The organism is Mongoliimonas terrestris (assembly GCF_001927285.1).
Lineage (GTDB): Bacteria > Pseudomonadota > Alphaproteobacteria > Rhizobiales > Pleomorphomonadaceae > Chthonobacter > Chthonobacter terrestris.
Window position 1 is genome coordinate 1 of the sequence record NZ_MSIG01000020.1, and the last position, 53,411, is coordinate 53,411.

46 protein-coding genes are annotated in these 53,411 nt (G+C 70.4%); 22 read left to right on the forward strand and 24 right to left on the reverse strand.

Annotated elements, in window-relative coordinates; translation table 11 throughout:
* From BUQ68_RS20035 to BUQ68_RS20045, 3 genes are all read right to left on the reverse strand, one after another.
* Positions 1-581 (reverse strand): nucleotide sugar dehydrogenase (locus BUQ68_RS20035; protein ID WP_139315283.1); only part of this gene is annotated, 581 nt, incomplete at its 3' end.
* Positions 582-719: 138 nt separating this feature from the next.
* A complete protein-coding gene (locus BUQ68_RS20040; RefSeq protein ID WP_075217804.1) occupies positions 720-3,107 on the reverse strand; it encodes an AAA family ATPase in 2,388 nt (795 codons plus the stop codon).
* 400 nt (positions 3,108-3,507) lie between these two features.
* Positions 3,508-4,476 (reverse strand): glycosyltransferase family 2 protein, encoded by a 969-nt coding sequence (locus BUQ68_RS20045; RefSeq protein WP_075217805.1) that lies wholly within the window; start codon positions 4,474-4,476, stop codon positions 3,508-3,510.
* A gap of 406 nt (positions 4,477-4,882) precedes the next feature.
* On the opposite strand from BUQ68_RS20045, the gene BUQ68_RS20050 reads away from it, so the two are divergent.
* Both BUQ68_RS20050 and BUQ68_RS20055 read left to right on the forward strand, forming a co-directional pair.
* On the forward strand, positions 4,883-5,737 hold the full coding sequence (locus tag BUQ68_RS20050) for a family 16 glycosylhydrolase (RefSeq protein ID WP_139315284.1): 855 nt from the start codon (positions 4,883-4,885) through the stop codon (positions 5,735-5,737).
* 83 nt (positions 5,738-5,820) lie between these two features.
* Positions 5,821-7,359: an O-antigen ligase family protein gene (locus BUQ68_RS20055; RefSeq protein WP_075217807.1), complete on the forward strand. Its 1,539-nt coding sequence runs from the start codon at positions 5,821-5,823 to the stop codon at positions 7,357-7,359.
* Between the two features lie 52 nt (positions 7,360-7,411).
* On the opposite strand, the gene BUQ68_RS20060 is transcribed toward BUQ68_RS20055, so the two are convergent.
* From BUQ68_RS20060 to BUQ68_RS20070, 3 genes are read right to left on the reverse strand one after another with little or no spacing between them, the layout of a single operon-like run.
* Positions 7,412-8,368 carry a glycosyltransferase family 2 protein gene (locus BUQ68_RS20060; RefSeq protein WP_075217808.1) on the reverse strand — a complete coding sequence of 319 codons (957 nt, stop codon included), beginning with the start codon at positions 8,366-8,368 and terminating at the stop codon, positions 7,412-7,414.
* Positions 8,352-9,290: a glycosyltransferase family 2 protein gene (locus BUQ68_RS20065; RefSeq protein ID WP_075217809.1), complete on the reverse strand. Its 939-nt coding sequence runs from the start codon at positions 9,288-9,290 to the stop codon at positions 8,352-8,354. The genes BUQ68_RS20060 and BUQ68_RS20065 overlap by 17 nt, the downstream gene beginning before the upstream one ends.
* Before the next feature lie 7 nt (positions 9,291-9,297).
* Positions 9,298-10,308 carry a glycosyltransferase family 2 protein gene (locus BUQ68_RS20070; protein ID WP_095407392.1) on the reverse strand — a complete coding sequence of 337 codons (1,011 nt, stop codon included), beginning with the start codon at positions 10,306-10,308 and terminating at the stop codon, positions 9,298-9,300.
* Between the two features lie 1,355 nt (positions 10,309-11,663).
* On the opposite strand from BUQ68_RS20070, the gene BUQ68_RS20075 reads away from it, so the two are divergent.
* The 3 genes from BUQ68_RS20075 to BUQ68_RS20090 all read left to right on the forward strand — a co-directional run bounded on the left by BUQ68_RS20075 (position 11,664) and on the right by BUQ68_RS20090 (position 15,216).
* Positions 11,664-12,311, forward strand: coding sequence for a hypothetical protein (locus BUQ68_RS20075; RefSeq protein ID WP_139315285.1), 648 nt, complete (start codon positions 11,664-11,666; stop codon positions 12,309-12,311).
* A gap of 590 nt (positions 12,312-12,901) precedes the next feature.
* The gene (locus BUQ68_RS20085) at positions 12,902-13,918 is read left to right on the forward strand and encodes a glycosyltransferase family 4 protein (RefSeq protein WP_075217812.1); all 1,017 of its coding nucleotides are present in this window, start codon (positions 12,902-12,904) and stop codon (positions 13,916-13,918) included.
* A 140-nt stretch (positions 13,919-14,058) separates the two neighbouring features.
* Positions 14,059-15,216: a glycosyltransferase family protein gene (locus BUQ68_RS20090; protein ID WP_075217813.1), complete on the forward strand. Its 1,158-nt coding sequence runs from the start codon at positions 14,059-14,061 to the stop codon at positions 15,214-15,216.
* A 60-nt stretch (positions 15,217-15,276) separates the two neighbouring features.
* Here BUQ68_RS20090 and BUQ68_RS20095 read toward each other — a convergent pair whose 3' ends face one another.
* Positions 15,277-17,757, reverse strand: coding sequence for an AI-2E family transporter (locus tag BUQ68_RS20095; RefSeq protein ID WP_075217814.1), 2,481 nt, complete (start codon positions 17,755-17,757; stop codon positions 15,277-15,279).
* A 175-nt stretch (positions 17,758-17,932) separates the two neighbouring features.
* On the opposite strand from BUQ68_RS20095, the gene BUQ68_RS20100 reads away from it, so the two are divergent.
* Complete coding sequence (locus BUQ68_RS20100) at positions 17,933-18,856, forward strand: NAD(P)/FAD-dependent oxidoreductase (protein WP_075217815.1); 924 nt, start codon at positions 17,933-17,935, stop codon at positions 18,854-18,856.
* A 13-nt stretch (positions 18,857-18,869) separates the two neighbouring features.
* On the opposite strand, the gene BUQ68_RS20105 is transcribed toward BUQ68_RS20100, so the two are convergent.
* The gene (locus tag BUQ68_RS20105) at positions 18,870-19,100 is read right to left on the reverse strand and encodes a hypothetical protein (protein WP_075217816.1); all 231 of its coding nucleotides are present in this window, start codon (positions 19,098-19,100) and stop codon (positions 18,870-18,872) included.
* Positions 19,101-19,286: 186 nt separating this feature from the next.
* Between BUQ68_RS20105 and BUQ68_RS20110 the strand changes: the two genes are divergently transcribed.
* Positions 19,287-19,469, forward strand: a complete 183-nt coding sequence (locus tag BUQ68_RS20110) for a hypothetical protein (protein ID WP_075217817.1) — start codon at positions 19,287-19,289, stop codon at positions 19,467-19,469.
* A gap of 8 nt (positions 19,470-19,477) precedes the next feature.
* On the opposite strand, the gene BUQ68_RS20115 is transcribed toward BUQ68_RS20110, so the two are convergent.
* The gene (locus BUQ68_RS20115) at positions 19,478-20,554 is read right to left on the reverse strand and encodes a helix-turn-helix transcriptional regulator (RefSeq protein WP_075217818.1); all 1,077 of its coding nucleotides are present in this window, start codon (positions 20,552-20,554) and stop codon (positions 19,478-19,480) included.
* Between the two features lie 225 nt (positions 20,555-20,779).
* On the opposite strand from BUQ68_RS20115, the gene BUQ68_RS24025 reads away from it, so the two are divergent.
* Positions 20,780-23,329: a metallophosphoesterase family protein gene (locus BUQ68_RS24025; protein WP_075217819.1), complete on the forward strand. Its 2,550-nt coding sequence runs from the start codon at positions 20,780-20,782 to the stop codon at positions 23,327-23,329.
* 208 nt (positions 23,330-23,537) lie between these two features.
* On the forward strand, positions 23,538-23,816 hold the full coding sequence (locus BUQ68_RS20125) for a PilZ domain-containing protein (RefSeq protein WP_175577867.1): 279 nt from the start codon (positions 23,538-23,540) through the stop codon (positions 23,814-23,816).
* A gap of 66 nt (positions 23,817-23,882) precedes the next feature.
* Here BUQ68_RS20125 and BUQ68_RS20130 read toward each other — a convergent pair whose 3' ends face one another.
* The 3 genes from BUQ68_RS20130 to BUQ68_RS20140 form a co-directional block, all read right to left on the reverse strand.
* The gene (locus BUQ68_RS20130; protein ID WP_075217821.1) at positions 23,883-24,221 is read right to left on the reverse strand and encodes a PepSY domain-containing protein; all 339 of its coding nucleotides are present in this window, start codon (positions 24,219-24,221) and stop codon (positions 23,883-23,885) included.
* 99 nt (positions 24,222-24,320) lie between these two features.
* A complete protein-coding gene (locus BUQ68_RS20135) occupies positions 24,321-25,610 on the reverse strand; it encodes a serine hydroxymethyltransferase (RefSeq protein ID WP_075217822.1) in 1,290 nt (429 codons plus the stop codon).
* A gap of 116 nt (positions 25,611-25,726) precedes the next feature.
* Positions 25,727-26,347, reverse strand: a complete 621-nt coding sequence (locus BUQ68_RS20140) for a TetR/AcrR family transcriptional regulator (protein WP_075217823.1) — start codon at positions 26,345-26,347, stop codon at positions 25,727-25,729.
* 232 nt (positions 26,348-26,579) lie between these two features.
* On the opposite strand from BUQ68_RS20140, the gene BUQ68_RS20145 reads away from it, so the two are divergent.
* Both BUQ68_RS20145 and BUQ68_RS20150 read left to right on the forward strand, forming a co-directional pair.
* Positions 26,580-26,843, forward strand: a complete 264-nt coding sequence (locus tag BUQ68_RS20145) for a hypothetical protein (RefSeq protein WP_075217824.1) — start codon at positions 26,580-26,582, stop codon at positions 26,841-26,843.
* Between the two features lie 82 nt (positions 26,844-26,925).
* A complete protein-coding gene (locus BUQ68_RS20150; protein ID WP_075217825.1) occupies positions 26,926-27,186 on the forward strand; it encodes a GlsB/YeaQ/YmgE family stress response membrane protein in 261 nt (86 codons plus the stop codon).
* Positions 27,187-27,403: 217 nt separating this feature from the next.
* Here BUQ68_RS20150 and BUQ68_RS20155 read toward each other — a convergent pair whose 3' ends face one another.
* Positions 27,404-27,976, reverse strand: a complete 573-nt coding sequence (locus BUQ68_RS20155) for a DUF1003 domain-containing protein (RefSeq protein WP_075217826.1) — start codon at positions 27,974-27,976, stop codon at positions 27,404-27,406.
* Between the two features lie 373 nt (positions 27,977-28,349).
* Complete coding sequence (locus BUQ68_RS20160) at positions 28,350-30,908, reverse strand: DNA translocase FtsK (RefSeq protein WP_245293329.1); 2,559 nt, start codon at positions 30,906-30,908, stop codon at positions 28,350-28,352.
* 549 nt (positions 30,909-31,457) lie between these two features.
* On the opposite strand from BUQ68_RS20160, the gene BUQ68_RS20165 reads away from it, so the two are divergent.
* Together BUQ68_RS20165 and BUQ68_RS20170 are read left to right on the forward strand one after the other, a co-directional pair.
* Positions 31,458-32,150: a L,D-transpeptidase gene (locus BUQ68_RS20165; protein WP_245293330.1), complete on the forward strand. Its 693-nt coding sequence runs from the start codon at positions 31,458-31,460 to the stop codon at positions 32,148-32,150.
* Between the two features lie 91 nt (positions 32,151-32,241).
* Positions 32,242-32,454, forward strand: coding sequence for a hypothetical protein (locus BUQ68_RS20170; protein WP_075217827.1), 213 nt, complete (start codon positions 32,242-32,244; stop codon positions 32,452-32,454).
* 94 nt (positions 32,455-32,548) lie between these two features.
* Here BUQ68_RS20170 and BUQ68_RS20175 read toward each other — a convergent pair whose 3' ends face one another.
* Positions 32,549-32,944 (reverse strand): winged helix-turn-helix transcriptional regulator, encoded by a 396-nt coding sequence (locus BUQ68_RS20175; RefSeq protein WP_075217828.1) that lies wholly within the window; start codon positions 32,942-32,944, stop codon positions 32,549-32,551.
* Positions 32,945-33,112: 168 nt separating this feature from the next.
* Here BUQ68_RS20175 and BUQ68_RS20180 point away from each other — a divergent pair, with 168 nt between their 5' ends.
* Positions 33,113-34,024 carry an SDR family oxidoreductase gene (locus tag BUQ68_RS20180; protein WP_075217829.1) on the forward strand — a complete coding sequence of 304 codons (912 nt, stop codon included), beginning with the start codon at positions 33,113-33,115 and terminating at the stop codon, positions 34,022-34,024.
* A 16-nt stretch (positions 34,025-34,040) separates the two neighbouring features.
* On the opposite strand, the gene BUQ68_RS20185 is transcribed toward BUQ68_RS20180, so the two are convergent.
* From BUQ68_RS20185 to BUQ68_RS20210, 6 genes are all read right to left on the reverse strand, one after another.
* A complete protein-coding gene (locus BUQ68_RS20185; protein ID WP_075217830.1) occupies positions 34,041-35,288 on the reverse strand; it encodes an amidohydrolase family protein in 1,248 nt (415 codons plus the stop codon).
* 63 nt (positions 35,289-35,351) lie between these two features.
* The gene (locus BUQ68_RS20190) at positions 35,352-36,137 is read right to left on the reverse strand and encodes a class I SAM-dependent methyltransferase (RefSeq protein ID WP_075217831.1); all 786 of its coding nucleotides are present in this window, start codon (positions 36,135-36,137) and stop codon (positions 35,352-35,354) included.
* On the reverse strand, positions 36,134-37,198 hold the full coding sequence (locus BUQ68_RS20195) for a glycosyltransferase family 4 protein (protein ID WP_075217832.1): 1,065 nt from the start codon (positions 37,196-37,198) through the stop codon (positions 36,134-36,136). Before BUQ68_RS20195 ends, BUQ68_RS20190 begins: the two co-directional genes overlap by 4 nt.
* Positions 37,195-37,593, reverse strand: coding sequence for a 6-pyruvoyl trahydropterin synthase family protein (locus BUQ68_RS20200; protein WP_075217833.1), 399 nt, complete (start codon positions 37,591-37,593; stop codon positions 37,195-37,197). Before BUQ68_RS20200 ends, BUQ68_RS20195 begins: the two co-directional genes overlap by 4 nt.
* 152 nt (positions 37,594-37,745) lie before the next feature.
* Positions 37,746-38,723 (reverse strand): zinc-dependent alcohol dehydrogenase, encoded by a 978-nt coding sequence (locus tag BUQ68_RS20205; protein ID WP_075217834.1) that lies wholly within the window; start codon positions 38,721-38,723, stop codon positions 37,746-37,748.
* A complete protein-coding gene (locus tag BUQ68_RS20210; protein WP_075217835.1) occupies positions 38,724-39,263 on the reverse strand; it encodes a cytochrome b in 540 nt (179 codons plus the stop codon).
* 252 nt (positions 39,264-39,515) lie between these two features.
* Here BUQ68_RS20210 and BUQ68_RS20215 point away from each other — a divergent pair, with 252 nt between their 5' ends.
* Entirely contained in the window at positions 39,516-39,875 is a 360-nt protein-coding gene (locus BUQ68_RS20215; protein WP_075217836.1) for a hypothetical protein, read from the forward strand.
* Between the two features lie 205 nt (positions 39,876-40,080).
* Here BUQ68_RS20215 and guaD read toward each other — a convergent pair whose 3' ends face one another.
* On the reverse strand, positions 40,081-41,400 hold the full coding sequence (gene guaD, locus BUQ68_RS20220) for a guanine deaminase (protein WP_075217837.1): 1,320 nt from the start codon (positions 41,398-41,400) through the stop codon (positions 40,081-40,083).
* A gap of 378 nt (positions 41,401-41,778) precedes the next feature.
* Here guaD and BUQ68_RS20225 point away from each other — a divergent pair, with 378 nt between their 5' ends.
* Entirely contained in the window at positions 41,779-43,452 is a 1,674-nt protein-coding gene (locus BUQ68_RS20225) for a formate--tetrahydrofolate ligase (protein ID WP_075217838.1), read from the forward strand.
* A gap of 434 nt (positions 43,453-43,886) precedes the next feature.
* On the forward strand, positions 43,887-44,375 hold the full coding sequence (locus BUQ68_RS20230) for an RrF2 family transcriptional regulator (RefSeq protein ID WP_075217839.1): 489 nt from the start codon (positions 43,887-43,889) through the stop codon (positions 44,373-44,375).
* Between the two features lie 1,152 nt (positions 44,376-45,527).
* On the opposite strand, the gene BUQ68_RS20245 is transcribed toward BUQ68_RS20230, so the two are convergent.
* Both BUQ68_RS20245 and BUQ68_RS20250 read right to left on the reverse strand, forming a co-directional pair.
* Entirely contained in the window at positions 45,528-45,833 is a 306-nt protein-coding gene (locus tag BUQ68_RS20245) for a hypothetical protein (RefSeq protein WP_075217842.1), read from the reverse strand.
* Positions 45,834-46,026: 193 nt separating this feature from the next.
* Positions 46,027-46,830 (reverse strand): NAD-dependent epimerase/dehydratase family protein, encoded by an 804-nt coding sequence (locus BUQ68_RS20250; protein ID WP_075217843.1) that lies wholly within the window; start codon positions 46,828-46,830, stop codon positions 46,027-46,029.
* A gap of 666 nt (positions 46,831-47,496) precedes the next feature.
* Between BUQ68_RS20250 and BUQ68_RS20255 the strand changes: the two genes are divergently transcribed.
* The 5 genes from BUQ68_RS20255 to BUQ68_RS20275 all read left to right on the forward strand — a co-directional run bounded on the left by BUQ68_RS20255 (position 47,497) and on the right by BUQ68_RS20275 (position 53,409).
* The gene (locus BUQ68_RS20255) at positions 47,497-48,000 is read left to right on the forward strand and encodes a hypothetical protein (protein ID WP_075217844.1); all 504 of its coding nucleotides are present in this window, start codon (positions 47,497-47,499) and stop codon (positions 47,998-48,000) included.
* Between the two features lie 70 nt (positions 48,001-48,070).
* Positions 48,071-49,354 (forward strand): imelysin family protein, encoded by a 1,284-nt coding sequence (locus BUQ68_RS20260; RefSeq protein WP_075217845.1) that lies wholly within the window; start codon positions 48,071-48,073, stop codon positions 49,352-49,354.
* Between the two features lie 110 nt (positions 49,355-49,464).
* Positions 49,465-51,012 (forward strand): di-heme oxidoreductase family protein, encoded by a 1,548-nt coding sequence (locus BUQ68_RS20265; protein WP_083656752.1) that lies wholly within the window; start codon positions 49,465-49,467, stop codon positions 51,010-51,012.
* A gap of 43 nt (positions 51,013-51,055) precedes the next feature.
* Complete coding sequence (locus BUQ68_RS20270) at positions 51,056-52,288, forward strand: imelysin family protein (protein WP_075217846.1); 1,233 nt, start codon at positions 51,056-51,058, stop codon at positions 52,286-52,288.
* A gap of 2 nt (positions 52,289-52,290) precedes the next feature.
* A complete protein-coding gene (locus BUQ68_RS20275; RefSeq protein ID WP_075217847.1) occupies positions 52,291-53,409 on the forward strand; it encodes a DUF1513 domain-containing protein in 1,119 nt (372 codons plus the stop codon).
* The last annotated feature ends 2 nt before the right edge of the window (positions 53,410-53,411 follow it).

Here is a 53,411-nt window from a genome sequence, read left to right on the forward strand (position 1 = left end):
GGGGCCTGGTTGAGGTAGAGCGGCCGGTAGACCTCCGTCATCACGTCGCGGGCGCGCTCGTCCTCGAGGCCGATGACGATCCGGTCCGGTCGCTTGAAGTCGTCGATGGCCGCGCCTTCGCGCAGGAACTCCGGATTGGAGACCACCGCCACGTCGGCACCGGGCGTCGTTTCGCGGATGATGCGTTCCACCTCGTCGCCGGTGCCGACCGGCACGGTCGACTTGGTGACGATCACCGTAAACCCCTTCACGGCGGCGGCGATCGCGCGGGCGGCGCCGTGCACATAGGTGAGATCCGCATGGCCGTCGCCGCGGCGCGACGGAGTGCCGACGGCGATGAACACCACATCGGCGTCGGCGACCGGCCCGGTCAGCTCGGTCGTGAAGGTCAGTCGGCCCGCCTTGACGTTGGCGGCCACGAGGGCATCGAGGCCCGGCTCGAAGATCGGGATCTCGCCCTTGAGTAGGGCGTCGATCTTGGCCCGATCCGTGTCGACGCACGTCACGGCGTGGCCGAAGTCCGCTAGGCATGCGCCTGAAACCAGGCCCACATACCCCGATCCAATCATGGCAATGCGCAAAGTCGGTCCCCTGGTCCACGATCCAGCGGCCTCGGGCGGCCCGCCATCTTGCCCTGCCCGACAACGGCTGAGCAACATGGGGCCGCGGCCCGTTCGGGCCTCGCCAAGGGCCGGGCGCCGCCGTTCGGCGGCGCCTTCTCAGGGTTCCTTATAGTACTTCTGGTACTGCGACGACAGGTAGGTGCGGGTGGAATCCGCCGCGTAGAGGCGGTTCTTCTTGGAGTCCACCTTGTTGAGGATCACGCCCGCGCAGCGGTCGAAGATCTCCGGTTCGGACTGCACGGCCGCCTGGATGACGGCGATCGGCAGTTTGCCCCATTCCACCACCAGCGCCATGATGTCGAGGAGCGGCACCACGATGCGCACGTCGACGATGGGGCCGATCGGCGGCAGGTCAAGGACGATGTAGTCGTACTCGTCCGTGAGCTTGGCGAGGCTGTTCTCCAGGAAGGGCGTGCTCAGGAGCTCCGAGCTGTGAACCTGCGGGTTGCGCACGTTGATCGGCAGCACGTTGAGACCGGTGCCCTCGTCGCGGTAGATCACCTCATGGGCGTCGAGGTTGGAGTGGATCGCCTCGGCAAGGCCCAGCTCGCAACGCGGCGCGATGGAGCGCGAGGTGGCCGGGTTGCGGAAGTCGGTGTCGATCAGAAGCACCCGCTGCCCGGTGGAGGCGACCAGGGTGGCGAAGTTCAGCGCCATCGTGGTCTTGCCTTCGCCCGGAACGAGCGAGCCGAAGCCGATCACCTTCGCCCCGGTCCGGCCGTAGCGCTGCCGGTTTGCCACGTGGCGGACGGCCCGCAGCGCTTCGGCGAAGGCCGACATGGGGTGCATCGCCGCATAGCGCAGGATGGGCGAGGAGATGTTGACGATCGGGTCGCCCTCCATCGGCTCTCGCTCGACCGGCTCGGCGCTCTCCTGGTTGCGGAGAGCGACCAGCGGCACCTCGCCAAGGAAGTCGAGCCCCAGGTACTGCCGCACATGGTCGCCGGAGCGGATGGTGCGGTCGCGGTACTCGCGGAGCGCACCGAGACCCACGCCGATGCCGAGCCCGAGGATGGTCGACAGGGCGAGCACCAGCGGCGGCTTCGGGAAGCTCGGCCCGAGCGGCGCCCGCGCGGCCGACATCACCCGGATTTCCGAGACCGGGAAGGACTGGTCGCGGGAGGCCTCCTCGTAGCGCTTCAGGAACTCCTGATAGAGGTTCTGGTAGACCTCCGCCCGCTGCTCCAGTTCGCGCAGCTGGACCATGGTGGCGCTGATGTCCACATTGTCGCCCAGCATGGTCCGGAAGCGCTCTTCCAGGTTGGCCTGGCGCTGCGACGCCACTTCATAATCGCTCAGGTAGGATTCGGAAATGCGCTGCAGCTCGGTGAAGATCAGCCGCTGATACTCGCGCTTCTCGTCCTCGAGGCGGATCACCTGCTGGTGCCGCGGGCCGAGGCGAGCCTCCAGGTCCGTCGCCCGGCGCGCCGCGTCGAGATACTGCTTGCGCAGGTCGCTGATGACCGTGTTGGCGAGGGCGTCTTCCACCACCGCGCCGACGTTCTGGCTGTCCACCAGCGCCTTGATCTGGTTGTAGCGCGCCTCGGCCGTCGCCGTGGCGGCCTGGGCCTGCACATACTGGTCGCTGAGGGTTGCGAGCTGCTGGTCGCTCAGCAGCTTGCCGTCCGTCTGGGCGAGGTTGTTCTCGGCACGGAACGTCTCGACGGCCGCCTGCGCCGTCTGCGCCTCGGTGCGCAGCTCCTCCAGGCGGGCCTTCAGCCAGTCGCCGGCGCGCTGGCGCGCGTCGAACCGGGTGTCGAGCTGGTTGTCGATGAACACCTGCGCGAACGTGTTGGCCACCAGCGCGGCGTCGGCCGGATCGGTGGCCGTGAAGGTGAACTCCAGGGCCGCGGACCGTCCAAGCCGCGTGGCGGAGAAATCGCCGCCGAGCACGTCGCCGGCCACTTCGGCCGGATCCATGCCGTCGACGGTCAGGGTCTTGGCCCGGTAGGCCGCCAGGGTCTCCTTCAGGAAGGAGCCTTCCGAAATCTTCGCGAAATTCTCGTCGGAGGCGAGCACGATCGTCACCTTGTCGACCACCTGGCGCGACATGGCATTCTCGATCAGGCTCAGCACACCCGCCTCGTCGCTTGCGCGTGCGGCCGTGCCGGACGACTCGTTCACCACGTCCAGGAGCTTGGAGTCGATCAGAACCTGCGCCGAAGACGTGTACTTCTTCTCCGCCACCGCGAGGAAGCCCACGCCGGCGGCGATGCAGAGGCCCACGCTGAGGCCGATCACCAGCAGCTGGCGGCGACCGGCCGCGATCAGCTTGTCGATATCGATCGAGTGACCGGGCGCGCGTCCGCCGTAGGGGTCCTGCAGATAGGGCTGGCCGCCATAGGGCGAGCCGCCGCGCGGATCGGCGCCGCCATAAGGACGCCCCCCGTAGGCCTGTCCGCCATAAGGCTGGCTACCGTACGGTTGACCTCCGTAGGGACCGTTAAGGGAGCGTTCTGCCTGGGCGTTCAGCTTCTGGGACATTGGAACGGGTGAGATATCCAATGCAACTCATCCTTCCGCTTTGAAAATCATTGTGCGCCTTGCGGCGACCGCAATCGACCTGTCGAACTCATTGGCCACATTATAATACGTTGAAATGTGAATTTTCAACGGCTGAGTGCTGTGCCTTCGTCGATCGTACGGTCTGAGTTAATAGCGGCTGACCTCTCCCGCCCTGCGCAAGGGTCTTAATGCCGTATTGTTCGGGTTCTCGGCACCGCGGCAGAGACTTTCGTGTCCCCGTTCAACGATTTCGCGCATTCTCTCCTGCCGAGAATGGCTCTCGGGCTGCGCAACACGGAATAGTGATCTTCGCTAGGTCTTGTGGCGCCAACCGTCGTCCAGTGTGGTGCCATCGTTGTGCACTGCAACAAATCCGGGGTCAAGCCTTGATCTGCCGGTTGAACACGGAGGCGGACCGCACGACGAACTGCTCCAGCAGGCGCTGGGCGACGAAGAGCCCGACCGGAACGGAGGTGAAGGTCGTCATGGCCTCACGCACGCTGCGATTCTTCACCGCCTCAATCATGCGCCGCCACTGCAGGCGGCAGTCGACGCTGGTGTAGTGGGCATCGAGTGCGGCCGCCACCTCGGTGGAGAGCCCGGGCAGGGCGCGGAGGTTGCGGTTGCTCTGCCGGAACTGCTCCAGATCGTGAATGCTGTGTCGGGCGCTGAGCGAGTCGGGCCGCGTGACGGCCACATAGCCCGCCGCCGGAACGAGCCGCAGCCGGCCACCGGCCGCCATCAGCCGGCAATAGAGGTCGAAGTCCTCGCCAAGACGCATCCCCGCGTCGTACCGCACGCCCGCCCGGCGGATCAGCGCCATGCGGATCAGGGGCTTGATGAAGCCGAGTTCCTTGCGAAGGCTGCCCGTCCGGGTGACGTTGGACTGGATGAAGTCGGCGAGACTCACCATGGCCGGAAGCGCCATTGTCCCGTCCAGAAGGGTCGCGCCCACCGGGGCATCGGGGGAGGGGACCTGGTACATGTCGTCGGCGATCAGGTCCGCGCCGTCCGCCTCGGCCAGCAGGCGTTCGATGCGGCCCGGCAGCATGTAGTCGTCCGCGTCGAGCACGGTCATGAACGCGTCCTCGATCCGGTCGAGGGCCGCGTTGCGGGCGGCCGCGGGGCCGCCGTTGCGGGCCTGCCGCAGGGTCGTGAGGCGGCCGGATCCGTCATCGGCGGCGCGGGCGGCCGCAAGGGTGTCGTCGGTGGAACAGTCGTCCACCACCACGACCGCGCCGACGCCATGCTGCGCCAACGCGCTCTCCACCGCGCGACCGATGGTCCGCACGCTGTTGTAGGCCGCGATGATCACCGCCACGGAAGGGCGTTGGTCGTCCGATGCCATGGTTCCGCTTCCACTCACCCGTTCGAGGATCCCGACTATGGATCAGGAGACCTGAATATTGCGCAAACCCGACCCATGAAACGGAACGCGCCCGAGGCGGGGTTAACACCCACTGTCGGCCGGGTGAGGGTGCGCTGCACACCGCTTCGGACGTCCGTGCGCCGACAGTACCGTCAAAAATAACAATCCATGCGCGGTTGATTGTAAACCTAGTCGACGGTCTCCGTTTGCATTCCTTTTAGCGTGATGGCAGCTTGTCGCGATATCGCCAGAGTATGGCGGTCAATATGACCGCTCAAACTTGGTACGACGAAACCGAATCTGTCGACCAAAACTGTAATCTGATCGCCATGGTCTGAAGCGTGCTGCGTTTTTGTGTGTGGCACCACTGGCAAGGGACGTCGCAGTGAACCTGATAGCTAATTTCGCGCTTGTCACGATGCTCTCCGTCGTCGGCGCTGGCGCCGCGTTCGCGCAGGCCGCCGATCCCGCGCCGGCGCCCGCGCCCGCAGAGGCGGGGTCGGCCGACGCCGCTCCGGCAGCCCCTGATCCGGAGGAGCCCGCATCCTTCTTCGACGGTTTCGATCGCCTGTCTGACACGCGCTGGCAGCGCTCCGACGGCTGGCGCAACGGCGACTATCAGAGTTGCACCTGGACCCGCGGCGAGGCGGCCGTCTTCCTCGGCGTTCTCGAACTCACCGTGCGCCAGCGTCCCCGCAACGGCACCGCCTTCACGTGCGCGGAGGTGCAGTCGACCCGGCGGTACCACTACGGCACCTACGAGGCGCGCATCAAGGTTGCCAAGGGCAGCGGCATTAACTCCAACATCTTCACCTACATCGGCCCGCCGCACGGCGTTCCGGAGCACGACGAGGTCGACTTCGAATTCCTCGGCAAGGACACCACCAAGGTCCAGCTGAACTACTGGCGTGCCGGTAACGGCAAGAACGAGGTGATGATCGACCTCGGCTTCGACGCCTCGGAGGATTTCCACACCTACGCGTTCACCTGGAGCAAGGACAAGATCATCTGGTACATCGACGGCAAGAAGGTGCACGAGACGCCCGAAGGCGCCGACCTGCCGAAGAACCCCGGCATCTTCTTCATGTCGATCTGGACGGGCAGCGAGGTGGTCAACGACTGGCTCGGCCCCTTCACCTACCCGGAGAAGCGCCCGGTGATCGGCTTCGACTGGATCGCCTACACGGAAGAAGGGGAAAAGTGCCTGTTCCCCGAATCCATCACCTGCTCCACCCAGTGACGATCGACGACAGCGCCCGTCGGCCTTTCCGGCCGGCGGGCCTTCGCCGCCACGAATAGAGACCCGGCGGGACCTGACCGACCATGCAGATCGCCATCAGCGCCATTTCCGACCAGAACCGCAACAGCGCCTACGCCATCGCGGCGGTCGCCGGCACCGTCTACTGCTACAGCTATGCGCTGGTCTACGGGCCGATCATGATCCTGACCGTCTACGGGCTCTGGTTCCTGCCGCTCGCCTTGCGGCCCGGCATCTTCAAGGTGGCGCCGGGCGACCTCCTCATCTATTCCGTCCCGCTCCTGGCGCTGGCCTCGGCCTTCTGGTCCGACCACCCGGACATCTCGCTCCGGTTCAGCATCCAGCTCATCACCACGGTCGCGCTCGCCGCCATCGCGGCGCATGTGGTGGCCCCCTCCAACCTCTCCCGCGGTCTGCTGCTCGGCTGCTTCATCACCGCCTTCCAGTCCTTCATGGAGGGCTCCGTCCACGGCGAGGAGGGGGGCGACGGCGCACTGAAGGGCCTGTTCGGCTCCAAGAACCAGCTCGGCCTCGTGGCGGCGATCGGCATCACCGCCGCGATCTGCCACCTTTCCGCCTACCGCACCACGCTTCCGGTCAAAGTGCTCTACTGGGTGGCCGTCGCCATCATGGCCTGGATCCTGTTCCTCGCCCAGTCGGTGACCTCGCTCATCTCGATCGCGGCGGCTCTCATGGCGCTGGGCGCCGTCTCCTATCTCCGGCGTCTTCCCCAGGCCGCGCGGGCGGTGTTCGTGCCCTGGGCGATGGTAGGCATCGCCACGCTCCTCATCATCGCGGCGATCTCCATCCCCACGGCCGAGATCTACGAACTGCTCGGCAAAGACCCGACCATGAGCGGGCGAACGGACATCTGGGAGGTCGGCTACGAAACCTCGGCCGCCAATCCGGTCCTCGGGGTCGGCTATCAGGCCTTCTGGGTTCCGGGCAACGTGGCGGCGGAGCGGCTTTGGGAACAGTTCCTGATCCCGGACAAGACCGGCTTCCACTTCCACAACGCCTTCATCCAGGTTCTCGTCGAGCTCGGCCTCTTCGGCTTCCTCGCCTTCGCATTCACGATCGTGCTGATCCTCTTCCGCGAGGGCGTGGCGCTCTTCCTCGGCAAGGTTCCCCGTCGCCTGCTGATCTATATGCCGTTGACCGTGTTCTTCGTGTCGCGGACCACATCGGAAATCGACTTCTACGGCCAGTTCGGCATCGGCACCTTCATCGTCTATTTCATCGCGGTGCAGACCGCCCGCACACTTGGCGGCCGGGTGCGCACCGGAGCGCGAAGCGTGCGCCGGCCGCGTTTCGGGCTCCGGGCGCGCGCGGCCCGGCTGGCGGCTGCCGAAGCCGGGCCGGTTCACGCGGGCGCGTCGTCGCACGGCGCGAGTGGGTCCGGCGGTTCGAGCCTGAGGCCGAAGGGTCCGAAGCTCCTCGGGCCGAGGGCCAAGGGGCCGAAGCTGGTCGGGCCCGCCGACCGAAGCTCCAAGCCGCTCGGGCCCAAGCACGGCCTCCTCGGCCCCCGCGGCAAGCGCACGCGGCCGCGCGGCCTGCGCCCCGCATCCGTGCCGCCCGGCTTCGGCGGCGACCGAACGAGCTGACGCCCAGGCCGTCGCCGGCCGGGAAAGTTCGTGTCGTCTTCTGAGGTTGAGGTCAGGCCTTGGCCGAGGCACCGGGCAGGAGCGCGCGCGCCCGCTTCAGCCGGCCCTTGATCGGGCTGCCGAACAGCCGCGCGGCGCCAGGTCCGCGCGCGAACGCCGCGAGGGCGGCGGCGAACCGGCGCCCCTTCAGGTGGTCGATCACCGTCAGCATGTGCTCGGCGTCGTCGAGGTTGCGGTCGCGCACGGCCTGCGCCTTCCGGCTCTCCGCATCCAGCGCATGGCGCGCCAGGAAGTCGCGGTCCGCCCGGCGGATCTCCCGCACGTCGTCCACCGTCAGCACGCGCGAGATCGAGCCGGGCCGGATCGCGTAGCGATAGCCGGCACCGGGCTCCACCGCGCAGACGGCGCCGGCGGCCAGGCATTCGGCCATGAAGCGGTAGTCCTCGCCGATCCGGATCTCCGGGTCGTAGCGCACGCCCGCCCGCCGCAGGAAGTCCCTCCGGAACACCGGCTTCAGGTAGCCGTAGTTGAATTCCTTCCGGAACAGCATGTTGGAGCGGATGAAGGCCGGCAGGCCCAGGCGCCCGAGCGCCCCGAAGGTCGCCGGCGGGAACATCGGCTGCGGCGGCGCGTCCGCCCGCACCACAAGCAGGTTGTCGACCGCGATGTCGGCGGTTTCCGCCTCGGCCCGGCGCAGCATCCGGTCCAGGCGGCCCGGTTCCATCTCGTCGTCGGCGTCGAGCACGGCGATCCAGGTGCCGGCGGCGAGCGCGAAGCCGTGGTTGCGCGCCACGCTCGGCCCGCCGTTCCGCGCCATCCGCTCGTAGCGGATCCGCGGGTCACCGACCGACCGCACCACGTCGCCTGTGGCGTCCGTGGAGGCGTCGTCCACCACGATCACCTCGATGCTGCGTTCGCTCTGGGCGAGCGCGCTGGCCAGCGCCGGGCGGATGAAATCCGCCGCGTTCCAGGCCGGAATGACGATGCTGACGTCAGGGGGCGAAGCCATGGTCGTCCACGCGTCCATACTGCTGGAGATCGCGCGCGCCGAGCAGGCGGGCGACGACGCCCACGTGCAGCGCGCCGCGCAGGATCCAGGCCCGCGCCCGGGTGGGGCTGACCACGAAGGCGGCCGCGGCCACGCCGCAGAGCGCCGCCTTGCCGGCCGCCTTGGCGATCGCCGCCACGTGACCCGCCGTACCCGGCCGCACGTCGCGCAAAAGAATGGAATGGGTCTGGCCGGCCCGGAAGCGTCGCTTCACCAGCCAGCCGAAGCTCTGGCGCGACGCCGGCACCGGCTCGGTGAGGAGCGCGTCGGGCGCGTAGGCGATCCGCGCGCCGGCCTCGTGCATGGCGTGGAAGAACTCCGTGTCCTCGCCGCCCGAACGGCCGAGTTCCAGCCGGAAACGCCGTCCTGCGAGCGCCGGAGACTGCCGGTCGATCAGCACGTTGCAACTGTAGCCGGTGCGGATGGTGCCGGACACGAACACCGGGCGGGTGTCGTGGAAGTGCCCCCGGCGCATCCAGGCGGGGGCGTCCGGCGCATAGGCGGCGTCCACCGGGCCGAGCACCACGTCGGCGCCCGTCTGCTGCCAGACGGAATGCAGGGCCGCGATCCAGCCCGCGGTCGCGATCTCGTCGTCGTCGATGAAGAGCATCAGCCGACCGGTCGCCGCTTCCAGCGCCGCGTTGCGGGCAATGGAGATGTTCCGGCCGGGGGCGTGCACATAGTCCACCGGCATCGGGGCAGCGGCCGCCAGGGCGGCGACGCGGTCACGGGCCGAGGGTGTGTCGTCGTTGTCGATCACCACCACCCGGACCGACCAGCCCGCCGGAACGGTGCAGGCGAACAGCGACGACAGGGTCGCCGCCAGCGAGTCGCGCCGGAAGGTGCAGACGCAGATGTCGATCCGCCGGTCGGCCCCGGTCATCGACGGGTCACCGGTTTCCGCGTCCGACAGCCATGCGCAGCAGCTGCGTCCAGAACCCCGCCGACCAGCCGAGCTGGATGATCATGGCGGCAAAGCCGGACAGCATGGCGGGCAGGTTGCGTTCGCTGATGCCGATCACCGCGCCCCAGATCAGGCAGAGGCCGGCCCAGGCCGCGGCCGGCACGGCGGCCAGCCAGAAGAAGGGCGTGGCGAGTGCCAGGAGCAGCATCGGCAGGATGGCCAGCGGAACCGCCTGACGCACTTTCATGCGGCCGTGCTTGAACACGGTGCGCGCTCGGCCGCGGCCGTAGCGGAAGTACTGCAGGAACAGCTTCCACGGCGTCTCGCGCGAGAAATAGTCGATCGAGGTCTCGTTGGTCAGCCAGCAGCGGAACCCGGCCTTGCCGAGGCGGAGATCGAGCTCGGCGTCTTCGTTGTGCGAGAAGCTGGTGTCATAGCCGCCCACCGCCTCGAACGCCTTGACGCGAATGAGCGCATGGTGGCCGTGGTCGACCCAGCGGCCGCCCGCCTGCATGCTGCGATGGGCCGAACCGCCGTTGCCGAGCGGCGAATTCTGCGCCGCCGCGGCGGCCTTCTGGAAGAAGCGCTTGCCCTGGGTCTTCATGCTGACCACCACCGAGTCGGCGCCGGTGCGGATCGCCTCGGACACCAGGGTGTAGCAGAAGTCGGGCGGGTAGGACGAATGCGCGTCCACCCGGATCAGGTATTCGAAATCCGCGCCGAGCTGCTGGACCGCCAGGTTCACGGCCGCGCTCTGATAGCGCTGCGGATTCGAGATCAGGCACACGTTGGGGTGCTTGGACGCAAGCTCGCGCGCAATCTCTGCCGTCCGGTCCGTGCTGGCGCCGTCCACGATCGCAATGATCAGCTTCTCGAACCCGACCTGGCGGAGAAGTTCGTTGACCACGCTCTCGACGTTTTTTTCTTCATTGTAACAGGGGACAACAATCAGAGACGGCTCGTGAAGAACATTATCCAGGACGACCTTATAGTTCATCGTGTGAAGCTTAGCTTCACCTTCGACGCTTGTATTATCCGACAAGGTCTTCAGCCAGGTGAGGCTGGATGGAATGGCTTGTAAGGTCACGAGTACACATCCCTCTGGATACAACTCAGGCAATTCCTGGCGCCCCGTGGCGTTCATAGGGCGCCGCGCCCGTTAAATTACGACAAAGGAAAGCTTCATCTGGCGCGTTGGTTCAAAACACATGATCTACTGGCTAACATTCCGCATATTGAAACCAGCATATATTGGCGTACAAATTAACTGCTTGTTAACTAACCGGGATCACCATAGACCACTGAAATCAAAAATACAGCATAGGCTATGTTTTTCCAGTCAGGTGTTGCCGCTGCACAACCTGTCCTGCGGACAGCCTTAACGGCGACAGAAACGTCCAGGGTTCGATTGGCAATTCGCGCAGTCGCGTGCAGCGCGATACGGCCTTCCGACAGGTGTTGAACGGTCTCAAGTGCCCAGAACTGCGGCTCCTGACGGTCCAATGTAAATGAATTCTCAAAGTTATAAGTAAGATATTCGTATTAGGTTCTGCAATTGACGTCGCCGTGAAGACGCCGCCGCGCTGCGCGGGTGAGGCTGCCAGGCCCGGACTGCGGGCCGCAACCGCCTCGTTTCATTGTTCCTTCACCATCAGACATCGAACGATCAACGGCTGATCGGACCGATTGTTCCCCGTCCGAGGGACCCGGTCTGTGATCCCGCGCACAGGTGACCGAGACGCCACACCGCCGCCGGTCGGCCATACGCGGCTCCTGAAGTTCGGGCCCGTCCGATCTCCAAAAGCGCCACGGCCTGACCGGCCGGCGCCGGTCGGACTTGCCTGCGCTCCTAAAGCCCCGACAGGTCGGCCTTTTACGCGCTCGGTATCCTCCGCGCGCTCTGTTTCGGCCGTGTCCCGCCGCCCGATCCGCGCGCCGCAGCCCCTTGCCGCGTCATCGTTGGCGGCGAGCGTTCTCACCCGCGCTCTGCGGGCGGAACCAACGTCATTCTTCGCGCCGAAGAGGCTTCATCAAGATGCTTATAGTCGATTATTTCCGAAAGAAATCGTGATGGAAGCACTTGGTGTCGTCATAACAAAGGTTAACTCTGATCTCGACTTGACGGGCATCGGTAAATAAGCGAGGATGCAGATAGTATTTGTGCGTTTTCAGATTTCAGGTTTGCTTTCCATGAACCATTTCCAAGCCGTGTCTGCCCTTTCCCCCTTGCACCTTTCGTCGCCGCGGCGGTCGCGGTCCGGTTCTCTCGTCCGGGCCGCGGCCCTTTTGGCGGCCCTTGTCGCGGGTTTCGGCGTCTCGCCGGCCGCCGCGGTCGGAACGGCTCCGACGAGCGTGGACCGCTTCCCCGCCTCCGGCCTTTCCGCCGCCGTCCACCACATGCCCAGGCTCGCCAGCCGCGCTCCCGCCGCGCGCCCCGCGCCCGTGCTCGTGGCGCAGGCAACCGGTGACGGCGTGTTGTCGGACATCCTGTCCGACGGCTCGCTGGAACTGGAGGTGCTCAGTCTCCTCGACATCGCCGACGATCTCGGCCTGCCGTCGGTCGACGGTCTCTGCGCCGAGCCGCCCTTTCTCCTTTCCTTCGTGGTCAACCGGGACATGTCGTCCGTCTGCGCGGCGGCAGAGCGGCTCGTGGCGGTCGCCGGCGGCATCGACGGCCCGACCGGCGCGGTGCCGGGCGCCCTCGGCCGCGGCTTCTTCGGCGGGGCGGGCGGCGGGCCATCGCCCTTCCAGGTGGCCTTCTCCGCCCTCAACCCGCCGGCCGGCTTCATCAACAAGTTCCGCTACCCGCCCTCGTCCTTCCGGGTGAACCAGGGGCCGAATTCGCCGAGCTTCAGCCGGCGCGGCGGCTCGGACACGTTCGTCACCACCACCATCATCACGGTGCCGTTCGGCGATGCCGGAACCGGCGCTCTCGGGCTCGTGGCGGTCGGGGCCTTCCTCTACATCACCCGCCGCGCAAGCCGCGCCCGCCCGGCCTGATCCGGCTCAGATCCTCGCCGCCCGGTTCACCGTCCAACGACCGGACGGCGAGGAAAAGAAGGGCTACGCCCGTCAGCCGGAGCGTGCGAAGCGCCCCCCGACACCGTCCGTCCCGTCCGAACAGCGCCCACCCGGCCGGCCGACGTGTCTCCTTCGACCACAGCGTCAAGCGCCCTGCCGGACCCTCGCGGACGCGCCGCTCGCCTGCCATCGCGCTGATCCTGGCAGCCCGCCTCCGCACCCTCCCTGGCCGGCCCACGCCGCCCGTCCGCCCCGCCGTCCGAGCGAACCGGCCCCGGATGGTGAATGGCGCGTAAACGCTAACGGCCATCAATGCACGACGACAAATGTGGCGGCTCGCGTTTCAGCGCGCGCAGTGCTAGTCTGCACCCATAATCGACGCAGTAATTCTCTGCCGCTTTCATGTGCAATTTATCGATAACGGTGCAGTTATGACGAGTCAAAACGGTGAAACCGTCTCGGTATCCGAGCTTGCTCGGCATGCTGCGGGAGCAGCTGGCGCGATTGACGCAACCGCCCGCACGCTGGACATCGGAATTCTGGCCCGACAGCACTATGAATTCTCCACGGTGCAGGCGCTCGTCCGCGACGGCAAGCGACCCCTGTCGGAATTCCACGCCCTGCAAAGCCTCGGCGGCTTTCGCATGATCGACATCAGCGGCGGTCCGGACGCCCCTCAGGAGCCATGGTCGGCGGTGTTTGGCAATCCGGTCCGCGGCCTCAAGGTCCGCCGCCAGATCGCCGGGCTCGACGCGATCGTCGCCATGGGGGAGGACGTCGGCCTGCCGGCCTTCCTCGGCCTCACCGCCTACGGCCTGCGACTGCCGATGATCTGCATCCTGCACGGCACCTATTTCGAGAGCGGCAAGTTCGCCGCCATCATCGGCATGGTGAAGCACCTGAAGCACATCCGCTTCCTCGGCATGTCGACGACGGTGATCGATCGGCTCGTCAAGGAGTTCGGCATTCCGGCCGCGCGTTGCGCCGTCGGCGGCGTCGGGATCGACACCGACTTCTTCCGCCCCGAGCCGCTACAGGGCGAGGGCGTCATCGCCAGCGCCGGCGTCGTCCAGCGCGACTACGACAGCCTGTTCCGGGCGGTGGAGGGCCTCGACGTCCAGGTGGAACTGGCCACCAACAGCTCCTGGGTGGCGCCCGTCACCTTCGCCTCCGCGCTGCCGGCCAACGTGAAGGCGGGCGAACTGCCGCTCCACACCGGGCTTCGCGATCTCATCGCCCGCTCCCGCATCGTCGTCGTGCCGCTCCACCCGGTCCGCTATTCCTGCGGCTACACGGTGATCGGCGAGGCCATGGCCATGGGCAAGCCGGTGATCGCCAGCCGCAACCCCGGCCACAGCGACCTCATCGTCGACGGCGAAACCGGCCTCTACGTGCCGTGCGCCGATCCGGCGGCGCTCCGCGCCGCCATCGTGCGGCTTCTCGACGATCCGGCCGAAGCCGCCCGCATGGGCGAAGCCGGCCGCCGACGGGCCGAGGCGATCTGCGCCATGGCCCCCTACGCCCAGCACATCCGCGGCCGGATCGCAGCGCTCGGCGGCCTCGCGAGCCGGCGGGTGGCAGCCTGACCGGTCTCGCGCGTCCTCATCCGTCGTGCGGTCCGCCCGGTCGGCCGGCCCCGCGGTGTGGCGTTTCTTAAGAGAGATGCTGTTCCCTGCACGCGAACGGGCCGAAACCGGCCGTCCGTCCTCGGGCTGAAGAGCACCGGATGTCGTCCCTGCGCATCGCCTATCTGGTCCACAACCTCCACGATCCGGCCGTCCTTCGCCGCGTCCGCATGCTCCAGATCGGCGGCGCGACCGTGGAGATCGCCGGCTTTCGCCGCTCCGACACGCCGGCCCGGCCGATCGGCGGCGTCACGCCGGTGGACCTTGGCCGCACCCGCGACGGCGGCTTTCCGCAGCGCATCGCCGCCATCGGTCTCGCGGGCCTTCGCCGCGACGCGGTGACCGAAATGGTCGCGAGGGCCGACGTGGTGATCGCCCGCAGCCTGGAACTGATGCTTTACGCCGCCGCCCAGATCCGCCGGTCCGGCAAGCGGCCGCCGCTCGTCTACGAATGCCTCGACATCCACCGCTTCCTCGTCACCCGCTCGCCCGCCGGCACGGCGCTCCGGGCGGTGGAAACGGCGCTCGCCCGCCGCGCGTCCCTTCTGATCACCTCGTCGCCCGGCTTCATCCGCAACTACTTCAGCGAGCGGGCTGGCCTTCGAGACCTGCCGGTGCTCCTCCTTGAAAACCAGGTGCTGGTCGACAGCGACACGCCGGCCCCACCCCCGCCGCCGTCCGTGCCCGTCGGCCCGCCCTGGCGGATCGGCTGGTTCGGCGCGCTCCGCGACCGCAAGGGCTTCGACATACTGGCCCGCCTCGTCCAGCGCCTGCCCGGCACTGTGGAGGTGGTGATGCGCGGCATGCCGTCCGAGGCGGTCTTCCCGGACGGCCTTGCCGCCGAAACCCTGCCGCCCGGCATCCGCTATCTCGGCCGCTACACCTATCCGGACGACCTGCCGGCCATCTACGCGGACGTGCACTTCACCTGGGCGGTTGATTATTTCGAGGAGGGGCTGAACTCCAGCTGGCTGCTGCCGAACCGCCTCTACGAAGGCGGCCTCAACCAGTCGGTGCCGATCGCCCTCAAGGGTCTGGAAACCGGCCGCATGCTCGCCGCCCTCGACACCGGCATCATCCTCTCCGGCGATGTCGAAAGCGCGCTCGCCGACGTCTTCACCGGCATGACGGCGGAGCGCTACGCGGCCCTCAAGGCCAAGGCCGCCGCCGTTTCCCGCGCGCGGTTCGTCACCACGCCGGCCGATTGCCGCGCCCTGGTGGATCGTCTTGGCGAGGTGAAGGCCCGAGCCCGCCGCTGAGCGGGCCGCCCGGCACCGGATCACCCCGGGCTTCCCCCGCATCCAGCCCTCGACCCGACCTCAGGGCTTGACCGGCACGGGCGCGAGCACCGGCGTGCCGCCGGCCGGCCGCCACGGCGCCGCCGCGTCCGCGCCGCCGACCGTTGCGCCGTCCGCCGTCTCGGCGGCTACCGGCGCGATCGTTTTGCCGCCCTCCGACAGGGCATGGCTCGCCTCGATATCCTGGACGATGCCCGCCGCGAACTGCTCCAGACGGGCCACGTCGTCGGTCGAAAGCGTGCGCTGCTTGGTGTCGATCAGGCAGAGCGTGCCGATCACCACGCCGGACGAAAGCCGGAGCGGCGCACCCGCGTAGAAGCGGATCCCGTTGCTGGTCAGGGCCGGGTCGTCGGCAAAGCGCGGATCCTTCTCGATGTCGGAGATCACCTCCACCGACGGCCGGCCGACCAGGTGGCCGAGCGACGCCAGTTCGTGCGAAACGCCCGCCGGAATCCGCGTCTCAGTGGCGCCGACCGCATCCGGGTCCGGCAGCTGTTCGGCGAGCGCCACCAGGGCGATCGGCGTCTCGAACGCCGCCGCCACCTGGCGCGCCACGGCGCTGAACCGCTCCGACCGATTCGCCTTGAGGCCCATGGCTCTGAGAGCGTCGGCCCGCTCCGGATCGGCCGTCGCCGGCGGCACGGTGCCGGCCGGCGGCGACCGGCGCACCCAGGCGCTGATCTGCCCGTGCGCCACCGTCAGCGAGGAGGCGATCGCGTCCGCGCCGGTGGAGCCGGCCCGCCGGCGGTTCTCGTCCGGCTCGTCCGGCAGGTTCCAGGTGCACACGATCACCTTCACGCTCGGCGCCCGCCGCTTCAGCTTGCGCGTCACGTAGCGGGCGTAGACCTGCGGTTCCGGGTGCAGATAGGAGAGGCACACCACCTCCACGCCCGTGAGGTCCAGCTGGCCGAGCGCGTCCTGCGTCAGCATGATGGGCGGCAGCGCCCGCACGCCGATCCCGTCCTCGCGCAACGTCTCCGCCACCATCTCGGCCGCCGCCCGGTCCAGCTCGGTGCGGCCCGCGATGCAGAGCACCGGCTTGTCCTTGCGCTGCTCGTCGTCATCCTCCGGCGCCGGCTTGCCCTCGGCTGCGGCTTTCTGGTCGCGAATGAAATCGGCGAGGTCGCGCACCACGCAGATCGCCGTGTCCGCCACGATCCGACGATAGCTCGCGTCCGATGTGCTCCGCTGGCCGTCGTTCTCGGCCATCCGGAGCGCCGGGATCGCCACCTGGTCGTAGAACTCCCGGCTGCTGCTGCTCGCCACATAGGTCTCGGCCAGCTCCACCGCCTCCTCCAGGTTGCCGGCGAGAAGCCGCTGGTAGAGCCGCTGTTCGGGTGCCAGCACCGGATCGTTGCCGAGGAGGACGCCGAGGAACTCCAACTGCGGCACATAGCGGCCGATCGCCACCAGGCAGACCGTCAGCGGCGTCGCCAGGAACAGCCCCACCGGCCCCCAGAGCGTCGTCCAGAACACGGCGGCCAGGATGATGGCGAGCGAGGACAGCCCCGTGCTGGTGCCGTAGAGCCAGGGCTCCACCGCGTTGTTGGAGATCAGCTCCACCACCAGGAAGAGGGCGATCACCCACACCAGCATGGTCCAGCCCGGATCCACCGCGAAGGCGAGGGCGAGCGGGAAGAGCGCGGCCAGGAAGGGTCCGAGGTAGGGGATGAAGCGCAGCACCGTCGCCAGGAGCCCCCACAGGATGGCGTTCGGAACCCCGATGAAATAGAGCCCGATGCCGATCGGGATGCCGTAGGTGAAGTTGACGATCAGCTGCATCAGGAGATAGCGGCTCACCCGTCCGCCCGCGTCGTTCAGCGCCTGGGTGCTCTTCTGCAGGTCCCCGGCCCCGATCAGCCGGATGAAGCGGTCGCGCAACTCCTCCCGCTCCAAAAGCACGAAGATGAGGAAGACCACCACCATGCCGGCCGTGGCGAGCGGCGCCAGCATGGGACCGACGAAGGTCTGGATCACCTCCAGGGGCGTCGCGTCCGGCGGCAGCACCCTGACGGGGATCGGCTCCTGCTCCGGCTCCTCGCCGGCGTTGCCGCGGGCGTTCGCCGCCGCCTCGTCGGTCTTCTTCTCCGCTCTCTCCAGCCCCTTGCCGAGGTCGCGGAGGGTTGCCGTCAACCGCTGCAGCACGCCGCCGCCCGCCTCGTCGGACTGCAGCGAATCCACCTTGCGCTCGATCGTGTACTGGTAGCGCGGCAGGTTGTCGGCAAGGCTCACGAGCTGGGTGCCGACCACGAAGGCCACCGTCGCCAGCACCACGAGCGCGAAGGCCACCACCGCGATCACCGCCGCGATCCGCGGGATCCGGAGCTTGCGCAGGCCCGTCACCAGCGGCGTCAGCGCAAAGGCGAGCAGGATGGCGAGCGCGAACGGAACGAAGATGTCCTGACCGAAGTAGAGCCCTCCGATCGCCAGCACCAGGCCACCGGCCGTCAGCATGGAAAAGCCTTGCTGCGGGGCGGCGGGCGGCGGTGGCACATCGGCCATGACGGTTTCCTTGCATGCGGACGGTAGCGGCTCAACGCAGCCGGGGCCGTGTTGGATCCGGAGCCGAAGGGTCCGCCGGCCAGAAGGCGGGGAACGGGCGACCGTCCGTCCGGTTGGACCCCTGAAGCCGAGGCCGCGCGTTCCGCACGGCGCTCAATGGATAACAGCTTTGCCTATGAATCGCCCGCCATCCACGTCCGTCGATTGCCTGGTGATCGGCGGCGGCCCCGGCGGCCTCGTCGCGGCCACCTATCTCGCCCGCTACCGGCGGTCCGTGGTGGTGGTCGATGCCGGCGAGAGCCGGGCGCGGTGGATCCCCCTCAGCCACAACATGCCGGGCTTTCCGGACGGCATCGGCGGTCCGGACCTCCTCGCCCGCCTCGCCCGCCAGGCGACGCGCTACGGCGCGACGCTCCAAACCGCCCGCATCGACGCGATCACCCGCGACGGCGACGGGTTCCGGGCGGTGGGGGAGGGGATTTCGCTCGCCGGCCGGTCGGTGGTCATCGCCACCGGCATCGTCGACCGCATGCCGGCCTTCGCCGGCCATGAAGCCGCCATCGCGCGCGGCCAGCTGCGCTTCTGCCCGGTCTGCGACGGCTTCGAGGCGACCGACCAGCGCGTCGCCATTGTCGGCCCGCCGGACCGGGCGGTGCGCGAAGGCCGGTTCCTGCGCGCCTTCACCGACCGGGTGGCCATCCTCCGCCTTGCCGAGCACCCGCCGTTCGACGACGCGGCGCGGGCGTTCGCTGCCGCCGACGGATTGCGGCTGATCGAGCCGCCGCTCGTCGATCTTCAGCCGATGCCCTGCGGTATGGAGGCGGTGCTGGAGGGCGGCGACCGGGAGACGTTCGACGCGGTCTATCCGGCCATGGGCAACGTTCCGCGCAACACCCTCGCCAAGGGCCTCGGGGTGCGCTGCAACGCCTTCGGCTGCGTGGAGACCGACCCCCACCAGCGTACCGGCGCCGACCGGGTCTGGGCGGTCGGCGACGTGGTCAACGAGCTGAACCAGATCGCGGTCGCCACCGGCCACGCGGCCATCGCGGCGACCGACATCCACAACCGCCTCGCCGCCGCGGACCGCGACGGCGGGTGATCCGCGGGGTCGCTCAGCGCGGCGCGCGCACCGGCGAGACGCGGACGCTGGAAACGAGGCGGGGCTTGCAGGTCGCGCAGAACCAGCGGCCCGGAATCACGTCGTTGCCGCAGACGAGGAGCGAGGAGGGCGCCACGCCCTGCACCACGTCGAACAGCGGGTTGCGGCACCGGAACGCGCCGGCATCGAGGAGCGGGACGGCGCGCGGGTTGGCGGCGCGAACGGCGGACTGTGGGGCTTGCATCGACTCACCAGCACTGCTTGAGGGACCCTGCCTTGTCGCCCTCGCACGGTTAACCAATCGTTGCCGGCGAACGATCCGCGGTCCCGCGCCCGCTCCCTCCACCGCGATTTTTCGCGTCCCCACCGGATACGGACCGCGCCCCAGGGCGTTCCCCCGCCGCACCCGTCCCAGCCCCGGAGCCCCCTGATGACCGGTCCCCACCGCGCCTCCATCCGCCCCGAAGAGCGCATCCTTCCCGACGTTCCGCCGAAGACCGGCCTCCCCGCCGAGCCTCCCGCCAACGACCCCACCCTCGACGAGGACGGCCTCCCCAAGCCCCCCGACCCCGACGAGATGCGCGCCCGGAAGGGCATCCACACGGACGATTGAGCGCCGGACTACCCCAGCGCCAGCCCGCCCAGCAGGCGCACCAGATCCGCCTGGCGCGACACGCCGACCTTGGCGAACACGCTCTTCAGCTGGGTCCGGACCGTGTCCACCGAGAGGCCGAGGGTGCGGGCGAGGTCGGCGGGCGCATGGCCCTCGGCGATGCCCTTGGCGACGCGCGCCTCAGCTTTGGTGAGGTCGAACAGCGCCTGCAGCATGCCGGCGGACGGGACGGCGGAGGGGTTGACCGGCGTCACCACCAGGAAGCACGCGGCGGCGGTGAAGACGTCGCGGGCGTTTCGCCGCACCGGCACCAGGTGCACGATGGTGGCCGTCCGGTCCATCGTCGCCGGCACCGGAATGCTCAGAACCGTCGGCGTCGCCTGCGCGGCAAGGCGCGCGATGGCATCGGCGAAGAGCGCGTCCGGGGCCGCCCCGGCCAGTTGCACCCGCGGGGTGCGATCGAGGATGAGCGACGGGATCAGCGGGTCCAGAAGGCTGTTGGCCGCCATCAGCCGCCCGCCGGGCGACAGCACGCCCGCCGGCAGCCCCACGGCCGCGAGCGCCTCGGCGCCCGCCCGCGCCCGCTCGAAGCCGAGCCGGGCCGCCATCAGCGCCGCCCGGTTGAGGTCGGGCCGCACCTGCTCCAGGCCGGCCATGATCTCCGGTTCGAACGGCCCGCGCGCATCGCTGCGCTCGATGTTGAACACCAGGAGTTCGCCGGACGGCATGGTGATCAGCGTGCCGGTGCACCAGCCGCAGCCCCGCGCGCGGAGGTAGGCGAACATCGGATCCGCGTCCATCTCGGCGCGGGTGAACAGGTCCTGGTCGCCCATGAAGCCCGGCAGGCCGGCCGCAAGGCCGCGCGCCACCCGGCTGTTGCGCGCCATCCAGCCGTCGCGGAAGAAGCCCTCCAGCAGCGGTCCGATCGCCGGCGAGGAGATCCAGGCGCTCCGCTCCGCCGTCGCGGTGAAGCACATGGCGCCCACCGCGTCGATGTCCCGCGCCAGCTGGTCCAGCACCTTCGGCCAAAGGTCCGGGATCAGCGCGGCCTCATAGATTTCGTCGACGAAGCGGGTCAAGTCCATGTATGCGGACCTCGCCTGATGCGCGCAACCGGGCAGGGCCATGGCTGCACGTCAGAGTTTGACTCGTTTTCGCAGTATTTTCTAACATTGACATATCCGTTCGTAATTCGGCCCCTCCGGCGTCGCGAACTCGCAACACCGCCGCGAAACGCACCGCTTCGGAATAATCCACGGACGTCCGCCGTCTTGTCCTTTGGGAGCGCAAGGAACCCGAAAGGCAAGGGCATGCACCGGAACACCGACCTCACCGCCGATCGAAGCGCCGCCGGCCCGCATCCGGTCGCCCGCCCGGTCGCGGTGGAGCCCGTAAACGGCGCCGGCCCGCCCCCCACCGCTGCCCTGCCGGCCGGTCACGTCCTCCTGCCGGAAGGCCAGCGGATCTACGCGGTCGGCGACGTGCACGGGTGCCTGCGCGAACTTCTCGCTCTTGAAGCCGTCATCCTGGCCGATGCGGCGGATGCGGCCGGGCGCGCCGTCATCGTCATGCTCGGCGACTATGTGGACCGCGGGCCGGACAGCGCCGGGGCTGTGCATCATCTCGTCGGCCCGCCGCCGCCCGGGATCACCCGCCTCTGCCTCAGGGGCAACCACGACGATTATCTCCTCGGCTTCCTGGCCGACCCGGTCGCCCACATCGGCTGGCTCGACGTGGACGGGCGGGGAACGCTCGCCTCCTACGGCGTCGCCGTCCCCCGCAAGGTGACGCCCGCCGCCGCCGTCGCCGTCCGCGAGGCGGCCGTCCAGGCGGTGCCGCCCGATCACGTAGCCTTCCTGCAGGGCCTGCCGCTCGTCGCCCGCGCCGAGGGCTTCGTCTTCGTCCACGCCGGGCTGCGCCCGGGCGTCCCGCTCGAAGCCCAGGATCCGGCCGACCTTCTCCTGTCGGGCGACTGGCACCTGGACCGCCGGTCGGGCGATCTGCCGTTCCGCGTCGTGCACGGCCACACCGTCCGCTTCGCCCCGCTCGTCGACGAGCGGCGGGTGGCGGTCGACACCGGCGCCTTCCGCACCGGCCGCCTCACGGCCGCGCGGATCGATGGCGGCGCCGTCACCTTTCTGGACAGCACCGGCCGCGCCACCCGCCCGGTCCGCGGCGGCCACGCCCCGCTCCGCGTCGCGCCGATGCGGCCCGCCGGCCTGGCCGCCCCGCTCGCCGCCGCACCCTATCCGTCCGCTCCCCAGACGTCCGCTCCCCGTCCATCGGCTCCCTTGCCGTCCGCGCCGCCGCGGCCGCCGCTGATGGCGCCCGGCCCCGGCCGGGCCCGCGCCATCCCCCGTGCCGTCGCGGTCTCCGCGGCCGGCCTCGCGTTGTTCGGCCTTGCCGGCACCCTCCTGGCCGCCGGCTGGAGCAGCGTCGCACCCGCCGCGCGAACGACCGTCGATCCGCCGACCCCGGCCAGCCCCGCACCCGCCGAACCCGCCCCCTTCCGCAGCCTCGAACGGGACCTGGAAGCGGCGCTGCGCGATCTCCGCGCGCCGACCGCCCCCTCCGGCCTCCTGCCGGACACCAATCCGCCGCCGAAGCGGCCGGGACCGACCGGCACGGTCGAGGCGAGCGCCCTTGCGGCCCTCGTCGACCGGCCCGCATCCGCTGACATCTATCTGCCCGCCAGCGACGCCGCCGATTCCCCGTCGCCCATGGGCTCCGCCGTCGCGGCGCTCCCGGTGGAGCCCAGCTCTCCCCCGCGCCCCGATGGTCTGCCCGGCGCCGCGCGCCCGATCGTGCCCGCCACGGCCGCCTTCGATCCCGCCGACGCGCCGGCACCGGACGCCGCATCGGCCGCGCCGCTTCCCCGCCCCCGCCCGACGGTCCTGGCCGCCGCCGCTCCGGCGGTCCCGGGCGTGATCGCCGCGCTTGCCGGCGACAACCCGCTCGACGGCCAGACCCCGCGCCTTCAGGCCTTCGACCTCGCGCTCTCCGCCTGCTGCGGAGCGCCGGCGGAGCCGTCCTTCTCCGTGCCGCCGGCGGCGCCCTCCACGTCGGGCCGCACCGCGGCGCCCACCCGGGCCGCCACCGCCGAGACCACGATCACCCGCAAGAAGCCGACCGTGCGGTCCGCAAAGCGCACCAAGCGGCCGCGCCGCCTGCGTCAGCGCGTCGTGCGCCGTCCGGCGCTCGACTTCGCCGTCGACGACGATCGACCGGCCTGGGTCATCGCCCGCGACCGGGCCCGAAACGCCGCGGCCGTTGATCCGGCGAACGCCGAATTCGCCACCCGGCCCGGATCCCGGTCCGGCAGTCGCCCGGCTTCCGGCACCGGCGGACGGGCCTCGGCGGACCGACGGACCGACGCCGGGACGTCTGCCAGCGCTGTGTCTTCAGCCGCTGGGGGAGGGGGGCAATCGGCCGCGTCCGGTTCATCCACCACGCAGTCGTCTTCCACCAGCTCGTCCACCGCCAACGCCTCGACGACCGGACCGTCCGCGTCCGCCGCCTCCGGATCGGCCTCGTCCGGCCCTGAGGCCGGGGCCTCGTCGGGCAGCCCGTCCGGCGCGGGCCCCGGGTCCGGCGCCGGCACAGGATCCGGCCCGGTCGGGTCCGCCGTCGGCGGTGTCGCGGGTGGCGCTTCCTCCGTCGGCCAAGCGGTCGGGCGCGGGCTCGGCGGCCTTGGCCGCGGGGTCGGCGGGGCACTCGGCGGTGGCGGTCGGGGCGGCGAGGCGTCGGACAAGGGGGGCCGCGACGGCTCCAAGGGCGGTGGCGACAGCGGCCGCGGGGGAGGCCGTGGCGAGGGCGGGCGCGGCGATGGTGGCCGCGGCGGCGGGCGCGGTCGGGACTGATCCTCGCCGGACCGCCGTCCCCGTCCGGCAGGTCCCCTCCGGCTCACCCGGCGCCAAATTCCAGACACCCGCCGTGCAATCGGCTATGATCCGGTCGCCGCGGCGTTCAAGCCGCCTCATCTTCCCCACACATCGGGTCTTTTCACGGTTCACATGACGCGTTAGGAATGAAGCATGCATCAATTCGTTGCATGTGGAGCGGATCGCCGTGTCGAACGATCGCAACCATCGGCGGGTCACCCGGCGCTCCTGCCTGGTGCAGGTTTCGCTGTTCTCCGGTGACCGCGCCTTTCCGTGCCATGTGGTGGACCTCAGTCCCCAGGGCTGCCGGGTCCGGATCCCCCGCGACAAGCCGCTGGACCCGGTGGTCCGGGTCCTCTTCCCGCGCCTCGGCCGCGATCTTCAGGCCGACGTGGTCTGGCGCAGCGACACCCACGCGGGTCTGCGCTTCCACCTCGGCGCGCCCCGCGAGACCGCGCTTCTCTGATCGACAACGCGAAACGGCGGACGCACCGATCCGATGCGCCCGCCGGTCGAAAGATAATGCCCGGTTTCAGCCCCGGCGGACGCGGATGATCTCGCCGTTGAAGCGGTCCACGTCCACGGTCAGGTCGCGGCCACGCCGGTCGACGCCGAACACCCGGTAGGCGTTCCGCCGCCGTTCGATCTGGTCCACGTCGCGAATGCCGGCGCCGCGGGCGATGCGCGCGGCCTCGCGCGTGCTGATCTCGCGGACCTCCCGCCGGCGCTCGCGGCGCTCGTAGCGTTCGCTCTGCTCGGGCGGCAGCACGCGCACGCCGTCCGGCCCGATCTGGATGGATTGGGCGCTCGCGCCCATCGGGGCCGCCAAAAGAAACGCCGCAGCGGCGGCAGCCAGAATACCCTTGACCATGGAGCGTCTCCTCGATCGGCCGGACCCATCCCGGGCCGTGTTCCGTGAAGAGGAAACGCCAGCGCTGCCGTCCCTGTTCCGCCGCCTCGCCGCCCGTGCTTAAGGCCGGCTTATCCCCGCCGCCGGCGGGCCGTAGATCGGATGGCGGGCGGTCAGCGCTTCCACCTCCGCCCGCACGGCGGCAAGCGTCGCGTCATCGCCCGGCGCCCGCACCACCCGGTCGATCCAGCCGCCGATCGCCCGGAAGGCGTCCGCCCCGAAGCCGCGGGCCGTCCCGGCGTTCGCCGAGAGCCGGAGCCCGGACGGGGCTTCCGGCGGGCGCGGGTCGAACGGAATCATGTTCTTGTTGACCGCCAGCCCCGCCGCCTCCAGCGCCTTGGCGGCCACGTCGCCGGTCACGCCCCGGCTCGACAGGTCCACCAGCATCAGCCCGGTGTCCGTGCCGCCGGAGACGATGCGAAGCCCCGCCGCCGCGAGCGTCTCCGCCAGCGCCCGCGCGTTCTCCACCACTGCCGCGTTGTAGGCGCGGAACTCCGGCCGCAGCGCCTCGCCGAGGCAGGCGGCCTTGCCGGCCACCGCGTGCAGCATCACCGAGCCTTGCACGCCCGGGAAGATGCCGCCGTTGATCCGGCCGCTGAGGCTCTCGTCGTTCCACAGCACCATGCCGCCGCGCGCGCCGCGCAGCGATTTGTAGGTGGTGGTGGTTACCACGTGCGCATGCGGAAACGGGTGCGGGTGGAGCCCGGTCGCGACCAGCCCGGCGAAGTGCGCCATGTCGACCATCAGGAGCGCGTCCACCGCGTCGGCGACGGCCCTCAGGCCCGCAAAGTCGATCGCCCGCGGATAGGCCGAGCCACCCGCCACGATGATCCGCGGCCGGTGCCGGAGCGCCAGCTCGCGCACCGCGTCGAGGTCGATCCGTTCGCTGTCCCGGTTCACCCCGTAGCGCACGATGGTGTAGTCCCGCCCGGTCAGCGTCGCCGGATGGCCGTGGCTGATGTGGCCGCCCGCCGCCGTGTCCATGGCGAGGATGGTGTCGCCGAGCTTCAGGAGCCCCAGGAACACGCCCGCGTTGGCGTTCGATCCGGAGTGCGGCTGCACGTTGGCGAAGGCGCAGCCGAACACCGCCCGCGCCCGCTCCACCGCCAGCGCCTCGATCGCGTCGGCGAATTCCGCGCCGCCGTAGTAGCGGCCGTAGGGAAGGCCCTCCACCGTCTTGTTGGTCAGCACCGAGCCCTGCGCTTCGAGCACCAGCCGCGAGACGATGTTCTCCGAGGCGATCAGCTCGATCCCGGCGTTCTGGCGGTGTAGCTCTCCCCGGATCGCCGCCGCAAGCGCCGGGTCGGCGTCGAGCCCGTCGGTGAAATAGCCGGGGTGAAGGGTGCTCATGCAAGACGCTCCGTCAGGCGAAACCGGCGCCGCGGCGCCATTGGCGAAAAGCTTAAGCCCTCCCGCCGCCGTTTCCAGCGATTCGCCCGAACCGCGTCGGCCCCGAACCGCCCGCCTCAGGCCGGCGCGCCGTTCGTCCGCGCCACCCGCTCGAACGCCGCCATGGCATGGTCCACCGTGGCGAGCAGCGCGTCGCGCGTCGCGCCGTCGCGCGCCTGCAGCGAGAGCCCGTTCAGCACCGTGGCATAGAAGGTCGCCAGCGAATCGACATCCGTGGTGCCGGGCAGTTCGCCGTCCCCTACCGCCCGGGCGAGGCGCAGCTTCAGGGCGTCCACCACCGCGCGGCGGTTCTCGCAGAGCTTCTCCACCACCCGGTCGTTGGCCGGCGAGCAGTTGGTGGCCGCGAGCGTGATCATGCAGCCGGTCGGCTTGCCGTCCGTCGTCACGCACTCGGCCATGGCGTTCAGCATGGCGGCGACGCCGGCCCGGGCGGTGTTGGCGCCGATGAGCGCGCTCACCATCCGGTTGCCGTTGGTCTCGCCGAACCGCTCGACCGCCTCGAAGAAGAGCTGTTCCTTGCAGCCGAAGGCCGCGTAGAGGCTCGGCGAGGCGATTCCCATGCCGGCCGACAGGTCGGCGATCGAGACGCCCTCGTAGCCGTGCCGCCAGAACAGGTCCACGGCCTTCGCCAGCGCCTCGTCCCGGTCGAAACCGCGCGGTCTGCCACGCGCACCCATGGGTCGGATCCTTTTTCTGTATCGATCCCTAAATAAACCGCTTGACGGACTCGCACAAGCACGCCAGCATTAATATATCGAACGACACAGAATTGAGCGGCAGCACGGCGCGCCGCCCGGTCCTCCCCGGCCATTCCGGCCGCTTTCCCGCCCCGGCGGGACGGGAGGAGACGGCGGCGCCCGCATGGTCTCGATTCAGCCGAACCCACTCTCTTTCGCACGGAGACGCGCCATGGTCCGAGCCATCGACACCATCCTGGAACCCACCCTGTCGGATCTCCTCGACGATCCGATCGTCCGCCTCGTGATGGCGAGCGACGGCGTCACCCCCGCCGATGTCCGCGCCCTGGCGACGAGCGTCGCCGCCCGCCGCCGCCCCGTCCCCGACGGGCCCGCCATGCCGCGCCGCGACGGCGCGATCCGGGCCGCCGGCCGCCCGTTCCAGGCGGCCGGCCGCGGCCTGGGCAGGGCGCTGGAGGTCTGCTGCGGGGCCTGAGGCGATCTGCGCCGTGCACATTTAAGGGCAACTTTCCGCGTCGCTTCCCGTTTGGCAGGTGCGTTCAACCGGGAGACCACTCATGAGCATCATCTGGACCATCATCATCGGCTTCGTCGCCGGTGTGATCGCCAAGTTCATCATGCCGGGGGACAACGAGCCCAAGGGCTTCATCCTCACCACCATCCTCGGCATCATCGGCGCCTTCGTCGCCACCTTCCTCGGCCGCGCGCTCGGCTGGTACGGCCCGGACGACGGCGCCGGCTTCATCGGCGCGATCGTCGGCGCCATCATCGTCCTCGTCATCTGGGGCATGATCTCCGGCCGCCGCCACCGGGTCTGACGGCCGGCGACGGTCCTCGGCCGGCAGGCACCCCAACCGGCCCCCTTCACGCCACCCGGTACCGTCATCCCGGCGAACGCCGGGATCCAACCGACGGGTCCTCACCTGCCACCGCGTGGACGATCCCCGCGTCGGTTGGACCCCGGCCTTCGCCGGGGTGACGTTCAGTCGGTAACGGGGCGGGAGCCCCAACCGAAGGCCCGCGACACCCCCCGCCTCAGCCCGTCCCCTCCGCCGTCCCTTCCCGCTCCGCCAGCTCGTCCAGCACCTTCTCCGGCGCCACGTTGCGCTCCAGCTCGTCCAGCGCCGGATCCCCCGCCGCCTCCACGCCCAGCCGGTCGGCGATCGCCCGCGTCAGGCCGATCAGCTGGGTGATTTCGTGCTCGGCCAGAAGGTTGATCTGCAGATCGAGGTCCGCCCGCCGGTCGGCCGCCGCGGCAGCCCGGTTCTGGCTGATCAGCACGAAGGTGGAGAGGAAGATCGCCTCCACCGACGCCGCGGTGGCGAGGATCACGAACGTCTCGTCGAACGGCGCCACCGCCGGCACCAGGCCGAGGTTCACCGCCACCCACCCCGCCACGATGGCAAGGTGGAGGTAGACGAACAGCATGCTGCCGGTGAACCGCGTCACCGCCTCGGCCACCTTCTCCTGCATCCCCGCCTTCACCTGGTCCTCGGTCCGTCGCCGCCTGAGGGCGGCGATGTTCCGGTCGAGCACGGGCGACAACCCGTCCGGTTCGAGCCGGCGAAAGGTCGGCTGCGCCGGCGTACGGCCTCTGACTGGGTTCAAGATCCCACTCCTGTTGCTATGGACCCGCCCCGCCGCATGTCCCCTGTGCGTCATCCCGGCGAACGCCGCCGCGCTGAGCACACGCGACCACCCCCCTCGGTCGTCATCCCGGCGTAGGCCGGGATCCAACCGACCGCGCGACCATCCGCAACCGCGAGGATCACTCCAACTTCGGTTGGGCCCCGGCTTTCGCCGGGGTGACGTCCTGGGGAGAGGGGAGGGGCGACCGGCCACCCGCCGACCCACCCCACACCGCCGCCAGGAACCCCCGACCACGCCTCCCCGTTCCGCCCGCTCATTCCCGGCCAAACGACAAGGGGCGCGGAACCTCCCGGTCCCGCGCCCCTCGATCCGCTCCAATCCTTGTCCCCGCTCAGTCCTCGTCGTCCCGCGACGACTGGCCGATGCCGAAGATCTCGCGCTTGCCCGCGTGGTTGGCCTGCCCGACGATCCCCTCCGTTTCCATCTGCTCCATCAGCGAAGCCGCCCGGTTGTAGCCGATCTGCAGCCGCCGCTGGACGTAGGAGGTGGAGGCCTTCCGGTCCCGCAGCACCAGCGCCACCGCCTGGGCATAGAGGTCGCCGCCGGCTTCCTCGGGCACGAAGGCGAAGTCGCCCGCGTCCATCACCGGAGCGTCGCCGCCCTTCGGGGCCGACGGAGCGGCCGGCGCCATCTCGTCGCTTGCCGTCACGGCGTCCAGATACTCCGGCCGGCCCTGCAGCTTCAGGTGCTGCACCACCTTCTCCACCTCCTGGTCGGAGACGAACGGTCCGTGCACGCGCACGATCCGCCCGCCGCCGGCCATGTAGAGCATGTCGCCCTGGCCGAGCAGCTGCTCGGCGCCCATCTCGCCGAGGATGGTCCGGCTGTCGATCTTCGACGTCACCTGGAAGGAGATGCGCGTCGGGAAGTTGGCCTTGATGGTGCCGGTGATCACGTCCACCGACGGCCGCTGCGTCGCCATGATCAGGTGGATGCCGGCGGCGCGGGCCATCTGGGCGAGCCGCTGGATCGCCCCCTCGATGTCCTTGCCGGCCACCATCATCAGGTCGGCCATCTCGTCCACGATCACGACGATGAAGGGGAGGGGGGTCATGCCCTCCATCTCGGCCGCGAAGGTCTCCGCCTCGTCCTCCCGGCCCGCCGCCATCAGGGCGGCGTGGCGGGCGCGCGCCTCGATCATGCGCTGGTTGAAGCCGTCGATGTTGCGCACGGCGAGGCGCGACATCTTCTTGTAGCGGTCCTCCATCTCCCGCACGGCCCACTTCAGCGCCACCACGGCCTTGCGCGGGTCCGTCACCACGGGGGTGAGGAGGTGCGGGATGCCCTCGTAGACGGAGAGCTCCAGCATCTTCGGGTCGATCATGATCAGCCGGCACTCGCTCGGCCGGTGCCGGTAAAGGAGGCTGAGGATCATGGTGTTGATCGCCACCGACTTGCCCGAGCCGGTGGTGCCGGCGACGAGCAGGTGCGGCATGCGGGCGAGGTCGGCGATCACCGGGCTGCCGCCGATGGTCTTGCCGAGGCAGATGCCGAGCTTGGCCCGCGCCTCCGCGAACTCCTGGCTCGCCAGGAGCTCGCGCAGCCACACGGTCTCCCGGCGGGCGTTCGGCAGCTCGATGCCGATCACGTTGCGCCCCTCCACCACGGCCACGCGGGCGGAGACGGCGCTCATGGAGCGCGAGATGTCGCTCGACAGCGAGATCACCCGGCTCGACTTGGTGCCCGGCGCCGGCTCCAGCTCGTAGAGCGTCACCACCGGGCCGGGGCTCGCGTCGATGATCTCGCCGCGCACGCCGAAGTCGTGCAGCGTCTGCTGCAGCAGGAGCGAATTCTTGTCCAGGAACTCCGCCGACACGTCGAACGACGGCTCCTGGTTCGGCGGATCGGTCAGCAATGCCAGCGGCGGCAGTTCGTAGCCCTCGCCCTCCAGGCCCACCGGCACCTGAAGCGCCCCGCCATAGGACGGCACCGCCGGCCCGACGGGCGCCGCGTCTCCATCAATCGCCGGCACCCCGGCACTGAATGCCGGCACCTCGTCCCAAGGCGCCACCGCTTGGTCCGTCCCGACAATCGTGACGGCCTGCGCCGGCTCCGCCCACTCGAACGCCGGTTCGGCGGCAACCCCCGTTTCGTCCACGGCAGGCATGAAGGCCGGCCAGGTGAAGCGGGCCGTCGCGCGGATCGGCGGCAGGCCGGCAAGGCCGAGAAGCTCCGTGTCCGCCAGCACCACCGGTCCGGTCGGGGCCGCGGCCTCCGGGCGCGCCGGCTCGGGGGGGGGCACCGCCGGCACCGCCTGCCGGCTGCCGCGCGCCGACATGGGCGCCGGTCCGGTGGTCGGCGGCTGCTGGGTCAGCGGCATCGGCGCCACGGCCGGGCGCACCGTCACGGTGCGCGGCCGCACCGCGATCGGCGCCGGCTGAACCGACGGCTGGAAGGTCTCCGCCACCGCCGCCTCGGCGACCGACGGGCGAAGGCCGATCGGCGACACCGGTCCGATCGGTGCCATGCCGTGGAACGGCCGCTCCACCGGCACGACCGGCGCCTCGACGGCCGGTGCGGCCGGCTCCACGATCGGATGGCTGGCCGTCAGCGTGCCCGCCGGCAGGGTCGCCTCGACCGCCGGCGGCACGGCCTCGACCGTCGGCATCCGCACCGGTCCGCGCGGCCCCACGATCGGGCGCGACACCGGGCGCGGACGCTGCGCGCCCACGGGCGGCGCCGGAACCGGACGCGGCGCTTCCGGCAGCGCCTCCGCCGCCCCGTCGTCCTCCGCGCCATCCTCGGGCTTGCGCCGGCGCAGGCTGTCGGGCGTGCGGGTGAAGCGCACGTTGGGCACGGCCGTGAAGGCGTGGAACCAGGCCGGCACCAGGGTCTCGTCGGCCGGCGGCAGCGGCTGCGGCGGCAGGCTCGTCCCGGCGCGAAGGTCCATGCGCGTGTCGGTTCGCGTATCCGGCGCCCGCATCACCAGGCCGGGTCCGGACGGCGGAACGGTCGCGCGGCCAGGCGCCGGGGCCGCCTCGGGGCCGGTCGAGCGCTTCGGGTCCGTCGTCTCAAAGGGGGGTCGCGCCACGGATCGCATCGTCAATTCGAAGCCTCTTCGAGCCAGCCACTGGTCTTCTTGTCATGCCCCTCTTCGAATACGGAGCGCAGGGTTAACGAAGCGTTTGGACGGCCCCTTCAACGGACGCGCGAGGGCTGCGAAGAAAACTGTGGAAAGCTTTGGAAAGGCGCGAAAATCCGCCGTCACTCGAGACCGCCGCGCGCCCGGTGCATGCCTCCGCGGGCCGGTCTGGCGACAGCCGCGTGGCTCCTGCCTCGCGGCTTTCCGGGCGGCCCGCGATCTCTGTTGCAGAGCCGCAACGCCGGCCATGGGAAGTGCCCCGCACCGGGTGACGCCCGCCCGTGGCCGCAGTCGGACCAAGGTGCCGTCACATTCGGCTTTTCAAAGGGAAGCACCTTTGATGTCTGGAGTTTTCGCGTGTCCCAAGCCCTGACCCGTCGCGCCGTCCTGGCCGGCCTTCCCCTCACGCTCGCCGCCTGCGCGTCCGGCCGCATGGCCGCCCCGGTTCCCGCCACCCCGCGCGTCGATCCCGCCTATGTGGCCATGTACGCGGCGATTCCCGACGAGCCCTTCCCGGTGCCGGCGGTCGACGTCGCCAAGGTCGACCCGCGATTCCTCCGCCAGGTCGTGTCTTACGCCGGCCCCGGCCGCCCCGGCTCCATCGTGGTCAGCCCGTCCGACCGCTTCCTCTTCCTCATCCAGGAGGGTGGCACCGCGCTCCGCTACGGCTGCGGCGTCGGCAAGGCGGGCTTCGACTACGAGGGCGAGGCCGTCGTCGGCCGCAAGGCCGCCTGGCCGCGCTGGACCCCGACGCCGAACATGATCTCCCTCGAACCGGAGCGGTACGGCCCCTACAAGGACGGCGTCGACGGCGGCCTCGCCAACCCGCTCGGGGCCCGCGCCCTCTACCTCTACCGGGACGGCCGCGACACCCTCTACCGGATCCACGGCACCAACGAGCCGCAGTCCATCGGCCGGTCGGTGTCGAGCGGCTGCATCCGCCTGTTTAACCAGGACATCATCGACCTCCACCGCCGCGTGCCCGTCCGCACCTCGGTGCTGGTCCTCTCCGGCCCGGCCCCGTTCGATCCGGACGCCCCGGCGGTCTGATACCGGCCGCGGTCGGCGGAACGCGCCAAGCCTCGCGCCCGTTGGTCTCCCGAGCGTCGGCACCCCGCCGACCCTACGGGAGACCCACCCCATGCGCGGCTTGGACGATCCGGTGACGGCAGACGGCGAGGCCACGACCCTTCGCCGCCTGCACCAGGAAGGCGTGCTCGAACCCGGCGCCATGAACCGGCTCGATGCCGACGACTGGCAGGCCGGCGGCGATCTCTTCTACGTGGAGCACACCGGCACCAAGGAGATGTGGCCCGTCTCCGAAGAGACCTGGCGCGCCCTCGGCGGCGGCTGAGACTCATGCCCGAAGCAACGACCTGACCGGCCCGCGCCCGCCGGGCCTTTCCCTCGCCCAAGATCCCGAAAGATCGGGACCTTGGAGCCGGGCCTCAGCCCTTGTCTTCGTCGAACGCCGCCCGCGCCACCTTGATGGCCGCATGGTGGGCGTCCGCCCAGTCCGATAGGGCCCGGAGCGGCGCCAGGATGGACGCGCCCATGGGCGTCAGCCGGTATTCCACGCTCGGCGGCTGGGTCGGGAACACCGTCCTGCTGATCATCCCGTCCCGCTGCAGGTCGCGCAGCGTCTGCGTCAGCATGCGCTGCGAAATGTCCGGCACCGCCCGCTTCAGCGCGCCGAACCGGTGCGGCCCCTCGCCGAGGGTGAGGAGCAGCAGCGTGCTCCACTTGTCGCCGATCCGGTCGAGCACGTCCCGCACCGGACAGAGTTCGGTGTTGAACACCTTCAGCCGCTCGTCGGCGACGTTCGCCTGGCTCACCGCGCTCATCGCCCTTCTCCTCGCACGCGCCGCTGACCGGCCCGAGGCTCCACCGCCGGATCGCCCGGTTACCGCCATGTGCCTATGGGCCGAAAACCTGCCGTCTTGCGGCCGCCTTCCATATAGCAGATCTAGACCTGGTCTCAAATAGAGACCATGTCACTGGAGATCACCCGCATGTCCGCCCCCCGCACGCTCCTCGTCACCGGCGCCAACGGCCACCTCGGCCGCCTCGTCCTGGAAGACCTCCTCGCCCGCGACAGCGGCGACCGCATCGTCGCCGCCAGCCGCGATCCGTCCCGCCTTGCCGACCTCGCCGCCCGCGGCGTCGAGACCCGCCGCGCCGACTTCGACGACCCCGCCTCGCTGGCGTCCGCCTTCGCCGGTGTCGACCGCCTGCTCCTCGTCTCCACCGACATGCTCGCCGTCTCGGGCCAGCGGCTCGCCCAGCACCAGGCCGCCGTGACGGCCGCGGCCGAGGCCGGCGTCGGCCACCTGGTCTACACCTCCATGCCGCAGCCGGATCCGGCCTCGCCGGTCTCGTTCGCCGGCGACCACCGGGGCACCGAGGCGGCGATCGTCGCGAGCGGCCTCTCGCACACGATCCTGCGCAACCACTGGTACTTCGAGAATCTCTTCGGCAGCATCGGCCAGAAGCTCGCCTCCGGCGCCTGGTACTCCGCCGCCGGCGACGGCCGCCTCGCCGACGTCTCCCGCGCCGACTGCGCCCGCGTCGCCGCCGCCGTCCTCGCCGGCACCCAGACCGGCGCCACCGTGGAGGAGATCAGCGGTCCGGAGGCCCTTACCACCGCCGAGATCGCCGCCCTCATCGCCGAGGTATCCGGCCGCCCGCTCGCCGTCATCCCGGTGCCGGACGACGCTCTCCGCGCCACCCTCGTCGACGCCGGCCTGCCGTCCTTCGTGGTCGACCTGATCGTCACCTTCGACATCAACACCCGCATGGGCCGCGCCGGCACCGTCACCGACGCGGTGGAACGGCTCACCGGCCGCAAGCCCGAGGCGCTCCGCGACGTGCTCCTCGCCAACCGCGCCGCCCTTGCCGACGGCGCCCCCGCCGCGGCCCACTGAACGCGGCCGCCACGCGTCACCCCGGCCCGCCGATCAGCCGCGGCCGCGGCCGGTCCACCGTCTGGCGCCCGCCCTTCCACACCGCGAGCGGCGGCGCCACGGTGGCGACCGCCGCCGCGGCGCTTGCCGCGTCGATCAGCACCAGATCGGCCGGCGCGCCGACCCGCAGGCCGTAGTCGGCGGCCCCCATCAGCCTTGCCGCGTCGCCGGCGATCATGCCGAACACGCCGGACAGGCCTTCGTCCGTCCCCACCTGCGCCACCGTGGCGTAGAGGTTCGCCATCCGGATCAGCGAGGCGTCGCCGAACGGCGTGAACGGGTTCATCACGTTGTTGGTGGCAAGGCTCGCCGTCACGCCCTCCGCCGCCAGCCGGTGGGCCGGCGTCACCCCGCGCGGCACGAGATGGGTGGCGTTTCGTCCGGTCAGGTAGAGGTCCGTCGCCGGCAGCACCGTCACCGCCACGCCCGCCGCGGCCATCGCCCGCCCGGCGGCGGCCAGCGCGTCCGGCGGCAGCGCCGACAACTTGGTCACGTGGCCGACCGACACCCGCCCGCCATAGCCCCGCGCCGTTGTCTCGGCGACCACCGTCGGCAGGTCGGCGCCTGCCGGGTCGAGGTCGAAGTCCAGGTGAAAGTCCACCGCCGTGCCATGGCGCGCCGCAAGGTCGAAGATCCGGCGGATATGCCCGGCCGGGTCCGGATCCGTGTAGGGGCACCCGCCGACGAGGTCAGCCCCGTCGCCGAGCGCACGGTCCAGCATGGCCTCCGTCTCGGGCTCCTGGGTCAGGCCTTCCTGGGCGAAGGCGCAGATCTCGATGGTGATCAGCCCGGCCCACGCCGCCCGCACGGCCTTGATCGCCTCGAACGAGCGGAAGCCCGCGCGCGGGTCGATCTCCACGAAGGTCCGCAGGCGCGTGGTGCCGGAAAGCACCGCCTGCTCCACCACGGCCGCGGCCCGCGACGCCACGTCCTCCACCGTGAAGGCGGCCTTCGCCCGCGCCGTCTCGGCCACCGCCTCGGCGAGCGTCCCGGCGCAGATCCGGCAGCGGCCGATGATGCCGGCCTTGTCCAGGTGGATGTGCGTCTCCACCAGCCCCGCGCAGACGAACCGCCCGCCCGCCGGCCGAACCAAGGCGTCGCTCGCCGCGAACGCCCGCGCCTCCGCCGGCGTGATGGCGGCGATCCGCCCAGCCGCGACCGCGATGTCCACCAGCCCGGCGTGCCCATCCGCCGCGGCCCCCGTCAGCACGAGATCCAAGCCCATCCGCCCGCCTTCCGACCGTTCACCGGCGGCAAGTGTCGCCGCGCCGGACGTCGGCCGCAAAGCTCAAAGTCGCGCCAGCACGTCCACGTGGCCGACCGTCACGCGGCTTTCCGCCATGGTCTCCAGCCGGAAGGTGCGCCACTCCGCAACCGACGCGGCGTCGAGGCTCCCTTCCGCCGTCACCGCGTCCGCCATGCCGTCGATCAGCGGCCGCATCAGCGCCGCGTCGTCCGGCCCGAGCCGCCAGGGGCTCGCCGCCGCCTGCACCCGGTAGCCGGCCCGCGACAGCGCCTCGGCGAGCGCCTGGGCCGCCGCCGGCCCGAGGGCGGGGCCGAAGCCCTTATCGGAGCGCTGGTGCCGGTTGAACGCCGCCAGCACCTCCCCGTCGAGCGGGTGGGTCACCGACCAGGTGGTCGTCCCGTCATAGGTCAAAGCCGCGTAGAGCGCCGAGCGGTTGGCCGCCACGGTCGCCACCAGCCGATCCAGGAAGGCCGGCGAAACCAGGTCGAACAGAGCCGAGGCCGTCACCAGGGTGGCGTCGGACAGCGGCAGCGGGCGCGGCGCGGCAAGGTCGAAGCGCATCACCTCCACGCCGGCAAGGCCTTCCGCGCGCCGCTCGGCCTCCATCAGGAGGTCCATGTCGGCATCCACCAGGATCCAGGAGGCCGGCCGCTTCAGCGCCGGCTGGAGCGCCCGCAACGTCGATCCGGTTCCCGACCCGAGGTCGATCACCAGCGCGTCGTCGGCCGCGTCCACCAGGGCGGCGGCATCGGCCAGCAGCCGTCCGTCGCGGGCGCTCGCATCGGCCGGCTCGCGAAGATCCAGCCAGGCGGTTGAAAAGCCACTCATCCACGCACCCCTTCCAGCACAGGACGGATCACCGCCGCCGTGTCCGCCCACGAGGGCAACGCCGCGCCTGCCGCGCGGGATCCCGCGCGCGCCGCCTCGAGGCGCTTGCGGTTGGTCAAAAGCCCCGCCAGCGCCGCCGCCAGGGCCTCCGGATCGTCCGGCGGCACCAGGGCCCCGGCCGCTTCCGGCACCACGTCCGGCACCGCGCCCGCCCGCGCCGCCACCACCGGCAGCCCGTGGGCGAGCGCCTCCGCGAACGCCATGCCGTAGCCCTCGTAACGCGACGGCAGCACGAACACATCGGCGGCCGAAAGCTCCCCCGCCGTATCGTCCACCGGGCCGACGAAGGTCACCCGATCCTCAAGCCCGTGCGCCGCCACCATGGCCCGAAGCTTCGCCGCCCAGGCCGGATCGAACGTCTCGCCGCCCACGAACCGCGCCCGGAAGGGCAGGGCCTTGATCCGCCCGAGCGCCGTGATCAGCACGTCGTGGCCCTTCCGCCTTGTCAGCGTCGCCACCGTCAGAAGCACCCGAGGATCGCCCGCGCAGGCCGCCGCCGGCCGCGGGTCGGTGCCGGGCAGCGCCACGGTCACCCGTTCGCGCGGAAGCCCGAACAGCGCCACAACCGTCTCCGCCGTCGCCGGGCTCGTCACGACCACGGCCCGCGCGGCGCCGAGTCCCGCCGCCTCGCTTACCCGCAGCCGCTCGGCCGTTGCAAAGTCGAGCCCGGTCTCGATTGCCAGCGGATGATGGCAGAGGTAGACGAACCGCAGCCGTCCCCCGTGCGCCGTCATCACGTCCGCCATTGCGCCGCCCGCCAGCCCGTCCACCAGCACCACCGTGCCGTCGGCAAGCGCCCGGAAGGCCGCGTCCGCGCCCGCAAGGTCCGCCGCGCCGGGCGCCGGAAACCCGTCGCCGAGTTGCAGGTGCTCCACCGCCGTTCCGCCGTCCCGGAGCGCCGCCATCAGCCGCCGGTCGTAGCCGTAGCCGCCGGTGCGCTGGTCGATGTCGCCCGGCACCGCGAACACCACGGGCGCCGCCGTCGTCGCGGTATCCGTCAAAGCGCGCCCTCGTACCAGGCCCGCGCCACGTGGCTTTCGTTGAGCGACACCTTCAGCCGCCGGATGCGGTGGCCGCCCGGCCCGAGCGCGCCCTCGCGCACCGCCGTCGCCAGGGTGTCGAACAGCACCTTGGCGAGAAATTCCGTGGTGGTGATGCGGCCCGCGAAGGCCGGCAGCGCGTCGAGGTTCTGGTAGTTCAACGGCTTCAGCGCCGCCTTCAGGGCCTCCGTCGCCAGCCCGATGTCCACCACCAGTCCGTCCTCGTCCAGATCGTCGGTGAAGAAGGCCGCATCCACCACATAGGTGGCGCCGTGCAGGCCCTGGGCGGGGCCGAACACCGGCCGGGGCAGGCTGTGGGCGATCATCACGTGGTCGCGAACTTCGACGGCGAACATGGCGGTCCTTTCGGGTCCTTGGCATCGATCACGCCGAACGGGCAATAACCGCCCGGCGCACGCGCCCCCGCCTCATCGCAAGACGGGAGCTCGACCGCAAGGAGATAAGGCATCTTTCGCCATCCGCCAGCCGCGCGCGAAGCCGCTCTGTATCAGTAGCGGAACACGTGGCAGAGCGTTTCCGGCGCGTCGAGCACCGCCCCGTAGGCGCCGGCCGCGTCCGCGAAGGCGGTCTCGCCGGAGATCAGTGCGTCCAGCCGGTCGTCGGCGAGCAGCGAGAGCGCCGTCACCAGCCGCCGCTCGTTGCTCCAGCGGGCGCGCCGGGCGGGCGGCACGTGGCCCACCTGGCTGCCGACGATCCTCAGCCGTCGGCTGTGGAAGGCGCCGCCGAGCCGCGCCGCCACGTCCGTGTCGCCGTACCAGCTCGCCTCCACGATGGTCGCCTCGAACCCGGCCGCCGCCACGGCGGTGGAAAGCCCGTCGGCCGTGGCGCTTGCATGCACCACCACGTCGCACGCGGTCGGCACGGCGTCCGGCAGGGCGAAGCGCACGCCGAGCGCGGCGGCAAGGCGCGCCCGCGCCGGGTCGATGTCGACGAGCGTCACCTCCGTGCCGGCGATCCGGCCGGCCAGATGGGCGGTCAGCGCGCCGATCACACCCGCGCCCACCACCGCCACCCGGTCGCCGGGGCCGATGCCGCCGTCCCACGCGATGGTGAGTGCCGTCTCCATGTTGGCCGCCAGCACCGCGCGCCGGGTCGGCACCCCGTCGGGCACCTCCGTCAGGCAGTCCTCCGGCACCACCACGCGGGTCTGGTGCGGGTGGAGCAGGAACACGCGCTTGCCCACGCAGTCCGCCGGCCCGTCCTCCACCTGGCCCACGGCCGCGTAGCCGTACTTCACCGGGAAGCGGAACTCGCCGGCCTGGAAGGGCGCGCGCATGCGCTCGTGCTCGCCCACCGGCACCCGTCCCTCGAACACCAACCGTTCCGTGCCCCGGCTGATGCCCGTGTAGAGCATGCGCACCAGCACCGAACCCGGACCGCGCAGCGGCAACGGTTCGTCCTCCAGCGATGCCGTGCGGGGCGCCGTGATCCAGAGGGCGGAGGCCATGCGAGGGGAGGGCGCCATTCAGATCATTCGATAGAGGGTCGGATCGCGTCGGAGCACGTGGTGGAAGATCACACCACCCATGTGCATCACGAACAGCACGAGGATGGACCATCCAAGCGCCACATGCACGGTCATCAGGAGCGGGGCAAGCTCCGGATCTTTACCGACCGGGCTCCACAGCACGCCGAGGCCGAACCAGTTCAGCGGGAAGCCGAAGGCGTTGGTGGCCAGGAACCCGAAGATCGGCTGCAGGATCAGCGCGGCATAGAGCGCCTTGTGCGTCACGTCCGCGGCCCGCGTGAACACCTTCGGCATCGGCGGTTCCGGCGGCGGCGGGCGGAGGAGGCGGATGGTCAGGCGCGCCAGCATCAGCCACAGGATCAGAAATCCCAGGTTCTCGTGGATGGCGTAGAAGGTGAGCTTCACGTCCTCCTTGACGAACTTGATCACCGCGCCGAATGGAAACACGACGAACAGAAGGACCGCCACGGTCCAATGCATGATCCGGGCCGCAGGATGGTAGCGGTCGACGGTCGGAATAAGGTGCGGAACGCCCATGGCACGGTCTCCGGTCAGGGTGAGGCCAATCTACTCTCTCGGCGTCCATCCGCCTATGGCCTTGGCGCCGGTAACGGGCGTTCGGCAGCGCTTTCGATCGTCCGTATCCGTCACCCCGTCCGCGAACAGTCCCGCCGGTGCGACACCGCGCCCCGGCCTCGCCGGAACCCGGGCTGGTCACGGCGCTTGTTTTAACCGACAGTGCACCACGAAGCCGCCGTTCGAGCGGTGCCCGCCCGGGAGGACCCATTCATGCGCATCACCCTTGCCTTTCTCGTCCCAACCATCCTGCTCGCCACGTCCTTCGTGGCCGAGGCGGCTCCGAATCCGGGAAAGGCGCGGGACTGCCGGGGCGAGATGGCCAAGATGGTCGCCATGGGCCTGATCCAGCACGCGGAGAAGACCGGCCCCGCCGCCATGACCATCACCACCGACCCGATCAAGTGGAAGGTTCTGCCCGCCGAAATGAAGCGCGCGGTCGGCACCACCATCGCCTGCGTGGTCACCGAGGGCGACGACCTCGACGCCGTCGGCTCCGAGATCACCTTCGTGGTCGGCGACGACAAGGCCGAAGTCGGCAAGCTCGTCGGCACCGACCTCGTGATCGACTGAGCGCCGGGGCGGCGTTTTTCCGCGCCGGTATCGTCCCCTCGACCGTCATCCCGGCGAACGCCGGGATCCAGCTGACGTCGAAATCCCCGTGCCGGTGCGGGTCCGCCCACTTGCGGTTGGGCCCCGGCTTCCGCCGGGGTGACGTCCTGGGGAAAAGGCGCGAATCACCACCATCCCGCCCCGCCTTCCGCCAAACCCACCCCCCTCATCCCCCCACCCGCGCCCCCGCCACGTACGTCGCCGCCACGGCGCGGTCGTCGCCCATGGTCATCAGCACGAACAGCTCCTCCTCCAGGTCCCCGTCCACCGCCTCCATGCGGTGCGCCATCGCCGGCGTCGCCCGCGCGTCAAGCACCACCAGGTCCGCGGTCAGCCCCGGCTCGATCCGCCCCACCGCCGCCTCCTCGCCGATCGCCGCCGCGTTCGCCCGTGTCATCTGGTCGAACGCCTGCAGCGCCGAGAGCGTCTGGCCGCGGAGCTGCATCACCTTGTAGGCCTCGCCCGCCGTTCGCAGCATGGAGTAGCTGGTCCCGCCGCCCACATCCGTCGCAAGGCCGATCCGCACCGGGTGCTCGCCGCGCTCCAGCCGGTCGTGGTCGAACAGGCCGGACCCGATGAAGAGGTTGGACGTCGGGCAGAACACCGCCACCGCCTCCGCTTCGCTCATGCGGGCGATCTCGTCGTCGCGCAGATGGATGGAGTGCCCCAGCAGCGTGCGCGGCCCGAGGAGCCCGTAGTGGTCGTAGACGTCCAGGTAACCCGCCCGGTCCGGATAGAGCTCCGCCGCGTAGGCGACCTCCTTGCGGTTCTCCGACATGTGGGTCTGGATCAGGCAGTCCGGGTTCTCCGCCGCGAGCGCCCCCGCCGCCTCCATCTGCGCCGGGCTCGACGTGATGGCGAAGCGCGGCGTCACCGCCACCCGCTGCCGGCCGCGCCGGTGCCAGGCGCGGATCAGCGCCGTGGTGTCCCGGTAGCCGCTCTCCGCCGTGTCGCAGAGCCCGTCCGGCGCGTTGCGGTCCATCATGGTCTTGCCGGCCACCATCAGCGTGTTCCGCCGCTCGCTCTCCGCGAAGAAGGCCTCCGCCGCGCCAAGGTGCGAGGAGCCGAACACCACCGCCGTCGTCGTCCCGTTGCGCAGGAGCTCGTCGAGGAAGAAGCGCGCCTTTTCCGCCGCGAACGCCGGGTCTGCGTAGCGCATCTCCGCCGGAAAGGTGTATTTCGCCAGCCACTCCAGGAGCTGCGTCCCGTAGGAGGAGATCACCTGGGTCTGCGGGAAGTGGATGTGCGTGTCGATCAGCCCCGGCAGGATCAGCCGGTCGCCGTGGTCCTCCACCACCGCGCCCGCGGTCCGGTGCGCGTCGATCGCGCCCGCGTCCGCCACCGCCGTCACCACACCGCCGTCGATCACCACGATGCCTTGCGGGTGATAGCGATAGCTGCCCGCGTCGCCCACGCCGGTCGGCCGCCGGGTGAAGCTCAGCACCTTGCCCTTGAGGATCAGCCGCCCCGCCGCCCGTCCGTCCATGAAGCCCCCCTCGCGCCGTTCCCTGCCGTCATAGCAGTGCGGCCGCCACCGGTCATCCGCCCGGCACCAGCGGCTGCGAAAGCGACAGAACGTCGCGAAAACCGCCGCCACCCCGCGCCATTCGCCGCCGCCGTCTCCGAATTCCTCCGAAAGCCCGGTCTCTTCAGAAACTTGGAAGCCCACTGCAGAAAATGTGCACGGACGGGATCTTCTCCGATCCGCGCCGCTCATGCACGGTGTGGCCTTGAGGAAAGCCGTCGAGGGACGAACCAACGCTCCCCTGCCGACCGGACCCGCCAGCCCGCGTCTTCCGACGCGGCACACCGGCAGGCTACCGTAAGGCGGACGGCGTCGGAAACGCTAAGAGAGAGCACCATCATGCTGAGCGACATCGAGATCGCCCGATCCACCACGCTGAAGCCGATCGCGGCGATCGCCGAGCGTCTCGGCATTCCGGACGAGGCCCTGATCCCCTACGGCCGGTCCATCGCCAAGATCGACCACGCCTTCATCAAGTCCGTGCAGGACCGTCCGCGCGGCAAGCTGGTGCTCGTCACCGCCATCACGCCCACCCCGGCGGGCGAGGGCAAGACCACCACCACCGTCGGCCTCGGCGACGCGCTCAACCGCATCGGCAAGCGCGCGGCCATCTGCCTGCGCGAGCCCTCGCTCGGCCCCTGCTTCGGCGTCAAGGGCGGCGCGGCCGGCGGCGGCTACAGCCAGGTGGTGCCGATGGAGGAGATCAACCTCCACTTCACCGGCGACTTCCACGCCATCACGTCGGCGCACAATCTCTTGAGCGCCATGCTGGACAACCACGTCTACTGGGGCAACCAGCCGAAGATCGACGGCCGCCGCCTCACCTGGCGCCGCGTCATCGACATGAACGACCGCATGCTGCGCAACCAGCTGAACGGCCTCGGCGGCACCACCAACGGCTTCCCGAAGGAGGACGGCTTCGACATCACCGTCGCCTCCGAGGTGATGGCCGTGTTCTGCCTGTCGAAGAACCTGGAGGACCTGGAGGCCCGCCTCTCCCGCATGGTGGTCGGCGAGGACGACAAGAAGGCCCTCCTCACCGCCGACGTGGTGCAGGCGCCGGGCGCCATGGCGGTGCTCCTGAAGGACGCCCTGCAGCCCAACCTCGTGCAGACCCTGGAGGGCAACCCGGCCTTCGTGCACGGCGGCCCGTTCGCCAACATCGCCCACGGCTGCAACTCGGTGATCGCTACCGAGACCGCCCTTCGCCTCGCCGACGTGGTGGTCACGGAGGCCGGCTTCGGCGCCGACCTCGGCGCGGAAAAGTTCATGGACATCAAGTGCCGCAAGACCGGCCTCGCGCCGGACGCCGCGGTCATCGTCGCCACCATCCGGGCGCTGAAGATGCACGGCGGTGTCGCCAAGGACGACCTCTCCAAGGAGAATCTCGCCGCGCTCGAAACCGGCTTCGCCAACCTCGCCCGCCACGTGGAGAACGTCGGCAAGTTCGGCGTCGAGGCCGTGGTCGGCATCAACCGCTTCGGCTCCGACACCGACGCCGAGGTGGAGCTCCTGAAGTCGCTTTGCGAGAAGATCGGCGTCACCTGCGTGCTCTGCACCCACTTCGCCGAGGGCGGCAAGGGCGCCGAGGCGCTCGCCCGCGAGGTGGTCGCCATCCTCGACCAGCCGCGCCGCGCGCCCTTCAAGACCCTCTACCCGGACGACATCCCGCTCCTCTCCAAGGTCGAGACCATCGCCCGCGAGATCTACCGCGCCGACGGCGTGGAAGCCGACCCGAAGGTCAAGGCCCGCTTCAAGCAGCTGGAAGCCGCCGGCTTCGGCCACTTCCCGGTCTGCATCGCCAAGACCCAGTCGTCCTTCTCCTCCGACGCCAGCGTCAAGAACGCGCCGACCGGCCACATCCTGCCGATCCGCGAGGTCCGGCTTTCCGCCGGCGCCGAGTTCATCGTGGTCATCTGCGGAGACATCATGACCATGCCGGGCCTGCCCAAGGTCCCCGCGGCGGTGAACATCCGCCTCGACGACGCGGGGCTCATCGTCGGCCTCAGCTGATCGCACCCATCCTCCCGCGACCGCCGCCCAACCCCGGACGGGCGGTGCCGCACGAAAAGGCCCGGTCCTCCCCCCGGGCCTTTTTTCGTGCCCGCCATCCCGCGCCGCCCGGTCGCCCCGCCCGCGGCCGACACACCGCCGCGCGGACGCGGGCGCGGTGGTAAAGCCGTGTACCCTGACAAAAAGGCCGAACCGATCGGTGCTTCGCCGCGTTGGCAGGAGAGCGGAGGGCGTCTCCGCCCGTCCGTTCCCCCGTCCCCATCGGGGGCTTTTCGGGGCGTCCCGCGAAGGCCGGACGGTCCGGTGCAAATCGGTCACGTCTTCACCAAGAACGAAGATGCTGCGGCCGCGAACGTGGTCTCGAAAATGCCTTTGTGCTACGTCTTCGATGGTTTTCCGAGGTGCATTCTTTCCCGTACGTTCGTGTCGGTGCCATGATTTCCCAGAAAGCCAAATACGCCTTCAAGGCGCTGCTGTCGTTGGCGGCGGCGCCACGCGGGCAGGCCATGCTGATCGAGGACATCGCCCGCCAGGCCGCCGTGCCGCGCAAGTTCCTGGAGCACATCCTCCTCAACCTGAAGCACGCCGGCGTCATTGCCAGCCGGCGCGGCCGGGGCGGTGGCTACGTGCTCCTCAAGGATCCGGCCGACATCACCATCGGCTCGGTGCTCCGGGTCATCGACGGCCCCATCGCGCCGCTCGGCTGCCTCTCCCGCTCCGCCTACCGGCCCTGCGCCGACTGCGTCGACGAGCAGGCCTGCGCCGTCCGCAAGATCTTCGGCGACATCTTCGCCGCCACCATCATCCTGATGGACGCCACCACCCTCGCCGACGCCGTCCGCCACGCCCGCTCCCACCACGCCGGCACCCCCGAAGGCCCCGAAACCCCCGCCGCCATCGTCCAGGCCTTCCTGGTCAACTGACTGGCGCGCTCGCTGGCCCGCGCTCCGGCACCCGCCGGTCGCCCGCCCTCCGGCACCCGCGTTCCGGCACCCGCGTACCGGCACCCGCCACGTCCCCGGCATTCCTCCTCCACCCCACCCCACCCGTCACCCCGGCGAAAGCCGGGGCCCAACCGACCGCACCCTCACCCGCGACGGCCCCAAGTCCCCACCCGTCGGCTGGATCCCGACGTTCGTCGGGATGACGATGGAGCGTGGTGCAAACGGCAACAAAGCGGCCCGGATCCCGTCCTCCGCCACCGACCGGATCCCGCCCCCCGGCACCCGCCACGTCCCCGGCATTCCTCCTCCACCCCACCCCACCCGTCACCCCGGCGAAAGCCGGGGCCCAACCGACCGCATCCTCACCCGCGACGGCACCAAGTCCCCACCCGTCGGCTGGATCCCGACGTTCGTCGGGATGACGATGGAGCGTGGTGCAAACGGCAACAAAGCGGCCCGGATCCCGTCCTCCGCCACCGACCGGATCCCGCCCCCCGGCACCCGCCACGTCCCCGGCATTCCTCCTCCACCCCACCCCACCCGTCACCCCGGCGAAAGCCGGGGCCCAACCGACCGCATCCTCACCCGCGACGGCCGCAAGCAAGTCCCCCACCATCGGCTGGATCCCGGCTTTCGCCGGGATGACGATCGAGCGTGGTGCATGCGGCAACACGGCGGTCCGGATCCCGCTCTCTTAACTCCGCGCAGCATCCACCCTCCCGCACCGGCCCTCCCGCACCCGCGTCCGAACCCCCACGCTCCGGCACCCGCGTGCGGACCACGCGTCCCGGCACCCGCCACGTCCCCGGCATTCCTCCTCCATCCACCCCACCCGTCACCCCGGCGAAAGCCGGGGCCCAACCGACCGCACCGTCAACCGCGACGGCCGCAAGCAAGTCCCCCACCGTCGGCTGGATCCCGGCGTTCGCCGGGATGACGATACGCGTGAGGCGAACGGCACCGTCACCCGCGCCGGCGGGATCCCCGCCGTCCGCTGGCCCATGGCCTCGTTCTGAAACGGAATCTGCATCCCCGCCGCGCGCGGAAATCCGGAGCGTCCGGCTGTAAGGCCAAAGCTAGGCTTCCGCATCCCCCGCCGCGTACGCGAAACCCGACACCCCGCCACCCCGCTCAGAGGTGGCGAAACCGCGCGAGCCGAGGGTCATTCGACGCGTAGATGTCGATCGGGGCACCGTCGAACACGATCCCGATCTCGCGCTCGGTGCGCCAGCGCACCACCGCGTGGCGGAGGGAATGGTCGCTCGGGTCGAACAGGTAGAAGGTGTCGGGGGTCTCGGCCACGTGGTCGCACTTCAGCCGGGCACCTTCGTCGGACACATCCCGGACCACGCAGTCGAACGTGTAGCGGAAATCGCCGAAGACGATCTTTCCACCTTTCAATGTGCGCTTGCGGAGGTTCGTTCTTCGATTGTCCATGCCACCGGCCCATCAGATGCATGGGAATCTATTCGTTGGATGTAAAGGAAGCGTGTGCCCCCCTGATCCGTTCCCCCGCCGCGGCTCGGGCAGCACGGCGGCCCGGGCAGCGCACACCCGCCCGTTGCCCACATCCGCCGCGTCGAGCGCCATCAGGTCCGTGCCAAAACCCAGCGCGTAGACGCGCGCGCCGTCAAGGAATCCGCTTTAGATCGCCGCTGAACCCCTCGCTCGCCGTCGCGCCCTGGAGCACGTTCAGCACCATGTCGGAGGAGCGGTTGTCCAGGAGGCGGTCGGCGTAGAGCTCCGCGTTGTCCCGCGCCCGATAGCCGAGCCGCTTGGCGTTGCTGTTGTCCCACCAGCCCCGTGTGTTGGCCGAAACGCCGTAGACCACTTCGTAGCAATAGTCCGCCGTCAGGGCCATCCGGATCAGCCGGCGGAAATCGTCCGGCGAGATCCAGGTCGAGAGCATCCGCTCGTCGGAAGGCTCGGGTGCGAGTGACCCCATGCGGATGCAGAGCGCCGAGATCCCGTGCTTGTAGGCATAGAGCGAGGCGATGGATTCCTGCAGCGCCCCCGCGACCCCGCGCCGGCTGTCCGGCCGTGGCAGCGACAGATGGTCGAGCACCGCGGAGCGGCGGTAGAGGCCCACCACCGCGTCCGGCGAGCATCCGATCACGCGGCGCACCCCGTTGATCCGGGCCGCCTCATAAATTGCCGAAATGGCGTTGATGGCGTTGGTCAGGTCGTTGCCTTGGTCCAAGGGCTTCCCGAGACCCGCCACCGAGATCACCACGTCGGCGCCCCGGCACATGTCGTCCATCTCGCGCGGGTCGCGGTAGTCCGATTGCTCGACCGTTTCCGTCGGGCCGACGGCGCTGACGATGTCGCGATCGACCGCGAGGACAGGGACCCCTAGGGCGCGAAGAACGTCGCGAACCAGAAGCCCGGCCGGATTCATAGCACCGAGCACCACGATCTTCTTCTTGTTGTCCATCGAACAGCCTCTTCTTGGCGCGGTTAAGGCCCGAGCATTTGCATTGTTCCTCCGTCACCCGCTGGCCGGATCGGAAGTGTCGCCATACTAGTTCAATTTTTTCCTTTGACGAATGAGTATTGGCCCGCTTTGGATTTGTAGCAGCGATCAAAACACGGCCTACGTAAACATAGAACGGTACCCGTCAAGTGAAACGATCGTAACCAGGAGCAATGCCGATCGCTCTGTAAGTTCTGCCTATCAAGGCACTTGATGCAATTGCCGATTCAACCTGTCTTGACTGCGCCCGCAGCGACGTCAGCCGTCGCAGATAGATGCGACCTGACGCATTTGCCTGATGATTGACCGAGATAAGGAGATGTAATTGTGTGCGTTGATCTGACGCACTTCCTTATCGCCGTAGGCCGTGTGCGCTGCACGCGCCTGCCAGAAACCCTGCCGGTGATTCGTCTGACAAATTGTCGCATCCGTGCGTGGCCGACGAGAATGGCCGCGTTGGAATTTACTTGACCAAATCACTCCAGTTTTGAACAGTGGCGTCATCCTTTGTCTGGGCCTTGAACCCTTTCGATCGGAGAGCCCCGTGAGATCGTCCACCTGCCCGCCCCGGCGCGGGACCCCGTCGCCTCGTCCCGTCGTTGCCGCTGGTCCAGCGGGGGAGGGCGCATGACCTCTCTCGTCCTTGCCACCGGACGCAACGATCCCGTCCTCGCCCGGCAGCCCGAGCGGCTGCTCGTGGAGGGCTATCGCCATTGGCTGAACGGCTATGCCACCGGCAGCATCGACTGCTGGGAGTTGGGCTGGTCGCTTTATGCCCGCGAACTCGGCCCGCGCGAAGCCCGCCGCCTCCTCGGCGATCTCTCCTGCTTCGTGCGCGACACCCGCGGCGCGGCGAGTCGGCCGCTCGCCTGCTTTCCTTATGGCTGCCAATGCCTGTGCCGCGACGAGTGCCTGGTGCTGTCGCTCGTCGCCGCGCACCAGAACGGGGACGCCGAAACGGCGCGGGCCGCCGCCGCCCACATCGCCGACGATCCGGCGGTGGAAATGGTGCAGGCCGCCGGCGCGGCCTTCGGGGCGGCGCTCCAGTCCGTGCACCAGCACCTGCTGCCGGTGCCCTTCTCGGTGCTCGATACCATCGCCCGTCATGCGCCCATGACGAAGTTCAACTGACCGGCCGGAGCGCCGGATCGCGTCGGCCCGCCCACCGGTCGGTAGGCGGTCCCGGCCAGGGGGTATCCACATGAAGACGTTGCGTTCCATTCTCCTTGCCGCCGCCGCCGTCACGGCCGGTGTCGCCGCGCTCGCCGGCCCGGCCCAAGCCGACGCCGACCCGAAGGCCGTGGTCACCACCTACGCGAACATCGCCGAGGCGGCCTTCGCGGACTCGCTCGCCACCGCCGAGGCGCTGAAGGCCGCCGTCGCCGCCCTCGTCGCGACGCCGACGCCCGAGACCCTCGCCGCCGCCCGCGCCGCCTATCTGGCTGCCCGCGTGCCGTACGTGCAGACGGAGGCGTTCCGCTTCGGCAACCCGGCCGTCGACGACTGGGAGGGCAAGGTCAACGCCTGGCCGCTCGACGAGGGCCTCATCGACTATGTGGACGCGGGCTACGGCACCGAATCCGACGCCAACGGCCTCTACACCCTCAACGTGATCGCCAACCCGACCGTCCGCATCGAGGGCATCGAGGTGGACGCCGCCGCCATCACGCCGACCCTTCTCGCCGACACCCTGCACGAGGCCTCCGGCGTGGAGGCGAACGTCGCCACCGGCTACCACGCCATCGAATTCCTGCTCTGGGGCCAGGATCTGAACGGCACCGGACCGGGCGCCGGCAACCGTCCCGCCAGCGACTACGACACCGCCAACTGCACCAATGGAAACTGCGACCGCCGCGCCGCCTACCTCACCGCCGCCGCCGACCTCCTCGTCACCGACCTCGCCGAGATGGTCGAGGCCTGGGGCCCGACCGGCGAGGCGCGCGCGCGCGTCCTGGAGGGCGACGGCAGCACCGGCCTTGCCGCCCTCTTCACCGGCATGGGCTCGCTCTCCTATGGCGAGCTTGCCGGCGAGCGCACCAAGCTCGGCCTCATGCTGCACGACCCGGAGGAGGAGCACGACTGCTTCTCCGACACCACCTACGCCTCGCACTACGGCGCCGTGGTCGGCATCCGCAACGTCTACCTCGGCAGCTACACCCGCGTGGACGGCTCCACGGTGACCGGCCCCTCCGCCGCCGACCTCGTCAAGGCCAAGGCCCCGGACGTCGACGCCGACCTGAAGGCCAAGCTGGACGCCACGCTCGCCGCCGCCACCGCCCTCAAGACCCGCGGCGAGACCGTGGAGGCCTACGACCAGATGATCGGCGAGGGCAACACGGAGGGCAACGCCGTGGTGCAGGGCCTCGTCGACGCCCTCGTCGCCCAGGTGCCCGCCATCGAGCGCGCCGTCACCACCCTCGGCCTCTCGTCGATCGCCTTCGAGGGCTCCGACAGCCTGGACAACCCGACCGCGGTCTTCCAATAAGCCGCAGCGCCGCCGCCCACCGTCCGCCCGATCCCCGGATCCGGCGGACGGTCCGGCCCGTAGACCTCCGACGGGCGGCGGCCTCCCGCCGCGCCCGCAAGGACAGGACCATGGACGCACGGCGTTTCCCGGCGATCATCCTCGGCACGGTGCTGGCCACCGCCGCCGCCCTCGTCGCGCCGCCCGTCCTCTCGACCCTCGCCGTCCCCGCCCACGCGACCGGCACCCTCGCCCCCGCCGCGCCGGACGCCGCCGACCCGCTCCCCCACCGCACCGACCTCTCTGCGAAGGACCGCGCCCGCGTCGCCCGCGTCCTCGCCCCGCCCTCCGACCCATCCGTCCTGGAGCCCTTCGAGCCCATGCCGGGCGGCGGCGCCACCACCCGCATTCGCCGCGGCCCGGAGTCCTTCCGCCAGCCCGCCGGAACCCTCGCCACCGACGACCTGCAGACCTTCGGCCTCGGCAACGCGCTCTTCCGCAAGCTCTGGGTGGCCGCCCCGTCCTCCACCCAGGCCTCCGACGGCCTCGGCCCCCTCTACAACGCGCGCGCCTGCGACGGCTGCCACATCAACGACGGCCGCGGCCGGTCGGCCGGCGGGGAGGGCTTCATCCTCCGCCTCGCCACCCTGTCGCCCGACGGCGCCGCCGCCCCTCATCCGCTCTACGGCGCCCAGCTCCAGGACCGCGCCGCGCCCGGCCTTCCCCGCGAGGGCGCCGTCGCCGTTACCTGGACCGAGGAACCCGTCACCCTCGCCGACGGCACCGTCGTCTCCCTCCGCCGCCCCACGTACGCGGTCGCCGAGCCCGGCTACGGCCCGCCCGATCCGCCCCTCGTCGTCTCGCCCCGCGTCGCCCCGCCCATGATCGGCCTCGGCCTCCTGGAGGCCATCCACGAGGGTGACATCCTCGCTGGCGCCGACCCGGACGACGCGAACGGCGACGGCATCTCCGGCCGACCCAACTTTGTGCCCGACCCGGCCGGCGGCGGCCCCGTCCTCGGCCGCTTCGGCTGGAAGGCCGGCGCGCCCACCTTGTCGGCGCAGACCGCCCAGGCCTTCGCCGCCGACATGGGCCTCTCCACCACCCTCCACCCCGCCCCCGCCGGCGACTGCACGGCCGCCCAGCCCGATTGCCTCGCCCGGCCGCACGGCGTGCAGCCCCGCCTCGGCCCGGTGGAGATCCCCGACCCGGTGCTCGACCTCGTCACCTTCTACGCCCGCACCGTCGCCGCCCCCGTGCGCGAGACGGCGACCGAGCCGTCGGTGCTCGCCGGCAAGGCCGTCTTCCACGCCGTCGGCTGCGCCGCCTGCCACACCCCGAAGTTCGTCACCCGCCGCGACGCCGCCCTGCCGGCGCTCGCCTTCCAACTGGTCTGGCCCTACAGCGATCTCCTCCTCCACGACATGGGCGAGGCGCTCGCCGACGCCCTGCCCGAGGGGGACGCCACCGGCCGGGAGTGGCGCACCGCCCCGCTCTGGGGTCTCGGCCACACGCAAGCGGTGTCCGGCCGGGTCGAACTCCTTCATGATGGCCGCGCCCGGTCCGTGCTGGAGGCCATCCTCTGGCACGGCGGCGAGGCGGCCCCGGCGCGCGACCGGGTCGTCGCGCTTTCCACCCCCGACCGGGAGGCGCTCCTCGCCTTCCTGGCCTCGCTCTGACCCCCGTCGCCGGCGCGCCCCGCCGCCTTGAGGAAATCACCTCATGACCTCGTCCCGCCGCATCGCCGTCTCCTGTCGCCGTCGCGCGCTTGCGGTGATTTCGTCAGCCCTCATCCTCTTCCCACCGCTGGCGACCGCTCAGGAAACCGACACCCCGCCCGCCGCCGCTCTCACCGAGGCCGACTACGCCGCCCTCGTCGCCCGCATCGTCGACGAACACGTCCTCCCCACGGTCGATCGCCTCAAGGCCCGCGCCGCCACCCTCTCCGCCGCCCTGGACGCCGCCTGCGCGGCCCCGTCCCCGGCGACCCTCAGCACCGCCCGCGCCGCCTTCGCCGAAACCGTCATCGCCCTTGCCGCCCTGGAGCCGCTGCGCTTCGGTCCCCTGGTGGAGGAGAACCGGTACGAGCGGCTCGCCTTCTGGCCGGACCCCCGCGGCCTCGGCCTTCGCCAGGTGCAGGCGCTGCTCGCCGCCGAGGACGAGGCCGCGCTCGCGCCCGGCGCGCTCGCAACCAAGTCGGTCGCCGTCCAGGGTCTCACGGCGCTGGAATTCGTGCTCCACGGCACCGGCAGCGAGGCCCTTTTGGCACCCGCCGACGCCCCGTCGGCTACGTCGCGCGACAAACCGGCTACATCGCCCCCGACCCCGGCTACAAACCCGGCTACAGCCACGACATCGTCGCCCCCGTCGTCCTACCGCTGCCGCTACGGCGCGGCGTTGGCAGACAATGTGTCCGCCCTCGCCGCCGCCGTCGGCACCGGCTGGCGCACCGGCAGCGGCCGTCTCTTCTTCGAGCCCGGCCCCGACAATCCACTCTTCCTCACCCATCAGGAGGCCGCCGGCGAGATCATCGCCGGCATGGCCACCGCGCTCGAAGTCCTGAGCGACCAGAAGATCAAGACCATCCTTGCCGAAAGTCCCGAGCGCGCGCGCCCGAAGCTTGCGCCCTTCTGGCGAAGCGGTCAGACCTTCCCCGCCATGACGGCCACGTTGCAGTCGATCGCGGAGGAAACACAGCGTCTCGGCATCGCGGCGAACGTCGCCGACGACAGCCGCTGGCTCGCCAACGCCATCGCGCTCGAACTCCGGTCCGCCACCGCCGCCGTCCAGTCCTTGCCGGCCGAGAGTGTGGAAACGGCCTACACGGACCAGACCTTCCGCGCCAGGCTCGACTATATCCGCATCGCGGCGTCCAGCCTGAAGGCCACCATCGGCCAGGAACTCTCGTCGTCTCTTGGTCTTGAACAGGGCTTCAACAGCCTGGATGGAGACTGACCATGTCGATCATCGACCGCCGGGCCTTCCTGCACTTCGCCGCCGGCACCTTTGCTGCCCCGATACTCGGCACCAGCGCCCTCTACGCCGCCGAACCGTCCGCCGTCCTCTTCGCCGCCTGCGTGAAACTGCCGGACGACAGCTATGCCGTTGCGATCCTGGAAGAATCCGGCGCTGTCCGGTCTCTCAGGCCGCTGCCGGACCGGGGACATGATGTAGCCTACAACCCGAAAAACCGCCTCTGCGTCGCCTTCGCGAGGCGTCCCGGCACGTTCGCGGTGGTGTTCGACGTCGACAGCAACGCCGAGCCGATCGTCTTGGCAAGCGCGCCGGGTCGGCACTTCTATGGCCACGGCGTCTTTTCCGCCGACGGATCTCTTCTTTACACGACGGAAAACGACTTCACATCAGGTCACGGTGTTGTCGGCCTTTATGATGTTCGCAACGGTTTCCGCCGTCTCGGCGAAATGCCCGCCGGCGGTGTCGGCTCGCACGAACTCGTCTTTCTGCCGGACGGCCGCACCCTCGCGGTCGCCAACGGCGGCCTCGACACCCACCCGGATTTCGGCCGCGTCGACCTCAACGTCGCCGACATGGCGCCGTCGCTGACCCTCATCGACGTCCGCGACCAGCGCGTCCTCGACGTCACCGAACTCGACGCGTCCCTCCGCCAGCTCTCCATCCGCCATCTCGCCGTGGACCGGGAGGGCGCCGTCTGGTTCGGCGGCCAGTACGAGGGCGACCCCACCGAACGGCCGCCGCTCGTCGGCCGGGTCCGCCCCGGCGCCGGCGTCGACCTCTTCGCCCTGCCGGACGCGGTCCAACCGCGGGCGAAGAACTATGTGGGGTCGGTCGCCGCCTCGGCGGACGGCGCCGTCATGGCCTTCTCGGCCCCGCGCGGCAACCTGCTGTTTGCCTTCGAAGCCGGCAGCGCCCGCTACATCGGCGAAGCCGCCTTCCGCGACGGCTGCGGCCTCGCCCCCGCCCCCGAAAGCGGCCTCCTCGCCACCGCCGGCACCGGCCGCGTGGCAACCCTCGCCCCCGCCGACAACGGCCTCGCCCTCACGCCGATCGCCACCGATCGCGTGCAGTTCGACAACCATTTGAACAGGTTGGCCTGAAG

What these genes read in the sequence shown, in the direction of transcription:
- BUQ68_RS20110 (WP_075217817.1), top strand. Translation starts at nt 19,287, where the DNA reads ATGACCGGTCCCCACCGCGCCTCCATCCGCCCCGAAGAGCGCATCCTT.
- BUQ68_RS20145 (WP_075217824.1), top strand. Translation starts at nt 26,580, where the DNA reads ATGGTCCGAGCCATCGACACCATCCTGGAACCCACCCTGTCGGATCTC.
- BUQ68_RS20230 (WP_075217839.1), top strand. Translation starts at nt 43,887, where the DNA reads ATGATTTCCCAGAAAGCCAAATACGCCTTCAAGGCGCTGCTGTCGTTG.
- BUQ68_RS20065 (WP_075217809.1), bottom strand. Translation starts at nt 9,290, where the DNA reads ATGACCGGGGCCGACCGGCGGATCGACATCTGCGTCTGCACCTTCCGG.
- BUQ68_RS20200 (WP_075217833.1), bottom strand. Translation starts at nt 37,593, where the DNA reads ATGTTCGCCGTCGAAGTTCGCGACCACGTGATGATCGCCCACAGCCTG.
- BUQ68_RS20130 (WP_075217821.1), bottom strand. Translation starts at nt 24,221, where the DNA reads ATGGTCAAGGGTATTCTGGCTGCCGCCGCTGCGGCGTTTCTTTTGGCG.
- BUQ68_RS20095 (WP_075217814.1), bottom strand. Translation starts at nt 17,757, where the DNA reads ATGGCCGATGTGCCACCGCCGCCCGCCGCCCCGCAGCAAGGCTTTTCC.
- BUQ68_RS20180 (WP_075217829.1), top strand. Translation starts at nt 33,113, where the DNA reads ATGTCCGCCCCCCGCACGCTCCTCGTCACCGGCGCCAACGGCCACCTC.
- BUQ68_RS20275 (WP_075217847.1), top strand. Translation starts at nt 52,291, where the DNA reads ATGTCGATCATCGACCGCCGGGCCTTCCTGCACTTCGCCGCCGGCACC.
- BUQ68_RS20140 (WP_075217823.1), bottom strand. Translation starts at nt 26,347, where the DNA reads ATGGGTGCGCGTGGCAGACCGCGCGGTTTCGACCGGGACGAGGCGCTG.
- BUQ68_RS20070 (WP_095407392.1), bottom strand. Translation starts at nt 10,308, where the DNA reads ATGAACTATAAGGTCGTCCTGGATAATGTTCTTCACGAGCCGTCTCTG.
- BUQ68_RS20215 (WP_075217836.1), top strand. Translation starts at nt 39,516, where the DNA reads ATGCGCATCACCCTTGCCTTTCTCGTCCCAACCATCCTGCTCGCCACG.
- BUQ68_RS20150 (WP_075217825.1), top strand. Translation starts at nt 26,926, where the DNA reads ATGAGCATCATCTGGACCATCATCATCGGCTTCGTCGCCGGTGTGATC.
- BUQ68_RS20185 (WP_075217830.1), bottom strand. Translation starts at nt 35,288, where the DNA reads ATGGGCTTGGATCTCGTGCTGACGGGGGCCGCGGCGGATGGGCACGCC.
- BUQ68_RS20175 (WP_075217828.1), bottom strand. Translation starts at nt 32,944, where the DNA reads ATGAGCGCGGTGAGCCAGGCGAACGTCGCCGACGAGCGGCTGAAGGTG.
- BUQ68_RS20060 (WP_075217808.1), bottom strand. Translation starts at nt 8,368, where the DNA reads ATGGCTTCGCCCCCTGACGTCAGCATCGTCATTCCGGCCTGGAACGCG.
- BUQ68_RS20040 (WP_075217804.1), bottom strand. Translation starts at nt 3,107, where the DNA reads ATGTCCCAGAAGCTGAACGCCCAGGCAGAACGCTCCCTTAACGGTCCC.
- BUQ68_RS20225 (WP_075217838.1), top strand. Translation starts at nt 41,779, where the DNA reads ATGCTGAGCGACATCGAGATCGCCCGATCCACCACGCTGAAGCCGATC.
- BUQ68_RS20270 (WP_075217846.1), top strand. Translation starts at nt 51,056, where the DNA reads ATGACCTCGTCCCGCCGCATCGCCGTCTCCTGTCGCCGTCGCGCGCTT.
- BUQ68_RS20260 (WP_075217845.1), top strand. Translation starts at nt 48,071, where the DNA reads ATGAAGACGTTGCGTTCCATTCTCCTTGCCGCCGCCGCCGTCACGGCC.
- BUQ68_RS20045 (WP_075217805.1), bottom strand. Translation starts at nt 4,476, where the DNA reads ATGGCATCGGACGACCAACGCCCTTCCGTGGCGGTGATCATCGCGGCC.
- BUQ68_RS20255 (WP_075217844.1), top strand. Translation starts at nt 47,497, where the DNA reads ATGACCTCTCTCGTCCTTGCCACCGGACGCAACGATCCCGTCCTCGCC.
- BUQ68_RS20105 (WP_075217816.1), bottom strand. Translation starts at nt 19,100, where the DNA reads ATGCAAGCCCCACAGTCCGCCGTTCGCGCCGCCAACCCGCGCGCCGTC.
- BUQ68_RS20265 (WP_083656752.1), top strand. Translation starts at nt 49,465, where the DNA reads ATGGACGCACGGCGTTTCCCGGCGATCATCCTCGGCACGGTGCTGGCC.
- BUQ68_RS20170 (WP_075217827.1), top strand. Translation starts at nt 32,242, where the DNA reads ATGCGCGGCTTGGACGATCCGGTGACGGCAGACGGCGAGGCCACGACC.
- BUQ68_RS20100 (WP_075217815.1), top strand. Translation starts at nt 17,933, where the DNA reads ATGAATCGCCCGCCATCCACGTCCGTCGATTGCCTGGTGATCGGCGGC.
- BUQ68_RS20115 (WP_075217818.1), bottom strand. Translation starts at nt 20,554, where the DNA reads ATGGACTTGACCCGCTTCGTCGACGAAATCTATGAGGCCGCGCTGATC.
- guaD (WP_075217837.1), bottom strand. Translation starts at nt 41,400, where the DNA reads ATGGACGGACGGGCGGCGGGGCGGCTGATCCTCAAGGGCAAGGTGCTG.
- BUQ68_RS24025 (WP_075217819.1), top strand. Translation starts at nt 20,780, where the DNA reads ATGCACCGGAACACCGACCTCACCGCCGATCGAAGCGCCGCCGGCCCG.
- BUQ68_RS20190 (WP_075217831.1), bottom strand. Translation starts at nt 36,137, where the DNA reads ATGAGTGGCTTTTCAACCGCCTGGCTGGATCTTCGCGAGCCGGCCGAT.
- BUQ68_RS20135 (WP_075217822.1), bottom strand. Translation starts at nt 25,610, where the DNA reads ATGAGCACCCTTCACCCCGGCTATTTCACCGACGGGCTCGACGCCGAC.
- BUQ68_RS20055 (WP_075217807.1), top strand. Translation starts at nt 5,821, where the DNA reads ATGCAGATCGCCATCAGCGCCATTTCCGACCAGAACCGCAACAGCGCC.
- BUQ68_RS20205 (WP_075217834.1), bottom strand. Translation starts at nt 38,723, where the DNA reads ATGGCGCCCTCCCCTCGCATGGCCTCCGCCCTCTGGATCACGGCGCCC.
- BUQ68_RS20160 (WP_245293329.1), bottom strand. Translation starts at nt 30,908, where the DNA reads ATGGACCTTCGCGCCGGGACGAGCCTGCCGCCGCAGCCGCTGCCGCCG.
- BUQ68_RS20090 (WP_075217813.1), top strand. Translation starts at nt 14,059, where the DNA reads ATGTCGTCCCTGCGCATCGCCTATCTGGTCCACAACCTCCACGATCCG.
- BUQ68_RS20245 (WP_075217842.1), bottom strand. Translation starts at nt 45,833, where the DNA reads ATGGACAATCGAAGAACGAACCTCCGCAAGCGCACATTGAAAGGTGGA.
- BUQ68_RS20250 (WP_075217843.1), bottom strand. Translation starts at nt 46,830, where the DNA reads ATGGACAACAAGAAGAAGATCGTGGTGCTCGGTGCTATGAATCCGGCC.
- BUQ68_RS20210 (WP_075217835.1), bottom strand. Translation starts at nt 39,263, where the DNA reads ATGGGCGTTCCGCACCTTATTCCGACCGTCGACCGCTACCATCCTGCG.